46 protein-coding genes are annotated in these 55565 nt (G+C 57.9%); 27 read left to right on the top strand and 19 right to left on the bottom strand.

What is annotated here, in order from left to right:
- Positions 1 to 96: 96 nt before the first annotated feature.
- From FHW68_RS26180 to norR, 3 genes are all read right to left on the bottom strand, one after another.
- Positions 97 to 555, bottom strand: a complete 459-nt coding sequence (locus FHW68_RS26180; protein ID WP_095632547.1) for a GNAT family N-acetyltransferase — start codon at positions 553 to 555, stop codon at positions 97 to 99.
- Between the two features lie 27 nt (positions 556 to 582).
- Positions 583 to 1485 (bottom strand): chemotaxis protein CheV, encoded by a 903-nt coding sequence (locus FHW68_RS26175; RefSeq protein WP_095632512.1) that lies wholly within the window; start codon positions 1483 to 1485, stop codon positions 583 to 585.
- Positions 1486 to 1773: 288 nt separating this feature from the next.
- On the bottom strand, positions 1774 to 3327 hold the full coding sequence (norR, locus tag FHW68_RS26170; RefSeq protein ID WP_183683783.1) for a nitric oxide reductase transcriptional regulator NorR: 1554 nt from the start codon (positions 3325 to 3327) through the stop codon (positions 1774 to 1776).
- Between the two features lie 148 nt (positions 3328 to 3475).
- Between norR and hmpA the strand changes: the two genes are divergently transcribed.
- Both hmpA and FHW68_RS26160 read left to right on the top strand, forming a co-directional pair.
- Positions 3476 to 4657: an NO-inducible flavohemoprotein gene (gene hmpA, locus FHW68_RS26165; RefSeq protein ID WP_095632509.1), complete on the top strand. Its 1182-nt coding sequence runs from the start codon at positions 3476 to 3478 to the stop codon at positions 4655 to 4657.
- Positions 4658 to 4894: 237 nt separating this feature from the next.
- Positions 4895 to 5671: an ABC transporter substrate-binding protein gene (locus tag FHW68_RS26160; RefSeq protein WP_095632508.1), complete on the top strand. Its 777-nt coding sequence runs from the start codon at positions 4895 to 4897 to the stop codon at positions 5669 to 5671.
- A 131-nt stretch (positions 5672 to 5802) separates the two neighbouring features.
- Here the strand turns inward: FHW68_RS26160 and FHW68_RS26155 are convergent, their stop codons facing one another.
- The 5 genes from FHW68_RS26155 to FHW68_RS26135 all read right to left on the bottom strand — a co-directional run bounded on the left by FHW68_RS26155 (position 5803) and on the right by FHW68_RS26135 (position 11138).
- Positions 5803 to 6444 carry a transcriptional regulator gene (locus FHW68_RS26155; RefSeq protein WP_095632507.1) on the bottom strand — a complete coding sequence of 214 codons (642 nt, stop codon included), beginning with the start codon at positions 6442 to 6444 and terminating at the stop codon, positions 5803 to 5805.
- 98 nt (positions 6445 to 6542) lie between these two features.
- Positions 6543 to 7670: an FAD-binding oxidoreductase gene (locus tag FHW68_RS26150; RefSeq protein WP_183683781.1), complete on the bottom strand. Its 1128-nt coding sequence runs from the start codon at positions 7668 to 7670 to the stop codon at positions 6543 to 6545.
- A 152-nt stretch (positions 7671 to 7822) separates the two neighbouring features.
- Complete coding sequence (locus FHW68_RS26145; RefSeq protein ID WP_183683779.1) at positions 7823 to 8770, bottom strand: ornithine cyclodeaminase family protein; 948 nt, start codon at positions 8768 to 8770, stop codon at positions 7823 to 7825.
- A 138-nt stretch (positions 8771 to 8908) separates the two neighbouring features.
- Positions 8909 to 10396 (bottom strand): ATP-dependent RNA helicase RhlB, encoded by a 1488-nt coding sequence (rhlB, locus tag FHW68_RS26140; RefSeq protein ID WP_183683777.1) that lies wholly within the window; start codon positions 10394 to 10396, stop codon positions 8909 to 8911.
- 85 nt (positions 10397 to 10481) lie between these two features.
- Complete coding sequence (locus FHW68_RS26135; RefSeq protein WP_183683775.1) at positions 10482 to 11138, bottom strand: alpha/beta hydrolase; 657 nt, start codon at positions 11136 to 11138, stop codon at positions 10482 to 10484.
- A 469-nt stretch (positions 11139 to 11607) separates the two neighbouring features.
- Between FHW68_RS26135 and FHW68_RS26130 the strand changes: the two genes are divergently transcribed.
- The 4 genes from FHW68_RS26130 (at position 11608) to FHW68_RS26115 (ending at position 15770) form a co-directional block, all read left to right on the top strand.
- Positions 11608 to 12639 carry an amino acid ABC transporter substrate-binding protein gene (locus FHW68_RS26130; protein ID WP_095632502.1) on the top strand — a complete coding sequence of 344 codons (1032 nt, stop codon included), beginning with the start codon at positions 11608 to 11610 and terminating at the stop codon, positions 12637 to 12639.
- Positions 12640 to 12704: 65 nt separating this feature from the next.
- Positions 12705 to 13886, top strand: coding sequence for an amino acid ABC transporter permease (locus FHW68_RS26125; RefSeq protein WP_095632501.1), 1182 nt, complete (start codon positions 12705 to 12707; stop codon positions 13884 to 13886).
- 10 nt (positions 13887 to 13896) lie between these two features.
- Complete coding sequence (locus FHW68_RS26120; RefSeq protein ID WP_095632500.1) at positions 13897 to 14994, top strand: amino acid ABC transporter permease; 1098 nt, start codon at positions 13897 to 13899, stop codon at positions 14992 to 14994.
- An 11-nt stretch (positions 14995 to 15005) separates the two neighbouring features.
- Positions 15006 to 15770 (top strand): amino acid ABC transporter ATP-binding protein, encoded by a 765-nt coding sequence (locus FHW68_RS26115; RefSeq protein WP_008053474.1) that lies wholly within the window; start codon positions 15006 to 15008, stop codon positions 15768 to 15770.
- 62 nt (positions 15771 to 15832) lie between these two features.
- On the opposite strand, the gene FHW68_RS26110 is transcribed toward FHW68_RS26115, so the two are convergent.
- Positions 15833 to 17470, bottom strand: a complete 1638-nt coding sequence (locus tag FHW68_RS26110; protein ID WP_168185086.1) for a S8 family serine peptidase — start codon at positions 17468 to 17470, stop codon at positions 15833 to 15835.
- Positions 17471 to 17733: 263 nt separating this feature from the next.
- Between FHW68_RS26110 and FHW68_RS26105 the strand changes: the two genes are divergently transcribed.
- The 3 genes from FHW68_RS26105 to FHW68_RS26095 all read left to right on the top strand — a co-directional run bounded on the left by FHW68_RS26105 (position 17734) and on the right by FHW68_RS26095 (position 20284).
- Positions 17734 to 18393, top strand: coding sequence for a FadR/GntR family transcriptional regulator (locus FHW68_RS26105; protein WP_095632498.1), 660 nt, complete (start codon positions 17734 to 17736; stop codon positions 18391 to 18393).
- Positions 18383 to 19699: a CynX/NimT family MFS transporter gene (locus FHW68_RS26100; RefSeq protein WP_095632497.1), complete on the top strand. Its 1317-nt coding sequence runs from the start codon at positions 18383 to 18385 to the stop codon at positions 19697 to 19699. The genes FHW68_RS26105 and FHW68_RS26100 overlap by 11 nt, the downstream gene beginning before the upstream one ends.
- Positions 19700 to 19813: 114 nt before the next feature.
- Positions 19814 to 20284, top strand: coding sequence for a nuclear transport factor 2 family protein (locus tag FHW68_RS26095; RefSeq protein ID WP_095632496.1), 471 nt, complete (start codon positions 19814 to 19816; stop codon positions 20282 to 20284).
- A 73-nt stretch (positions 20285 to 20357) separates the two neighbouring features.
- On the opposite strand, the gene FHW68_RS26090 is transcribed toward FHW68_RS26095, so the two are convergent.
- Positions 20358 to 25322, bottom strand: a complete 4965-nt coding sequence (locus tag FHW68_RS26090) for an RHS repeat-associated core domain-containing protein (protein ID WP_183683773.1) — start codon at positions 25320 to 25322, stop codon at positions 20358 to 20360.
- Positions 25323 to 25581: 259 nt separating this feature from the next.
- On the opposite strand from FHW68_RS26090, the gene FHW68_RS26085 reads away from it, so the two are divergent.
- Together FHW68_RS26085 and FHW68_RS26080 are read left to right on the top strand one after the other, a co-directional pair.
- On the top strand, positions 25582 to 25902 hold the full coding sequence (locus FHW68_RS26085) for a GIY-YIG nuclease family protein (RefSeq protein ID WP_095632494.1): 321 nt from the start codon (positions 25582 to 25584) through the stop codon (positions 25900 to 25902).
- An 88-nt stretch (positions 25903 to 25990) separates the two neighbouring features.
- A complete protein-coding gene (locus FHW68_RS26080; protein ID WP_183683771.1) occupies positions 25991 to 26926 on the top strand; it encodes a glutathione S-transferase family protein in 936 nt (311 codons plus the stop codon).
- 210 nt (positions 26927 to 27136) lie between these two features.
- On the opposite strand, the gene yejK is transcribed toward FHW68_RS26080, so the two are convergent.
- Positions 27137 to 28141, bottom strand: coding sequence for a nucleoid-associated protein YejK (gene yejK / locus FHW68_RS26075; RefSeq protein ID WP_183683769.1), 1005 nt, complete (start codon positions 28139 to 28141; stop codon positions 27137 to 27139).
- 394 nt (positions 28142 to 28535) lie between these two features.
- Between yejK and FHW68_RS26070 the strand changes: the two genes are divergently transcribed.
- A complete protein-coding gene (locus tag FHW68_RS26070) occupies positions 28536 to 28817 on the top strand; it encodes an HU family DNA-binding protein (protein ID WP_007905514.1) in 282 nt (93 codons plus the stop codon).
- A gap of 175 nt (positions 28818 to 28992) precedes the next feature.
- Here the strand turns inward: FHW68_RS26070 and rlmF are convergent, their stop codons facing one another.
- The 5 genes from rlmF to FHW68_RS26045 all read right to left on the bottom strand — a co-directional run bounded on the left by rlmF (position 28993) and on the right by FHW68_RS26045 (position 35613).
- Positions 28993 to 30012 carry a 23S rRNA (adenine(1618)-N(6))-methyltransferase RlmF gene (gene rlmF / locus FHW68_RS26065; protein ID WP_183683767.1) on the bottom strand — a complete coding sequence of 340 codons (1020 nt, stop codon included), beginning with the start codon at positions 30010 to 30012 and terminating at the stop codon, positions 28993 to 28995.
- Between the two features lie 237 nt (positions 30013 to 30249).
- A complete protein-coding gene (locus FHW68_RS26060) occupies positions 30250 to 33096 on the bottom strand; it encodes a valine--tRNA ligase (protein ID WP_095632490.1) in 2847 nt (948 codons plus the stop codon).
- Between the two features lie 127 nt (positions 33097 to 33223).
- On the bottom strand, positions 33224 to 33625 hold the full coding sequence (locus FHW68_RS26055) for a DNA polymerase III subunit chi (RefSeq protein WP_095632489.1): 402 nt from the start codon (positions 33623 to 33625) through the stop codon (positions 33224 to 33226).
- 8 nt (positions 33626 to 33633) lie between these two features.
- The gene (locus FHW68_RS26050; protein WP_183683765.1) at positions 33634 to 34062 is read right to left on the bottom strand and encodes a DNA polymerase III subunit chi; all 429 of its coding nucleotides are present in this window, start codon (positions 34060 to 34062) and stop codon (positions 33634 to 33636) included.
- A 60-nt stretch (positions 34063 to 34122) separates the two neighbouring features.
- Positions 34123 to 35613, bottom strand: a complete 1491-nt coding sequence (locus FHW68_RS26045) for a leucyl aminopeptidase (RefSeq protein WP_183683763.1) — start codon at positions 35611 to 35613, stop codon at positions 34123 to 34125.
- Positions 35614 to 35908: 295 nt separating this feature from the next.
- Here FHW68_RS26045 and lptF point away from each other — a divergent pair, with 295 nt between their 5' ends.
- From lptF to pdxJ, 8 genes are all read left to right on the top strand, one after another.
- The gene (gene lptF, locus FHW68_RS26040) at positions 35909 to 37027 is read left to right on the top strand and encodes an LPS export ABC transporter permease LptF (RefSeq protein ID WP_095632486.1); all 1119 of its coding nucleotides are present in this window, start codon (positions 35909 to 35911) and stop codon (positions 37025 to 37027) included.
- Positions 37020 to 38081, top strand: coding sequence for an LPS export ABC transporter permease LptG (gene lptG, locus FHW68_RS26035; protein WP_095632485.1), 1062 nt, complete (start codon positions 37020 to 37022; stop codon positions 38079 to 38081). Before lptF ends, lptG begins: the two co-directional genes overlap by 8 nt.
- A 171-nt stretch (positions 38082 to 38252) precedes the next feature.
- On the top strand, positions 38253 to 40052 hold the full coding sequence (gene lepA / locus FHW68_RS26030) for a translation elongation factor 4 (RefSeq protein ID WP_095632484.1): 1800 nt from the start codon (positions 38253 to 38255) through the stop codon (positions 40050 to 40052).
- Positions 40053 to 40057: 5 nt separating this feature from the next.
- A complete protein-coding gene (lepB, locus tag FHW68_RS26025) occupies positions 40058 to 40912 on the top strand; it encodes a signal peptidase I (protein WP_095632483.1) in 855 nt (284 codons plus the stop codon).
- Positions 40913 to 41097: 185 nt separating this feature from the next.
- The gene (gene rnc / locus FHW68_RS26020) at positions 41098 to 41787 is read left to right on the top strand and encodes a ribonuclease III (protein ID WP_095632482.1); all 690 of its coding nucleotides are present in this window, start codon (positions 41098 to 41100) and stop codon (positions 41785 to 41787) included.
- Complete coding sequence (gene era / locus FHW68_RS26015) at positions 41780 to 42682, top strand: GTPase Era (RefSeq protein WP_095632481.1); 903 nt, start codon at positions 41780 to 41782, stop codon at positions 42680 to 42682. The genes rnc and era overlap by 8 nt, the downstream gene beginning before the upstream one ends.
- Positions 42683 to 42854: 172 nt before the next feature.
- Positions 42855 to 43544 carry a DNA repair protein RecO gene (gene recO / locus FHW68_RS26010; RefSeq protein ID WP_183683761.1) on the top strand — a complete coding sequence of 230 codons (690 nt, stop codon included), beginning with the start codon at positions 42855 to 42857 and terminating at the stop codon, positions 43542 to 43544.
- A gap of 98 nt (positions 43545 to 43642) precedes the next feature.
- Positions 43643 to 44389: a pyridoxine 5'-phosphate synthase gene (gene pdxJ, locus FHW68_RS26005; protein WP_095632479.1), complete on the top strand. Its 747-nt coding sequence runs from the start codon at positions 43643 to 43645 to the stop codon at positions 44387 to 44389.
- A 134-nt stretch (positions 44390 to 44523) separates the two neighbouring features.
- On the opposite strand, the gene mltF is transcribed toward pdxJ, so the two are convergent.
- On the bottom strand, positions 44524 to 45984 hold the full coding sequence (gene mltF / locus FHW68_RS26000) for a membrane-bound lytic murein transglycosylase MltF (protein ID WP_095632478.1): 1461 nt from the start codon (positions 45982 to 45984) through the stop codon (positions 44524 to 44526).
- A gap of 274 nt (positions 45985 to 46258) precedes the next feature.
- Between mltF and purL the strand changes: the two genes are divergently transcribed.
- Positions 46259 to 50155, top strand: a complete 3897-nt coding sequence (gene purL, locus FHW68_RS25995) for a phosphoribosylformylglycinamidine synthase (protein WP_095632477.1) — start codon at positions 46259 to 46261, stop codon at positions 50153 to 50155.
- Between the two features lie 19 nt (positions 50156 to 50174).
- The gene (locus FHW68_RS25990; protein ID WP_095632476.1) at positions 50175 to 50486 is read left to right on the top strand and encodes a YqfO family protein; all 312 of its coding nucleotides are present in this window, start codon (positions 50175 to 50177) and stop codon (positions 50484 to 50486) included.
- A 320-nt stretch (positions 50487 to 50806) separates the two neighbouring features.
- Here FHW68_RS25990 and FHW68_RS25985 read toward each other — a convergent pair whose 3' ends face one another.
- Both FHW68_RS25985 and FHW68_RS25980 read right to left on the bottom strand, forming a co-directional pair.
- A complete protein-coding gene (locus FHW68_RS25985; protein ID WP_095632475.1) occupies positions 50807 to 51310 on the bottom strand; it encodes a murein L,D-transpeptidase family protein in 504 nt (167 codons plus the stop codon).
- Between the two features lie 65 nt (positions 51311 to 51375).
- Positions 51376 to 51927, bottom strand: coding sequence for an NUDIX hydrolase (locus FHW68_RS25980; RefSeq protein WP_095632474.1), 552 nt, complete (start codon positions 51925 to 51927; stop codon positions 51376 to 51378).
- Between the two features lie 146 nt (positions 51928 to 52073).
- On the opposite strand from FHW68_RS25980, the gene FHW68_RS25975 reads away from it, so the two are divergent.
- From FHW68_RS25975 to purT, 5 genes are all read left to right on the top strand, one after another.
- Positions 52074 to 52673, top strand: a complete 600-nt coding sequence (locus FHW68_RS25975; RefSeq protein WP_095632473.1) for a CoA pyrophosphatase — start codon at positions 52074 to 52076, stop codon at positions 52671 to 52673.
- A gap of 71 nt (positions 52674 to 52744) precedes the next feature.
- The gene (locus tag FHW68_RS25970; RefSeq protein ID WP_183683759.1) at positions 52745 to 53269 is read left to right on the top strand and encodes a gamma carbonic anhydrase family protein; all 525 of its coding nucleotides are present in this window, start codon (positions 52745 to 52747) and stop codon (positions 53267 to 53269) included.
- The gene (locus FHW68_RS25965; protein ID WP_095632471.1) at positions 53266 to 53481 is read left to right on the top strand and encodes a DUF1289 domain-containing protein; all 216 of its coding nucleotides are present in this window, start codon (positions 53266 to 53268) and stop codon (positions 53479 to 53481) included. Before FHW68_RS25970 ends, FHW68_RS25965 begins: the two co-directional genes overlap by 4 nt.
- 227 nt (positions 53482 to 53708) lie before the next feature.
- Positions 53709 to 54176 (top strand): VUT family protein, encoded by a 468-nt coding sequence (locus FHW68_RS25960; RefSeq protein ID WP_183683757.1) that lies wholly within the window; start codon positions 53709 to 53711, stop codon positions 54174 to 54176.
- A 98-nt stretch (positions 54177 to 54274) separates the two neighbouring features.
- Positions 54275 to 55456 carry a formate-dependent phosphoribosylglycinamide formyltransferase gene (gene purT, locus FHW68_RS25955; protein ID WP_095632469.1) on the top strand — a complete coding sequence of 394 codons (1182 nt, stop codon included), beginning with the start codon at positions 54275 to 54277 and terminating at the stop codon, positions 55454 to 55456.
- Positions 55457 to 55565 lie beyond the last annotated feature (109 nt).

The following is a 55565-nucleotide window of genomic DNA, read 5'->3' as shown; positions in this document are numbered from 1 at the left end:
GATAGATGAAAGCAAGCCAAACACGCATCAAAAACAGTATTGCAGAAAAGGGGGTAACCATAGATGTAGGAGCGAGGCTTGCCCGCGAAGGCGGTGTCAGGTTGGAACCGGTTCCCGGCGGACCACATACATCCCGGCACTTTCGTACAAACGCTGGGCCCGGAGGTTATTCTCCAGCACCTTCAGATCCACGTAGCCTTCGCGGCGTTGCTGAAACACCTTGAAAGCATTGAGTAGCAGCGCACGGCCAAGTCCGAGGCCTTGAGCGCGCGGATGCACCACCAGGCTTTTGATGTAGGCACTGGTCCAGCACTGGGCGACGCCGACGATTCCTTCGGCGTCGATCGCGATGAAGCACAGGGACGGATCGTATTCGGGGTCGGTTTCGAAACGCTGTTGCCAGACTTCCAGCGCCGGTACGCGACCGCTACCTTCCCGATAGCCCAGTTCCATCAAGTGATGGACGGCTTCGGCGAGTTCGGGACGGTACTGGGTCAACTCAATGCCATTTGGCCAAGTGAAAGGCGGCACATCCTCAGCGAGGTTGCGCCGCATCAGAAAACAAAAGGTCTCGGCCACCACTCAATGACCTTGTTCAGTGACGGCCCTGGCCGCCGCGATCAGGCATTTGGTCAGTTCCGGTGAGGAGAATTTGGTCAGCACCGCGTTGGCTCCGGCCAGTCGAGCCTTCTCGCTGTTCATCGCGCTGTCCAGCGAGGTGTGCAGCAATACATAGAGGTGCGAGAAGTCCGGGGTTTCGCGCAATGTGCGAGTGAGGGCATAGCCGTCCATTTCCGACATTTCGATATCGGAGACGATCAGGTTGATTTGCTGGGCGGTGCCTTGCAGGTCCAGCAGGCAGTCGATGGCTTCCCTGGCGCTGCGAGCGGTGTGGCATTGCAGGCCGAGGTTGCGCAGGGTGTGTACCGATTGTTGCAGGGCAACCTGGCTGTCATCGACCACCAGGATTCGTGCGTTGCCGAGGACTTCGGCGTCTTCCATGCTCAATTCGGTCGGGGCCGTTTCGATCTGCGCCGGCGCGATGCCGTGGATGACCTTTTCGATGTCCAGCACTTGCACCAGCGTGCCGTCGACAGAGGTCACGCCAGTGATGTACGAACGCACGCCACCGGAGCCGAAGGGCGGTGGACGGATGTCGGTGGTCAGGCAATGGACGATCTTGCTCACTGCTTGAACGTGCAAGCCCTGCTTGGAGCGGCTGACGTCGGTGACGATCAGGCAGCCACCGTTCGGGTCTTCCAGCGGTCGCTCGCCGATGGCGCGGCTCAGGTCGATCACCGACAGCGATGCGCCGCGCAGGGTGGCGATGCCTTTGACGTGAGGGTGCGACTCCGGCAGCCTGGTCAGCGGCGGGCAGGGGATGATTTCGCTGACTTTCAGCAGGTTGATCGCCATCAGCTTGCCGCTGCGCAAGGTAAACAGCAGAAGCGAAAGTGAATCTGCGCGGGCTTTGTTGGAAGACATAAAAACCTTCTGTGGAAAAAGGTGATGGGCGATTGTGCGATCGCCAACAGCTATCGATGCCGGGTTATCGACTTGGCGGAGGCAGGCTTTAGGAGTAATCCCCATTGCCGCCCAAACAAACCCCTGTGGCGAGGGGGCTTGCCTGTGGCGAGGGGGCTTGCCCCCGTTGGAGTGCGAAGCGCTCCCGTTTTTTCCAGAGTACAACCTCATCGCTGGTTTCACGACCGCTTCGCGGCCGAACGGGGGCAAGCCCCCTCGCCACAGAAGTTCCTAACCATGATGCCGGGGTTACTTCATCCCCAACCGCTTGGCCATCCGCCCAAGGTTCGCCCGATCCAGACCCAGCTCCCGCGCCGCACTGGCCCAGTTGTTCTGGTGCCGTTCCAGGCAAGCGCTGATCAGTTGGCGCTGATAATGTTCGGTGGCTTTACGCAAATCCCCTGTAATTAATGCAGCCGTCGGTGCCGCAACCTGCGGTTCTGGCGCCGGTTCAATGCTGGCGATGGGCAAGTCCAGATCCGCCGCGCTCAAGCTGAGAATTTTTGGCCGTTGCTTGCAGTTACCCAGCGCCTTCAACGCACTGCGACCAATCAAATGTTCCAGCTCCCGCACGTTCCCCGGCCAGGCATAGGCCAACAATGCCGCCTGCGCATCGCTGGTCAGGCGCAGGCTGTTGAGGCCCATGCGTGAGCGGTTTTGTTCCAGGAAAAAGCCACTGAGCAACAACACATCCCGACCGCGATCCCTCAGCGCAGGCACCAGCAGCGGATAAACACTCAGGCGATGATAGAAGTCGGCACGGTAGCGACCGCTGCGCACTTCTTCGGCCAGATCGCGGTTGGTCGCGGCGATCAATCGCACGTCGACCTGATGTTCCTGGTCCGACCCCAGCCGCTGCAATTGCCCGCTCTGCAGCACTCGCAGCAATTTGGCCTGCACCGTCAGCGACAGTTCGCCCACTTCATCGAGGAACAATGTACCGCCATTGGCCAGTTCGAATTTGCCACGCCGATCATTCGTCGCCCCGGTGAAAGCACCGCGCACATGGCCGAACAATTCGCTTTCCACCAGCGTGTCGGGCAGGGCAGCGCAATTGAGGCTGATGATCGGTTTGTCGGCCCGGGGCGACGCTGCGTGAATGGCCTGCGCCACCAGCTCTTTGCCGACCCCGGTTTCGCCGGTGATCAGCACCGTCAGGTCGCTGCCGCCCACCAGGCTGATCTCTTCCATCAATCGTTTGTAAGTCTTGCTCTGGCCGATCATTTCGCGGTTCTGCTGGCCGCTGGCCTGACGGTAAACCTCGGCGCGCTGATGTTCGTCTTCGACGCGATTGGCCAGTCGTTCGATGCGCTCGGCGGCGTTGACCGTGGCGGCGGCGAGGCCGGCGAAGGCTTGCAGGGCATCCAGCTCGATCGATTGGAAACGTTCAGGAGCGAGCGCGTCGAGGGTCAACAAACCCCACGCACGCTCGTCGATAAACAGCGGGCAGCCCATGCAGTCGTGGACTTCCAGGTGATCGTGAAGGCCGACGACCAGACCGTCATAAGGGTCGGGCAAATCGCTGTCGGCGGCGAAACGAGTTGGGCCGGGACTGCTGAGCAGCGCTTCGAAGCGCGGGTGTTCGCTGACTTTGAAACGTCGACCGAGGGTGTCGATGCTCAATCCATCCACAGCCAGCGGCACCAGCCATTCGCCATCGAGTCGCAGCAGGGCGGCGGCGTCGCACGGGAGCAGGGCACGCATGGCCTCGAGCAAGCGTCGATAACGCTCGCCTTCAGGCAGTTCGCGGGACAGGTCGGAGACCAGGGGCAGCAGGGTCGTGAGCAGTAATTTTGCAGTCATAATGACTCCGTGTAGTCGGTGTGACTATAAAGCGTCGCGTGTCGATATGACTACTTCGTTTTTAAGTTGATGATTTGTAAGGGTTTAATTGTTGGCATGGAAACTGATAGGTGAAAGATATTCACATAAAGCTCAGGAGTCGCCCTTTATGCTTAGCGTTCAAGACCGTGCAATTATCAAATCCACCGTGCCCTTGCTGGAAAGCGGCGGCGAAGCGTTGATCACTCACTTCTATCGCATGATGCTCTCCGAATACCCGGAAGTCCGTCCGCTGTTCAACCAGGCTCACCAAGCCAGTGGCGATCAGCCACGCGCCCTGGCCAACGGTGTATTGATGTATGCGCGGCACATCGACCAGCTCGATCAGTTGGGCGACCTGGTGAGCAAAATCATCAACAAGCACGTGGCCCTGCAAATCCTGCCGGAGCATTACCCGATTGTGGGCAGCTGCCTGTTGCGAGCGATCTCCGAAGTGCTGGGCGAAGAGATCGCCACGCCTGAAGTGATGAGTGCCTGGGGCGCGGCCTATGGTCAATTGGCCGAGATCCTGATCGGCGCCGAAGCCAGCATCTACGACCAGAAAGCCCAGGCGCCGGGCGGCTGGCGTGGTGCGCGGGAATTCATCGTGGCGGCCAAGGTCGAGGAGAGCGCGGAAATCACCTCGTTCTACTTCGAGCCGGCGGACAAGGGCCCGATTCTTGCGGCAGAGCCAGGCCAGTACATCGGCATGAAACTGATCCTCGATGGCGAAGAAATTCGACGCAACTATTCGCTGTCGGCGCTGGCGAACAAAGGTCAGTACCGCATCAGCGTCAAACGCGAAACCGGCGGCCGCGCTTCCAACCATTTGCACGATCAACTGCACGTCGGCGCAAGCATCATGCTGTTCCCGCCAGCGGGCGATTTCACCCTGACCGCCAGCGACAAACCGCTGGTGCTGATCAGTGGCGGTGTCGGCATTACTCCGACATTGCCGATGCTCGAAGCGGCGCTGGCGACCCAGCGGCCGGTGCATTTTATCCACTGCGCGCGCAACGGTAGCGTGCATGCCTTCCGTGACTGGATCGATGGCTTGGCCGAGCGTCATCCGCAGCTCAAGCGTTTTTATTGCTATGCCGAAGACGACGGCATCAGCCCGGCGGCGGACAAGGTTGGCCTGTTGAGCCAGGCGCAACTGGGCGAGTGGTTGCCGGAACAGCGTGACGTGGATGCGTACTTCCTGGGGCCTAAAGGCTTCATGGCGGCGATCAAGCGTCACCTCAAGGCCTTGGGCGTGCCGGAGAAGCAAAGCCGTTACGAATTCTTCGGGCCGGCTGCCGTGCTGGAATAACTCGCTGGGCGGTTCCCGCGGGGCCGGGTCGGTGTTTCGCTTGTTGGCGAAGCATCGACCCGGCCTTTTTCATATTTGTGTCAGCACCCGACCGGAGGCGGGGTATGAGGCTGCTTGCCTGATTGACGGAAAATACATAAAAGTCCAGTATGGAATTCCAAGTACAAAAAAAGCGTGCTCCGTTTCAATTTTTTCTTCTGTCTTGCCAAACCAACAACAACCCGCGAGAGAACGAATATGAAGAAATTCCCCCTCATCACCGGTCTGGCCCTGAGCCTGTTGGCGTGCAGTAGCGTGTTTGCCGCCGAGAAAACCCTGCGCATCGGCATCGAAGCGGCTTATCCGCCGTTCGCGTCCAAAACCCAGGAAGGCAAGATCGTCGGTTTCGACTACGAAATCGGCAATGCCCTGTGCGCACAGATGAAGGTCAAGTGTGAGTGGGTCGAAGGCGAGTTCGATGGTCTGATTCCTTCCCTGAAAGTGAAGAAAATCGACATGGCCCTGTCGTCGATGACCATCAATGAAGACCGCAAGAAATCAGTGGACTTCAGTCACAAGTATTACTTCACTTCATCGCGTCTGGTGATGAAGGACGGCGCAGTGGTGGATGACCAGTACGCCAGCCTCAAGGGCAAGAATATCGGCGTGCAGCGCGCCACTACCACCGACCGTTATGCCACCGAAGTTTTTGAACCGAAGGGCATCAACGTCAAGCGCTACAGCAATAACGAAGAAATCTACATGGACCTGGCCGCCGGTCGTCTCGATGCGATTTTTGCCGACACCATTCCGTTGAGTGACTTCCTGGCGATGCCGCGTGGCAAGGGCTATGCGTTTGTCGGGCCGGAATTGAAAGACCCCAAATACGTGGGTGAGGGCGCCGGGATTGCGGTGCGCAAGGGCAACACGCAATTGGTGGCGGACCTGAACAAGGCGATCGACGACATTCGCGCCAGCGGCGAGTACCAGAAGATCTCGCAGAAGTATTTCAAGTCGGATATCTACGGCGACTGAACAATCGCTTTCGCGGGCAAGCCTCGCTCCTGCGGTCCAACGTTGTTCACAAAACGGGTGAACGACGCGAAACCTGTAGGAGCGAGGCTTGCCCGCGAAGGAGCCCTTTCAATCGACCAGGATCTCAGGGCTCAGCCCTTCAATTCCTTCAAATGCTTGTACACCGTCGCCCGCCCCATGTTCAGCACATTGGCCACATAGTTGGAGGCGCTTTTGCCTTTGAAGGCACCTTCGGCGTGCAGCGCCAGCACCAGTTCGCGTTTGTGGTCGCGGGTCAGCACGTTCAGGCTCAGCTGGCGCTCGCGCAGCCAGGTGTGAAGAAAGGTGTTGATCCGCTCCTGCCAGTCATCGCGAAACAGTGAGTCCGGTTGCGGGATCAGCTTGGTCGGCGACAGGAACAAATCCAGCGCCGCTTTCGCGTTTTCGAACAACGAAATATTCAGGTTGATGCACAGCACCGCCAGTGGACGCCCTTCGCTGTCGCGCAGCACGCTGCTGAGACTGCGAATTTTCTGGCCGTCCCAGTTGAGCTTTTCGTACGGCCCGATGTTTCGTTCGCTGACGTCGTCGCTGAGCATGTCTTCCAGCGACGAGTCGTCGCCGATTTCCCGTTTGGACAGGTTGTTGGCGATGTAATCGACCTTCTGCGTGCGCAGGTCGTGCAGCACCACCTCGGCGTGAGGGAAGAACAACGTGGCGATCGCATCGGCAATCGCGCGGAAGTTGTCCATGGACGTAGCGTCCAGGGCCGAGTCTTTTTCAGGTGCGTTCATACAGTGCAACTCCAGGCAGCGTCAGCGCCCCGTTAAAAGGGGCACTGGAAGTTTGCCGCAATCGTGTGGACACGTCACCTCAGGGGGCAGGATCAGCGTCAGCTCAGGCGGGCGGGGGAGAGCATCTCGGCGTCCAGGCCGAAACGGATGAGCTGCTCGGGCAAGGCTTCGCCGCGTACCAATGCTGCGCTTGCCTGGCCCATGGCTGGTGACGTCTGGATGCCGTAGCCGCCTTGCGCCGCGACCCAGAACAGCCCTGGCACCTGCTGATCGAAGCCGGACAGCAAATCGCCGTCGCGCACGAAACTGCGCAGGCCGGCCCAGGTGCGGGTCGGGCGGCGGATGGTCAGGGTGGTGGCTTCTTCGATCTGGTAGATGCCCATGGCGATGTCCAGTTCTTCGGGCTGCACGTCGTGCGGTTCCACCGGGTCGGCGTTGGCCGGTGAGCCGAGGAACATTCCAGCGTCGGGCTTCATGTAGAAGGATTCATCGAGGCTGACCAGCATTGGCCAGTCGTGGATATCCAGGCCCTCGGGGCCGGCAAAGATAAAGGCTGCCCGGCGTTTGGGCTGCACGCCCAGAGGTCGGGCGCCGGCCAGTTCGCCAATCTTGTCGGCCCAGGCACCGGCGGCGTTGATGATGATCGGCGCGCTGAAGGTCTGAGTGTCGGTTTGAACCTGCCATTGCCCTTCGGCATCCCGGCTCAGGCTCAGCACTTCGCTGTCGGTATGAACCTCACCTTTATTGCGGCGGATACCGCGCAGATAACCCTGATGCAGGGCGTCGGTATCGATGTCGCTGGCGGTCGGGTCGTAGATCGCGCCGTGGACTTTTTCCCGCCGCAGGATCGGCAGACGCGCACAGGCTTCGTCGGCGCTGAGCCATTGCATTTGCGGCACCGTGGCTTTGGCGCTCAGGTATTGATTGCTCAACTCGGCCGGATCGCCGGTGAAATCGACAGTCATCTCGCCACGCGGGGTCAGCAGCGGGTGTTCGCAGAAACCGGGCGGTGGCGCGTCGAAGAAATCGCGGCTGGCCTGGGTCAATGCCCGAACCTGCGGTGTGCCATAGGCGGCGGTGAACAGCGCCGCCGAGCGTCCGGTGGAGTGATAGGCCGGATGGGATTCGCGTTCGAGCACAATCACCCGCCCGTGCCGGGACAGCCAGAAACCGGTGGAAGCGCCGGCAATCCCGCCGCCGATGATGATGAAGTCTGCCTGGCTCATGAACGTCTCCTGTGGGGGCGCAAATGCCGAAAGTGTGAATTTCCCCTGTAGGAGCTGACGAGTGAAACGAGGCTGCGATCTTTTGATTTTGCTTTTTAAAGGCAAGATCAAAAGATCGCAGCCTTCGGCAGCTCCTACAGGGGGTTGTGGTGTTAGCGCTGTAATTGGTAAAGGGCATTGGCCAGTGCGATGTCTTCCAGGCCCAGGCCGATGGAGCGGAAGAACACCGGGCGATCGTATTCGGGCCGCTGTACGTGTTCGCTGAGCAACTCGGGCAGGTCGCCGATGATCAAGCGCTTGTCCCAGCCATACTGTTCGCCGGCGATCAGCATCTCGCCGGCCGAGCCTGGCGTGGTCTGACGATAGTCACAGAACACCTGCATGTCATTGAGGCTCTGCGGCGGCACCTCATGGGCGCGTGGGGCGTTGGTGCTGATGGAGGTGATCAGCGCTGGCTTGCTCAAGATTGACGGGTCGAGCACTGGGCCGGCGGACGAAGTGCAGAGCATGATCACGTCGGCGTCTTCAATCGCGGTTTCGCAACGGTTGGCGAGGGTCAGTCGTGGGTCGAGGCTTTCAAGCTGTGCCAGCGCTTCCGGATTCTTGTCACTCAGGCTCGGCGAATAGAGGCTGATGCTTTGCCAGTCCCGCAGGCCCTTGACGTAGTGCAGGTGCGCCTGGGCCACTTTACCGCTGCCGATAATCGCCAGTCGCCGGGCCTTCAGCGGGGCGAGGGCATCGACCGCCACCGCCGTTGTCGCGGCGGTGCGTGCGGTGGTCAATTCACCGGCATCGCAAAGCAGTAGCGGCTGGCCGGTCTGCATCGACATCAGCAGCGTCCAGGCGGTCACCAGCGGGCCCTGCTCGCGCACGATGTAGGGCGAGGTCTTGACGCCATAGACGCCATCTTCGGCCAGTACACCCAGGTAATTGATGAAGTCCCCGGCACCCTTCGGGAATTCCACCAACTGTTGCGCCGGTTGCACGGCTTGCCCGGTAGCCAGGTCGCGGAACAGCTTGCGCAGGATCCGCGGCACATCAACGTGCGCCAGCAATTCACGGGCCTGGGGTTGGGTGATCACGTAAGGCGTGCTGGGCATGGTCGGCTCCGGGCGCTGAAAGTAAACTAATTTGTCCATTATGGACTTTTAGTTGTCTTGATCAAGCACCTGTTGAAAAAGCCGGACGAAAAAAAAGCGCAGTCCGTTTCCGGCTGCGCCTCTTTCTGAAGGCCCGGGTTACGGGCGCTTGCGCTCAACCGCCCGCAGCAGATGCGTCGGTGGCGTTTCACAACTGATCTTGCGACCCAGCAACGCCTCGATGGACGGTAGCTGGTAGGAGTCGTCTTCACCGGCAAAGCTAATGGACACGCCATCGGCGCCGGCACGGCCGGTACGACCGATGCGGTGCACGTAGTCGTCCGGGACTTCCGGCAAAGTGAAGTTGATCACGTGGCTGATGCCGTCGATGTGAATGCCACGACCGGCCACATCGGTGGCCACCAGCACGCGGATCTTGCCTTCGCGGAAACCTTCGAGGGTCTTGATGCGCTTGTGCTGCGGCACATCGCCCGACAGTTGCGCCGCGTTGACACCATCGCGCACCAGGCGTTCTTCGATGCGCCGCACTTCGTCCTTGCGGTTGGCGAAGACCATTACCCGTTCCCAGCCGTTATCGTTGACCAGGTTATAGAGCAATTTGTATTTGTCGGCTCCGGCCACCGCGTAGATGTGTTGCTCGACGTTTTCGCTGGCCACGTTCTGCGCTTCGATCTCGACGATCGAGGGGTCGGTGGTCCATTGCTTGGCGAGGTTCATCACGTCATCGGTGAAGGTCGCGGAGAACAGCAGCGTCTGACGCTCGTTCTTTGGCGGGGTCTGGCGAATGATCTGACGCACTTGTGGGATGAAACCCATGTCGAGCATCCGGTCGGCTTCGTCCAGCACCATGACTTCGACCATGTCCAGGTGCACGTCGCCACGCTGGTTGAAGTCGAGCAAGCGGCCCGGAGTGGCCACGAGGATGTCGCAGTGACGGGCTTCGAGCTGCTTGAGCTGCTTGTCGAAATCCATGCCGCCGACAAACGTCATGACGTTGAGGCCGGTGTATTTGGTCAGGTCGGCTGCGTCCTTGGCGATCTGCACCACCAGTTCCCGGGTCGGGGCGATGATCAGTGCCCGCGGTTCACCCATGTAGCGTTCTTTGGGCGGCGGGGTCTGCAGCAACTGGGTGATGATCGAAATCAGGAACGCGGCGGTTTTGCCGGTGCCGGTCTGGGCGCGACCGATGGCGTCTTTGCCCGCGAGGGTGAAGCCAAGCACTTGCGCCTGGATCGGCGTGCAGTACGGAAAGCCCAGGTCCTGAATGGCATGCATCAGTTCGGGGGCGAGTTTGAAATCGTGGAAGCGGGTTTTGCCTTCCTGGAGTTCGACGACGAAATCTTCGAGTTTCCAGGGAATAACCGGCGCTTTTGGCTTGGGTTCGCGACGCGGTTTTGGCGGTTTCGGGGCTTCGCTGCGCGGCGGCTCAGAGGCGATGGGCTTGGCGGCGGGAGCGGTCGGTGTGGTCACCGGTTCGTGTTTCGGTGCGGCTACGGTTGCGGTCCGGCCAGGCTGATTACCGTCGGTGCGGTGGCTGGGAGTGTGAGAAGGAGCGCTGGAGACTGGCGCGAGCTGCTCAGTCTCGCTTTTACCGAACATTTTCTTGAGTGCTTTGAGCACGGTCATCTCATCAATTGGTTAAGGAATATACGCCGGCCAGTGTAATGCAAGAATCGGGCGCGGCGTAGTGGGATGGATCAATGGGCAGCTTTTAACGCAAACGCTCGGCGAGCCAGACACCGATGTCACGAATTTCTTCGGGTAACACTTCGTGGCCCATTGGGTATTCCTGCCATGTCACGGTGACACCATGGTGCTTTAGATATTCGTAGGCGGTCCGGCCCATGGCGTTTTGCACCACCTCATCGTACTGACCATGCAACGACAGCACCGGAATGCGTTGCTGGCTGGCGGAAAGCTCGAGTTCATCGCTGAAGGTCGGGGCATAAGTCGAGAGAGCAAGTACGCCACCCAGCGGTCCCTGCCATTTCAAAAAGGCTGTGTGTAGTACCACTGCGCCGCCTTGGGAAAAACCAGCGAGAAAGATCCGCGAGGCGTCTATTCCGCTGGCCTTCTGCTCTTCGATCAAATCAACGACACGTTGCGCGGACGCTTCCAGCTGCTCGCGGTCGATCGCGCGGGCCGGGCTCATGGCCACTATGTCGTACCAGCTGGGCATCTGGTAGCCGCCATTAATGGTGACGGCACGAGTCGGGGCCTGGGGCAAAACGAAACGGGTGCTGAGCAGTTTTTCCTGTAGCGCTTCGGCTACCGGCAAAAAGTCGTAGCGGTCGGCACCCAGCCCGTGCAGCCAGATTACGCAGGCGTCTGCGGGCTTGACGGGTTGAAGAATCAGGGGCTCGGTCATGTCTGCTCCATTGTTGTGCGTGCGCTCTCAAGAAGTGCGAGGTTCGAGTGCGCAATGGGTTGATCAGTTAAGAAGATGTCGCAAGGTTGAAAGTTTTGCTATTGATCTTGCGCTGAATCGCTTTAGCGAGCGGTCTGGTACGGGCTTTGCTATGGGGAAGCCTGTGCAACCAATCTCATGCCTTGCGGTAACACTATCAGTGTATGGCTTGTCATGGGATAGCAAAGAATCCGGTGATGGATGTTCGCCAGTGGCCGCTACGGGCTTCGCGAACGTGAAAGGGCTACCGCCCGTTCGGCCGATTGGTGAGAAGGGAGTTATCCGGAACGCGGGTTTTCTCCTACTAGACTCATGGCGACGGTCCTGCGTCGGTTGACCCTAAAAAAAGCCAACATTGGGTCAATAACGCCTCATAAGGGTGCGACAGGGCTCAAGCTCCGACACAACAAGAGCAAAACTGGAGGTTTGAATGAAGTTAATGAAATCCACCCTGGCCATCGTGACTGCAGCCGCAGTGCTCGGTGTCAGTGGGTTCGCTCAGGCGGGTGCAACCCTGGATGCAGTGCAAAAGAAAGGTTTCGTGCAGTGTGGTGTGAGTGACGGTCTGCCGGGTTTCTCGGTTCCGGACGCCACTGGCAAGATCGTCGGTATCGATGCTGACTTCTGTCGCGCTGTAGCCGCCGCCGTATTCGGCGACGCGACCAAGGTCAAATTCAGCCAGTTGAACGCCAAAGAGCGTTTCACCGCCCTGCAGTCCGGTGAAATCGACATTCTGTCGCGCAACACCACCATGACCAGTTCCCGTGACGCGGGCATGGGCCTGAAGTTTCCTGGCTTCATCACTTACTACGACGGCATCGGCTTCCTGGTAAACAACAAGCTGGGCGTCAAGAGCGCCAAAGAGCTGGATGGCGCGACCATCTGCATCCAGGCCGGTACCACCACCGAGCTGAACGTTTCCGACTACTTCCGCGGCAATGGTCTGAAATACACCCCGATCACTTTCGACACCTCTGATGAAAGCGCCAAGTCGCTGGAATCCGGTCGTTGCGATGTGCTGACTTCCGACAAGTCCCAATTGTTCGCCCAGCGCAGCAAGCTGGCCTCGCCGAAGGACTACGTGGTTCTGCCGGAAACCATCTCCAAAGAGCCGCTGGGCCCGGTCGTGCGTAACGGCGACGACGAGTGGCTGGCCATCGTGCGCTGGACCGGTTACGCCATGCTCAACGCCGAAGAAGCAGGCGTCACTTCGGCGAACGTCGAAGCTGAAGCCAAATCCACCAAGAACCCGGACGTCGCTCGTCTGCTGGGCTCGGACGGTGAATACGGCAAAGACTTGAAAGTGAAGAAAGACTGGGTGGTCCAGATCGTCAAACAAGTCGGTAACTACGGCGAAGTGTTCGAGAAGAACCTCGGCAAGAAAACTCCGCTGGAAATCGACCGCGGGCTGAACGCTCTGTGGAACGCTGGCGGCATTCAATACGCACCACCAGTGCGCTGATGGTTCTATCACCCGGTGGGCCAACCACCGGGTGATGTTCTGTTCCATTATTTGCGGGGCACTTCATGCAAAATTCAATCGGCGCACCTAAGCAGAGGCTCAGCCTCAGCGATCCACGAGTGCGTGCGTGGGTATTCCAGATCATTACCATTGTGGCGGTGGTCTCGCTAGGCTGGTTTCTGTTCGATAACACGCAAACCAACCTTCAGCACCGGGGCATTACCTCGGGTTTCGACTTTCTTGAGCGCAGCGCCGGTTTCGGTATCGCTCAGCACTTGATCGACTACACCGAATCGGACAGCTATGCCCGTGTGTTTGTCATCGGTTTGCTCAACACCCTGCTGGTCACCTTTATCGGTGTAATCCTGGCGACGATCCTCGGTTTCATCGTCGGTGTGGCACGGCTGTCGAAGAACTGGATTATTGCCAAGCTGGCGACGGTCTATGTAGAGGTCTTCCGTAACATTCCACCGCTGTTGCAAATCCTGTTCTGGTACTTCGCGGTGTTCCTGACCATGCCAGGGCCACGCAACAGCCATAACTTCGGCGACACCTTCTTCGTCAGCAGCCGCGGCCTGAACATGCCCGCAGCGTTGGCGGCGGATGGTTTCTGGCCGTTTGTGGCGAGCATCGTCGTGGCTATCGTGGCCATCGTGCTGATGAGCCGCTGGGCGACCAAACGCTTCGAAGCCACCGGCGAGCCCTTTCACAAATTCTGGGCAGGCCTGGCGCTGTTCCTGGTGATCCCTGCGCTGTGTGTCTTGATCTTCGGCGCGCCCCTGCACTGGGAAATGCCAGAGCTCAAGGGCTTCAACTTCGTCGGTGGCTGGGTGCTGATCCCGGAACTGCTGGCGCTGACCCTGGCCTTGACGGTGTACACCGCGGCGTTCATCGCTGAAATCGTGCGTTCGGGCATCAAGTCCGTCAGTCACGGCCAGACCGAAGCGGCTCACTCGCTGGGTTTGCGCAATGGTCCGACCCTGCGCAAGGTGATCATCCCGCAAGCCCTACGCGTGATCATTCCACCGCTGACCAGCCAATACCTGAACCTGGCGAAAAACTCCTCGCTGGCGGCCGGTATCGGTTATCCGGAGATGGTGTCGTTGTTTGCCGGTACGGTGCTGAACCAGACCGGGCAGGCGATCGAAGTCATTGCCATCACCATGAGCGTGTACCTGGCGATCAGTATCAGCATCTCCCTGCTGATGAACTGGTACAACAAGCGCATTGCGCTGATCGAGCGGTAAGGAAAAGCGCATGACGACTCATACTTTCAAACCCGACATGCCACCACCGAGCAGCAGCATCGGGGTCGTGGCGTGGATGCGGGCGCACATGTTCTCCAGCTGGATCAACACCCTGCTGACGCTGTTCGCGTTCTATCTGATTTACCTGATAGTTCCGCCTATCGTGAGCTGGGCGATTCTCGACGCCAACTGGGTCGGTACCACCCGCGCCGATTGCACCAAGGAGGGCGCCTGCTGGGTGTTCATCCAGCAGCGCTTCGGCCAGTTCATGTACGGTTATTACCCGACGGACCTGCGCTGGCGCGTAGACCTGACCGTGTGGCTGGCGGTGATTGGCGTGGCGCCGTTGTTCGTCGCACGCGTTCCACACAAGGCCATCTACGGCCTGAGCTTTCTGGTGCTCTATCCGATCATTGCCTACGTCCTGTTGCACGGTGGCTGGTTCGGTCTGACCGAAGTGGCGACCAGCCAATGGGGCGGCCTGATGCTGACTCTGGTGATCGCCACCGTTGGTATCGTCGGCGCATTGCCGCTGGGAATTGTGCTGGCCCTGGGCCGGCGTTCGAACATGCCGGCGATTCGCGTGGTCTGCGTGACCTTCATCGAGTTCTGGCGCGGCGTGCCGTTGATCACCGTGCTGTTCATGTCTTCGGTGATGTTGCCGTTGTTCCTGCCCGAAGGCATGAACTTCGACAAACTGCTGCGTGCGCTCATCGGTGTGATCCTGTTCCAGTCGGCCTACATCGCTGAAGTGGTGCGTGGCGGTCTGCAAGCGATTCCCAAAGGTCAGTACGAAGCGGCTGCAGCGATGGGGCTCGGCTACTGGCGCAGCATGGGCCTGGTGATTCTGCCGCAAGCCCTGAAGCTGGTAATCCCGGGCATCGTCAATACCTTCATTGCGCTGTTCAAGGACACGAGCCTGGTGATCATCATCGGCCTGTTCGACCTGCTCAACAGCGTCAAGCAAGCCGCCGCCGACCCGAAATGGCTGGGCATGGCCACTGAAGGCTATGTATTCGCGGCCCTGGTGTTCTGGATTTTCTGTTTTGGTATGTCCCGCTACTCCATGCATTTGGAACGTAAGCTGGACACTGGCCACAAGCGTTAGGAGCGTAGTTTATGAGTGAAGCGATCAAACAGCCTGTGAGCCCTGAAGGCATTATTCAGATGCAGGGCGTGAACAAGTGGTACGGCCAGTTCCACGTGTTGAAAGACATCAACCTGAACGTCAAGCAGGGCGAGCGTATCGTCCTGTGCGGCCCGTCGGGTTCCGGCAAATCCACCACCATCCGTTGCCTCAATCGTCTGGAAGAACACCAGCAGGGCCGCATCGTGGTCGATGGCGTGGAGCTGACCAACGACCTCAAGCAGATCGAAGCGATCCGCCGTGAAGTCGGCATGGTGTTCCAGCACTTCAACCTGTTCCCGCACCTGACCATTCTGCAGAACTGCACCCTGGCGCCGATGTGGGTACGCAAGATGCCCAAGCGCAAGGCCGAGGAAATCGCCATGCATTACCTGGAGCGCGTACGCATTCCGGAGCAGGCGCATAAGTACCCGGGGCAATTGTCCGGCGGTCAGCAACAGCGCGTGGCGATTGCCCGTGCGCTGTGCATGAAACCGAAAATCATGCTGTTCGACGAACCGACGTCGGCCCTCGACCCCGAGATGGTGAAAGAGGTACTGGACACCATGATCGGCCTGGCCGAAGACGGCATGACCATGCTTTGCGTAACCCACGAAATGGGCTTCGCCCGTACCGTGGCCAATCGCGTGATCTTCATGGACAAAGGTGAAATCGTCGAACAGGCTGCGCCGAACGACTTCTTCGACAACCCGCAGAACGAGCGGACGAAGCTGTTCCTGAGTCAGATTCTGCATTGATTGGTTGAGCGATAGCGTTACTAAGAGCCCCGCAGACAGCGGGGCTTTTTTATGGAACCGATTTAATCTTTTGCCTCTCGTCTTTGCAGTGCAAGGCGCACTGCGCGAAGTGCATTGAGGCGTCCATGGCCGTAGTAATGGCTATGGCCGTTGAGGTCATATTGGCCGAGCGGCCCGTCGTCGGCATGGCCGATTTTGTCGCAACAATCGGCGAGGATTTGTCGAACGGTTTCGCGATCCAGTGTCGGGTTGATGCCAAGCACCAGAGCGGCGACACCAGCCGCGCCAGGGCAGGCGCTGGAGGTTCCGCTGAAAAGCTCGGTATAGGCGTCTCTGGCCGAATTGCCGAACTTGCCGCTCAGGTCCGTCGTGCGAATTCCGCGGGTTTGCACGTTTGACGTGGCGGGCTTGAACTTCGGATCCGGGTGCGATTGGTCGCCGCTGGGAAAGCAGCACCAGAGTGCCTTGCCAAAGTCGCTGTAGGCACTGCGCCGGCTCTGGTCATTGCAGGCGCCAACAGCAATCACCATGGGATGGCTGGCATACCCATCGTTATCCACACGCTCGTTACCATTGCCGGCACCAAAGAATATGAGGCAGCCTTTTCCATTACGGCCCTTGGTTGCCGCGTACTCGATGGCCAGGCGGGTGCTGGCGGCCAGCGGGAACACATTCGTGTGACGAGAGTCGGTGGGATCGGCCCAATGGCCTTCGGCCGGCCCCCAGCTGCAGGAAATAATGTCGGCGCCCTGATCGGCGGCCCAGAAAAAAGCGTCGGCTTCCGCACGCGCGCCCAAGGGTTTGGTGAGTTTCAACGGCATCAGACTGGCTCGGGGGGCAACGCCGCTGGCTCCCGCTTCACCATTGGCACAAGCGACACCGGCGGCGGCAGTGCCGTGGCGTTCAAACGCATTTTTCGGGCGTGGGCCTTGCTTGGCGTTACGCCGATCAAAGTTTTGCGCTGCAATGATTTTGCCTTCTCCCGCGAACTCGGGATGGTCGATATCAAAGGCATCATCGATGACTGCAATTACAATCCCTTCCCCTAACGCGAGGTCATGGGCGGCTTCGACGTTGGCGCTGGCGTCGATTTCGACTTGATAGGTCACAGTAGTTTTCTTCAGGTGCCATTGATTGGCGTGTATCGCCCGGCGTTTCCCTTGGCGGAGCATTTCCGGGTGGCAGTACTCGATGTCATCTCGTTTGAGCCATTCACAGGTCAGTGCGCACACATCGGCGCCCTGGACGTCCGGATGATGAACGAAGAAGGCATTCAGCGCGTAGGGCACCTGTTGTTTGATCCTAAGGCCCAACTCATCGAGTATGGCCAGGCACTGCGTGGTGGAGAGGGGATCAATAAACTTCAAGAAAATGTTCTCGGTGTAGAGAACGGGTTCTTGAGTGTGAGGATCCACCAGCACGCTGCCGACGAAACGTACGTCCGACAACCCGCGCAGCAAAGCCTTGCATCGTGAAACGTCCGAATCCTGCGGCAGTTTGAACACCTGAACGTCGGCGTCCTCGACATGCAAAAGCAGTTCGCTGCCCTCAAGCGCCGAGTAGGCCGTTTCGCAACACAAAGCCTGTGCCAGCTGTTTTCCTGCGTGACTGCGTACGGCCAGCAGTTGCCGATTTTTCTCCAAGACAAGTGGGCGGCTGTGCCGTCTGCCGAAATTTACTTCTACCATGAGTTTTTCCATTTCCCTTTGGACAAGTGACGAGCGAAAACACCCGCAAATCAATGTCCGAAGTCTGGAGTTCCTTGCCGGCGAGGGATGTCGGTACATTCTTGTCGGCTAGGTGGGAAATCTCTCTGGATATAAAGGGATTTTGCGATTCAATTTGTAGGCTTTACGCTTTTGTCGCTGTTGGACCGTGTAGATGAGCGGAGGTTGTCTGATTGGTAGAAGCTGACTAACATGTCAGAAAATTCATCCTATGATTGGATGAAAGGGCGAATTCCATGTCAGACATTTCTCCATTAATCAAACGCTCCCTGGTCGATCAGGCCCTGGATCAGTTACGCCTGCGCATTAACCAAGGCATCTGGACGGTAGGCCAGCGTTTGCCCACCGAGCCGGAACTGGCGACTGAGCTGGGCATCAGTCGCAACACCGTGCGCGAAGCCATGCGCGTGTTGGCGTTTTCCGGGTTGATCGAGATTCGCCAGGGCGACGGCAGCTATCTGCGGGCGGTGGTTGATCCACTCGACACCATGAAGGCATTGTCCCGTTGCACTCAGGAACAGGCTCGGGAAACCCGGCACATTCTGGAAGTCGAAGCCATTGGCCTGGCGGCATTACGTCGCACTGATGAAGACCTGGTGGCATTGCGCGAAGCGCTCGACGTCAGCGCCAGTCACTATCACGGCGATCTCGATACCTACATCGCCTGCGACCTGGTGTTCCACCGCCGTCTGGTGGACGCGGCGCACAATTCGACACTCAGCGAGCTGTATCGCTACTTCTCCAGCATCGTCGGCGCGCATTTGCGCCAGACCCTGAACATCTCACCTCGACGCCAAGCGGTGTTCGACCTTCATGTCGAACTGCTCGAGGCCGTCGAGCAGCGTGACCCGGAACGGGCCAAAGCCTTGACGAGGCAGTTGATCAATGAACCTTGAAACCGAGAGCCCCATGTCCAGCCAGCAGGTCAGCAACAGCAGCCTCATTGAGTGCAAACGCACGGCGGAGCTCGAAGAGCTGTTGATCGACGCCGAGGCCGACGACGAGCAGGTTCAACAAACTCACCCGGTCCTTCAGCGGCCGTGGCTGCTGTTGCTTGGCCTGATTCTGGTGGCGCTGAACCTGCGTCCGGCGCTGTCGAGCATGGCGCCGATGCTCAGCGAGATTTCGAGGAGCCTGGGGCTATCGGCTGCCCAAGCCGGGTTGCTGACCACCTTGCCGGTACTTTGTCTCGGGCTGTTCGCCCCATTGGCACCCGTGCTGGCGCGACGTTTTGGTGCCGAACGGGTGGTGTTGGGGATTCTTCTGATGCTGGCCGGCGGGATCATTTTGCGCAGTTCGTTCGGCGAGACGGGCCTGTTCGCCGGGAGCGTGCTGGCCGGCGCCAGTATCGGGGTGATCGGCGTGTTGCTGCCTGGCATTGTCAAACGCGATTTCCCGAAACAGGCCGGCACCATGACCGGCGTCTACACCATGGCCCTGTGCCTGGGTGCGGCCATGGCGGCGGGCGCGACTGTGCCATTGAGCGAGCATTTTGACAAAAGCTGGGCCTTGGGCCTCGGCTTCTGGGTCGTTCCGGCATTGGTTGCGGCGATTTTCTGGTTGCCGCAAATCGGTCAGAAACACGGCGCGCACCATGTTGCCTATCGGGTTCGAGGGCTGTTGCGTGATCCGCTGGCCTGGCAAGTGACGTTTTACATGGGCCTGCAATCGTCTTTGGCCTACATCGTGTTTGGCTGGCTGCCGTCGATTCTGATCGGTCGCGGTCTGACGCCGACCCAGGCCGGTCTGGTGCTGTCGGGTTCGGTGATTGTCCAGTTGATCAGCTCGCTGGCAGCCCCCTGGCTGGCGACACGCGGCAAGGATCAGCGGCCGGCGATCGTGATCGTCATGGCCATGACCCTTGGTGGTTTGTTCGGTTGCCTCTACGCACCGATCGATGGCCTGTGGGGCTGGGCGATCCTGCTGGGGTTGGGGCAGGGCGCCACCTTCAGCCTGGCGCTGACCCTGATCGTGCTGCGTTCGCGGGATGCCCATGTCGCGGCCAATCTGTCGAGCATGGCCCAGGGGTTCGGTTACACCCTGGCCTCCATGGGGCCGTTCGCGGTTGGCGTGGTGCATGACTGGACCGGCGGCTGGAGCGCCGTGGGCTGGATCTTCGGTGTTATCGGTCTGGGCGCGATCATCGCCGGCCTCGGTGCCGGGCGTTCGTTGTACGTTCAGGTTCAAAGCGAGAAAGTCTGACGTTTTGCGCACTGTCGGTATTCGGCCCACGAATGCCGATAGTGTTCCGCGCAGTTGTTGACTATCGTTGCAGGCTATCTTTCGAAGCAACATTGCAATCCAGAGAGCCTGCCCATGAGTGATGCCCACAACGCCTTGATCACCCGGTTCTACCAAGCCTTCCAGCGACTCGATGCCGAGGTCATGAGCGCCTGCTACACCGACGATGTGGTATTCAGCGATCCGGCGTTCGGCGAACTGCGTGGGCGCGATGCCGGTGACATGTGGCGCATGCTCACCACCCGGGCCAAGGACTTCTCCCTGACCTTCGATAATGTGCGTAGCGATGAACGCACCGGCGGTGCCCATTGGGTGGCGACCTACCTGTTCAGCCAGACCGGCAATACCGTGGTCAACGACATCCAGGCGCGTTTCGTGTTTCGTGACGGCAAGATCTGCGAGCATCACGACAGCTTTGATCTGTGGCGTTGGTCGCGTCAGGCGCTGGGTTTCAAAGGGCTGTTGCTGGGCTGGACGCCGATAGTGAAAAATGCCGTACGGACTCAGGTGCTTAAGGGGTTGAAGGCGTTTCAGGAAAGTCGCTAACTTCTTTGTTGATAAAGTCAGGGTACTTTGTGATTGCTCAAAGTACCCTGACTTTTTGTGAAACGCTCAGAGCTTATAAATGGTGAAGCCCTAATTTTCGTCCCGCTTTGACGAAGAGGTAGGGCGATGAGGGGGAGAAAGATCCTCGACAGAAGTTTCCATCAATGTAGGTATAACGCATACCATTATTGTGCAGGTTTGCAATTACCTCACTGAGCGGAATTTCACCTTGTATAGGTCGAAGAATGTCCACGCCGTATGTTTTGGCAAGTTGTGCATACTCTGCTTTTAAGTTGGCGATATCATGAATGATTCCAAGACGAAGCAAAGTATCTCCACCGAACTCTGTGAGCAGGTAATCAGGCACGCCCATTGCTCCGGCAGCGTGGATATGAGTTCCACCTTCTCCTGCGAGCTGGGCATGGAACAATCTATAGTTCGCCCTGGCCTGTTGCCCCTTGCGCGAATAAAACCTCATTTCGGTGTTGGCCGGTAAATTGAATCTATGTTTGCCAAAACGTGGGAACCCATGAGCGTCTATCAATAAACGATTGGCTTGCCTTCCTCCACTGTATAGCTCGTACTGTACTGCCGCATTATTATGACGAGATGCCGTGTTGAATTTTATTGTCCTCATGTATCCTGGTGGCATACCCACTCCTCTTGCAATAGTGGCTTCGGTTACTCTGGTGGCCGATATCAGTCCAGCCCCCCCGCTGGCCAATCCTGTAGCAAATGACCCCCAACCTAAATATGTCGACAGCTGGCTATCACTGTCTTCTAGGGCTTCAGCGGCGATACTCAAGCCCGCTGATACGATAGCAAGACCGACAGCGGCAACTGTCCAGGATAGTGATGTCCCTCCTGTGACAAGTGCGAGGGCGATACCCAATCCACCCCACACGACATTCTGTACATAAGGCCTGTCAATATAAGCATGATGGAGCACACTTACGTTCTCGTAGGAATGACGTACTGGCGAGTAACCACTAGGGTCGGAATAGTTGATAGGGTCATTGTTACAGTAACTGTAACTATGTGGGCCGCCACTGCCGAAAGGGCTTAAGCTATCTGGGGTTTGGAAGACTTGAATTGATGGATTATAGACGCGAACTCCATTTCCAAGATGGTAGTTTCCGCTAACTAGATCGATCGGTTGACCTTTAAAGCCCAGCCAGCTTCTTGATCGGTAATCAACTTTACGATGGCCAAAGGGTGTATAAGAAAAATAGGTTATTTCGTCGCTGGAAAGATCGTAGTTGGCGATCAATGAACCGTCGGCATCCTTGAGTTCGAAACTATTAGTGGTAGATGAGGCTCCAGTATCAAAACGCAAGGTCTGCTCTTGTAGAACGCATGAGTCACTCTCGTTTAATAAAATTGACGTACGTTCGGTGTACTTTCCTTCATCTAAAAAAAATCCCTGCCTAGCATACTGATAGTCTCCTAGATAATAGAAATTGTCAGTGTATTCAGCGCCGGTGCAGGCTGCAACTCTTCCAATTGAATCATAAGTGTATACGTAGGCTTTGCTGCCCTCAACGAGGTGCTGGATCAACTGTCCTGCACGGTTGTATTCAAGATGATCATTGTTGAGCCTGAAGAGTCTACCTTGGTTGTCGTGACTCGCAATGTACTCAGTGGACATCTGGTCATGGTTTTTCAGGTGGATTGAATCAAGTTGAGAATAATCCGTTTCAGGGTGAAGGTAAGTACGAACTGCTGTTGTGTTGGTGGAGAAGGTTGTGTAATAGGAAAGTCCACCACGTGTGTCGTATTTGAATGTCTGTTGTGTGATGGAGTCTTCCGATTTATCTTTCGGATAGAGTGTTCCGCTGCAGAAATAAGCCTCAAGTTGTCCTCCAGACGTATAGGTATAGGTCTCCTGGCTTAGCATGGTTTTTCCTGTAGACTTCTCTACGCTAGTTACACGCCCGGTCGAGTCAAATGTGCGTACGATTTTAAAGTCAAGATGATCGCGGATTGAAAAAGACCGACTGTACTCCCGCCCTAAATTGTCGTATTCGTAAGAAATTATTATTTGTTTTCCGCTTTTTTTGTCCGTGATTGTTTCTACGTTTAGATTGCGGTCTTCGCTGTAGTCTAGTGTTTTATTGAGTTTTTCGCTCCATGTTTTTATTAGATCAAAATTGTCATATATATAAGAGGTTGAATTGTCGAAAGCGTCAGTTGTTTGCAGCAGTAAACCATTTAGCGAATGGAAGGTCGATTGTTCTTTGTGTAGGGTTTCTGTGAATTCTCGCTCTTTTTTATCATAGCTGATGGTTATGGGTAATATTGTTGTCGGTATGTTTACATAGTCGTTGGTTTTTCCCCATTGAGTATTACCGTCGTAGCTATAGGTTTGTTTGCGACCACCAATGTTAGTGCTGACCACACGATCATAGCTATCTAATTTTCTAGTGCCCAGGATGCCGTTACCAAAAGTTTCGTATGGGCTGTTAATGTCTTCACCATTCTTGTGTATCATCGCAGCAATTGCAATCGGGGCCGATGTGTGCTTGGGGTAGTGATTGGTGATCACAGTGTCGCTGTTAATGACGCCCGTCAAACGCTGGAATCGATCATATTCATAATGATAAGTCGGAAAGAAGGATGAGGTTTCCTTGTATAGCTGGCCTGATACGTCAGTGAAAAGGGTTCGTGATCCAGCAAGATTGCCGTTGACGTAAAAGAACTCATCATTGTTTTTTCCACCATCTGTGGAGTCCGTCTCATGGTTGGTATAGCCGCTGTAGGAAGATGACCGTTTTATCATGTGAGCGGAATTTCGACTTATTGGGTCGTAGGCGAAAATATGCTCGGAGCCGTCATGAGCATGCGCTTTGTATTGGTTACCCCAGTCATCATATTCGATCTTCCAGCTCTGATAGCGCAATTGCCTTCCGTCAGGGTAATAGTCGTATTCCTGAGTTAGCTCGATACGACCGACGCCATCGTATGAGTTGTTGGAAAGGCGCAACCAGCTTTCTGATTTCAAATTGTAGTATTCGCTTTTTATTGGCCGTCCCAAGCTGTCGAACTCATTTCGGTACTTTTCCCCAGAGGGGGTTTCCATGGTAACTGTGAAGCTTTTTTCTGATGTGATATATGTGAATTTTGTGGTGCTGCTAAATGTACTGTGACCGACAAAATCCGTTTTTTCGGTTAAGCGTCCGTACATGTCATATTTATAATCTGTTTTCGTGGAGTTATTATCTTCGGTGGTAAGTAATTCGCCTGTAAAGGTTGATAGTGATTGCTTGGAATTTATTCTCAGTCCTTCTTCGGTTATCTCAGTGCTGGAGCTGGTCGTAATTGATCTTGTGTGGTATTGGTCAACTGTATTGACTTGTTCGTACTCTATTTCTATGAGGCGGGTTGAAAGGGGGTATGGAATGCCATTGCCGTCTATGATCGTCTTACTCTGACGTTTGATACGTCCGCTATAAAGGTCGTCGTTGTTCTCGTAATAGACGATGCCTCGAATGATCATTCCTTCCCAGGATTTCAGTTTTATCCCGTCATCCGACAGTGGGTTGTGGATGGTGCCGATGTGTGAGAGTTTAATAGCGTATTTGTCTGGCGGTAATTTTGGTGTGCGTACTTTTGTATATCCGTAGAATGTCCATTTCAAATTTTTGCGCACGTTATTGACGTAGCAATAAGTTTTTTCCGATTCCAGGAAAACCTTGAATAGATCAGGGTTTTCTGGGCAGATTATATGGATTGGGAGGTTATATTCATGTTGGCCGTAGTCGCTTAGGAAAGCTGTTTGGGTAGTGATGTCTCGTTGTGCAATGCTCCGTGTTATACCTAAAGTGTCACTGGCAGCCTCGGTGAGTGGGAAGGTGATTGTTAAACCTCTTGCTATACTTGCCAGTATTCCCTTTGAATAAGTAAACTCGGTTTTTGTATGGTTCTCGGTTTTCATGCCTTTGTAATAAGTTAAATCTGTAATGATTCCGTCTTTTTCTATTCTGACAATATTTCCATCCTCGTCATAATTTGTTTTTATGCTTTCTGTTCTTGAGTGATCATCTCGTTCGTAGGTGGTGATCGTTTCGCATTCCAGTTTATTTGATAGGCTATCAAATCTTTTTTTTGACTCCGTCGTGAGTATGGAGCGACCTTGGGTGCGAACTTCCTTTGTTTGTTGGCCAAGATTGTCATAATGGTAAACAGTCGAAATGTTTTTTTCTAGATGTATCTGAGTGGCAGTGGTTGTACCTTCTTCTGTGTTGTAAGTGTATTGAGTGGTAATGGTGGGTTGACCGTTTAAGGTGATTAGAGAGTGTTCTTCTACTTTGTTGTCGCTGGTGTACTTGATGATTTCTTTTAATCCGCCAGGATGGTTTATTTCGGATACTAAAAATTCTTTGTTGTAAATTATATATGTTTTTTGGCTTGATATTGCTTTGGTGGTGAGGCGCCACTGGGCGCTGTTTAATTCGACAAAACTTAAATCTGTAGTGTTTGGATATTTTATAATTTTTAGAGTTGGAGCATCTTCCTGTTTATGGTTTTGAACGTAAAGCGTGTGCAGGAGATCATATGTGTCATCTTTGATGGTGTGTAGTTGAATGGCCTCGGCCTCAAGTTTCCATTCAATAGTTAAAGAGTCACCAGTGTCGGTATATTTTTTCGTCAAAACGTAAATGGCTGCTTTTTTGTTCTTGACGGTAGTCGAGTGAAAATTTGTGTAAATCTCCTTTGTGCCGTCTTTGTAGATTATCTGAATAGTCTCCTTGTTTTGAATTGTGGTTTTTGTAGCGGTCAGGCCTTGCAGTTCAACGGGGAATGTGTCGGCTTCGAAGCGTTCTCCATTGGTTAATAAGAAGTCATATTTTTTTGGGCTGCCTTCATAAGATACGATGTGATTGATCCTCAGATCCCAATCGCACCAAGACAGGCCACCAACCGATGGGTGGCGTATGTTCAGATCTAATGCTGGACCTCGCCCAGAGTTGCCATTTATAAAGGCGATAGGTAAGTCAATTTGGAATGTCCCGGTTCTTGTATTTACCATGCCTGTCATTGGGTTTTCTCCTTGAACATATAAAACGGTTTTACGTTTTCCTATGCTAGGAGGGGAGGGAGTACTGGCCTACTGTCAGAATTGACAGTTCTATAGGTTAATTAGGAGTAAGTGTATTTTTTATATTCTTTTTTTGGTTGATGAAGGCTGCTGGCGGTGAGAAACGCCGTTCGCGCTCAAGCCTTGAAGGAGTTAAAGGCATTCCAGGCCAGTCGCTGATAAGATCGCGGCTTGTTTTCCTACAAGCCTTGACCGTCCCGTGAACACCTCAAGCGAATCTTCCGTCACTGCCGCCGAACCGCCGCTGCCTGTCAGCAAACCCTGGTTCGTCTACCTCGTTCGCGCGGCCAATGGTTCGCTCTACTGCGGGATCAGCGACGATCCCGTCCGCCGCTTCGCTATTCATCAACGTGGCAAAGGTGCGCGTTTCTTCCTGTCCAGCCCGGCCGTGGCGCTGGTGTACACCGAAGTCTGTCGCGACAAAAGCGAAGCACTGCGGCAGGAACGATTGATTAAAAAACTCAAGAAAAGCGCCAAGGAATGTCTGGTGGCGAGCGCGGCTGCGGGCTTATCAACCTGACTGATAAGGGCCCATCAGGCAGATGGGTAGGCCGCGTACGGATTGCGCGCTAAGCTGCGGGTTCCTTATCCGAGCGACGGAACCGAGCATGTCCGAGTTGATTCTGCATCATTACCCGACGTCCCCTTTTGCCGAAAAGGCTCGCTTGCTGCTGGGCTTCAAGGGGTTGTCCTGGCGTTCGGTGAACATCTCGCCAGTGATGCCGAAACCCGATCTGACGGCGCTGACCGGTGGCTACCGCAAGACGCCGGTGTTGCAGATTGGCGCTGATGTCTATTGCGACACCGCGCTGATGGCACGTCGTCTGGAGCAGGAAAAAGCCTTGCCGGCATTCTTCCCGGAAGGTCAGGAAATGATCGCCGCGACCTTCGCGGCATGGGCTGATTCGGTGGTGTTCCAACATGCGGTCAGCCTGGTGTTCCAGCCGGCGTCGGTGGCGGTGCGCTTCGGTAAATTGTCACCGGAAGCGATCAAGGGGTTCCTGGCCGATCGCGCCGGTTTGTTCAGCGGTGGCAGCACCACACGGTTGTCGGCGGAGCAGGCCCGGCATCAGTGGCCAACGATCATGGCGCGTCTGGAGCAGCAGCTTCAGCGCGAGGAGGGGGACTTCCTGTTCGGCGAGCCGTCGATTGCCGATTTTGCCCTTGCCCACTCGTTGTGGTTCCTCAAAGCGACGCACGTGACGTCACCGTTGGTGGATGCTTACCCGGCCGTGTCGGCGTGGTTTGGCCGTGTGATGGGTTTTGGTCATGGCGCGTTCAGCGAGATGACCTCTGAGGAAGCGCTTGAAGTTGCGCGCAACGCTACACCGGCCGCATTGCCGGATGAGCAGTTCGATGAGCCGAACGGGTTCGAGGTTGGCCAGCAGGTGATAATCGCCGCGACCGATTACGGGGTTGATCCGGTGGCAGGTGAGTTATTGTTTGCGGGCAGTGAAGAATTAATTCTGCGACGTGAAGACGAGCGGGCCGGCGTGGTGCATGTGCACTTTCCGCGGTTCGGGTTTCGCATCGAAGCGCAGTAGGCGCTAATCATTGAATTTTTGTTCATGCACTAACTTGTGGGAGCTGGCTTGAACTGCGATGAGGTCAGCCCTGCAATATTGATGTTGCCTGACACTCCGCTATCGCAGGCAAGCCAGCTCCCACAAGGGGCGGTGTCGGTCTGAAGAGTTACTTCAGCGCCGCAAGAACCTTGTCCGGGTCATACCCGCGAATCAATACACCGCCGAGCATCAATTGCGTCGCTTGAGCTGATCGGTCAGTTGGGTTGGCAGGCCTTTGATGATGAGCGTACCGGCTTCTTCGTCGTATTCGATCTTCGAGCCCAGCAAGTGCGCTTCGAAGCTGATGGACAAGCCCTCGGCGCGGCCGGTGAAGCGACGGAACTGATTCAGGGTGCGCTTATCGGCAGGGATCTCGGGCGACAGGCCGTAGTCTTTGTTGCGGATGTGATCGTAGAACGCTTTCGGGCGCTCTTCGTCGATCAGCCCGGACAGTTCTTCCAGGCCCATGGGCTCGCCCATTTTTGCCTGGCTGCTGGCGTAATCCACCAGGGTCTTGGTCTTCTCGCGCGCAGACTCATCCGGCAGGTCTTCGCTTTCGACGAAGTCACTGAAGGCCTTGAGCAATGTGCGGGTTTCACCGGGGCCGTCGACGCCTTCCTGACAGCCGATGAAGTCGCGGAAGTACTCCGAAACCTTTTTGCCATTCTTGCCTTTGATGAACGAGATGTACTGCTTGGACTGCTTATTGTTCTGCCACTCGGAGACGTTGATCCGCGCTGCCAGGTGCAACTGGCCAAGGTCCAGGTGTCGCGAGGGGGTCACGTCCAGTTGCTCAGTCACCGCCACGCCTTCACTGTGGTGCAAGAGGGCAATGGCCAGGTAATCGGTCATGCCTTGCTGGTAATGCGCAAACAGCACGTGGCCGCCCACAGAAAGGTTCGACTCTTCCATCAGTTTTTGCAGGTGTTCCACTGCCACCCGGCTGAAGGCTGTGAAGTCCTTGCCGCCGTCGAGGTATTCCTTCAGCCAGCCGCTGAACGGATGCGCCCCGGACTCGGCATGGAAGAAACCCCAGGCCTTGCCTTGTTTGGCGTTGTAGCTCTCGTTGAGGTCGGCAAGCATGTACTCGATGGCGCTGGACTCGGCGAGCTCGGAATCGCGGGCATGAAGAACTGCGGGTGTGCCGTCGGGTTTTTTGTCGATCAGGTGGACGATGCAATGACGGATCGGCATGGGCTTCTCGGCTGATTGAAGAGAGGAGGGCGTGCTCCCCGAAAAAGCGCCAAGTGTACCGCAATCGCTGGTTTTGGCATGGTGCCTAGGGCAATTTGCAGCGGTGTGCCGACCCTTATGCAGTTTTTTACCGATTTAAAGCAATAAAGCTGACCAAATGGGTAGCTAGAGGCGGATATTTCCCCGTCTCTGTGCTAGTTTTGCCCGGTCTTACGCGAAGTCACTGCGTTAAGCGTGCATTCAGCATTTGTCAGGTCGAACCAAACCCTGATTTCGGTATCTATAACCCCGACTCGTCGAGGTTATACCGAGGGTGCCAGATCCAGAAGATCGGGCTCGATGGCTGACACTGCACTCTGCAATCCATATGAATTTGATAGGGAAGGAACACTAAATGGCTCTTACTAAAGACCAACTGATCGCCGACATTGCTGAAGCTATCGACGCGCCAAAAACCACCGCGCGTAACGCTCTGGACCAACTGGGCCAAATCGTTGCTGATCAGCTGGAAAACGGCGGCGAAATCACCCTGCCAGGTATCGGCAAGCTGAAAGTGACTGAGCGTCCTGCCCGTACCGGCCGTAACCCTTCGACTGGCGCTGCCATCGAAATCGCTGCCAAGAAAGTTATCAAGCTGGTTGTGGCCAAAGGCCTGACCGACGCTGTTAACAAGTAAGACTTGTCAGAAAAAACCGTGCTCCGGAGTCATCCGGGCACGGTTTTTTTGTGCCTGCGATTTGATCAATCACTGAAAAGAACTGTAGGTGCTGTCGAGTGAAACGAGGCTGCGATCTGTTGATCTTGTTTCAGAGTCAAGATCAACAAATCGCAGCGTGCCAGCTCCTACACAGTTAGCGCGTCCAGCGCTCACGACGCCAGATCTGCTGTTCGGATTTGGTCTGGAAGGTCCAGGCCACGAAGCGGCTTTGTTTCTGCCCTTGCGACATTTCCACCACCTGGCTTTCCAGCCCGCCGGCCTTCTTCAGCGCCGTTTCGATGGCGGGCAGGTTCGACGCTTTCGACACCAGTGTGCTAAACCACAACACCTTGTGCTGGAAGTTTGCGCTCTCGGCGATCAGTTGCGTCACGAAACGCGCTTCGCCCCCTTCACACCACAGCTCGGCCGATTGACCACCGAAGTTCAACACCGGCAGTTTGCGTTTCGGGTCGGCACGACCCAAGGCACGCCATTTACGCTCGCTGCCCTTGGTCGCTTCTTCCAGCGAGGCGTGGAACGGCGGGTTGCACATGGTCAGGTCAAAGCGCTCGCCCGGTTCCAGCAAGCCAATCAGGATGTGCTTGCGATTTTCCTGCTGACGCAGCTGGATAACCTTGTTCAGCCCATTGGACTGGACGATGGCTCTGGCGGCAGCCACGGCAGTGGGGTCGATCTCTGAACCGAGGAAATGCCAGCGGTATTCGCTGTTACCGATCAGCGGGTAAACGCAGTTGGCGCCCATGCCGATGTCCAGCACGTTGACGATGGCGCCGCGCGGGACCTTGCCGTCATTCATGCTGGCCAGCAGATCAGCGAGGAAATGCACGTAATCGGCACGGCCCGGTACCGGTGGGCAAAGGTAGTCGGCCGGGATGTCCCAATGTTCGATGCCATAGAACGCCTTGAGCAACGCCCGGTTGAACACGCGCACCGCATCGGGGCTGGCGAAATCGATGCTTTCCTTGCCGTACGGGTTGGTGATCACGAACTTCGCCAGTTCTGGCGTGGTCTTGATCAGCGCCGGGAAGTCATAGCGACCCTGGTGGCGATTGCGCGGGTGCAGGCTGGCCTTTTCACGCGGCTCTACGGCTCTGGCCGGGGTCGCAGCATCGGGCTTCTTGCGCGCAGGTTTGGGTGTGCGGGGGGCGTTCATGGGTGTGGTCGATTCGGGTATGGCTGAAAGTGGCGGGTATTGTCCCACAGACAATGGCCGCGCGGTGGATCCCGTAGGAGCGAGGCTTGCCCGCGAAGAAGGATAGCCGCGGTGTATCTGTTGAACCGCGTCATCATTCTTCGCGGGCAAACCTCGCTCCTACAGAAGGGGGGTAGTGTTTGGCGGGCATAAAAAAGGGAGGCCATTGCGGCCTCCCTTTTTCATTGCAGCTTGCCGTTACAGGCTGGCAATCCGCGCATGCTGCTCAGCCAACTTGCCCAAAGCCTGTTCGGCCTCAGCCAGTTTGGCGCGTTCCTTCTCGATGACTTCGGCCGGGGCCTTGTCAACGAAACCGGCGTTGGACAGTTTGCCGCCGACGCGCTGGACTTCGCCCTGCAGACGCAGGATTTCTTTGTCCAGGCGTGCCAGCTCAGCACCCTTGTCGATCAGGCCAGCCATTGGCACCAGCACTTCCATCTCGCCAACCAGAGCGGTAGCGGACAGCGGCGCTTCTTCGCCAGCCTTCAGAACGGTGATCGATTCCAGACGCGCCAGCTTTTTCAGCAGCGCTTCGTTCTCGGTCAGACGGCGCTGGTCTTCAGCGCTGACGTTCTTCAGGTAGATCGGCAGTGGCTTGCCCGGGCCGATGTTCATTTCGCCACGGATGTTACGCGTGCCGAGCATCAGGCCTTTGAGCCATTCGATGTCGTCTTCGGCGCCCTGATCGATACGGGCTTCGTTGGCCACTGGCCAAGGTTGCAGCATGATTGTCTTGCCTTCGATACCGGCCAGCGGCGCGACGCGCTGCCAGATTTCTTCGGTAATGAACGGCATGAACGGGTGCGCCAGACGCAGGGCGACTTCCAGCACTCGCACCAGCGTGCGACGGGTGCCGCGCTGACGTTCGAGCGGGGCGTTTTCGTCCCACAGCACAGGCTTGGACAGTTCCAGGTACCAGTCGCAATACTGGTTCCAGATGAACTCGTACAAGGCTTGTGCGGCCAGGTCGAAACGGAACTGATCGAGCTGACGGGTCACTTCGGCTTCGGTGCGTTGCAGCTGCGAAATGATCCAGCGATCCGCCAGGGACAGCTCGTAGGCTTCGCCGTTCTGACCGCAGTCCTCGCCCTTGTCCAGCACGTAGCGCGCAGCGTTCCAGATCTTGTTGCAGAAGTTGCGATAGCCTTCGACGCGGCCCATGTCGAACTTGATGTCGCGGCCGGTCGATGCCAGCGAGCAGAACGTGAAGCGCAGGGCGTCGGTGCCGTAGCTGGCGATGCCGTCGGCGAACTCGTCGCGGGTCTGCTTCTCGATCTTCTTCGCCAGTTTTGGCTGCATCAGGCCGGAGGTGCGTTTGCGCACCAGTTCTTCCAGCTCGATGCCGTCGATGATGTCCAGCGGGTCCAGGACGTTGCCCTTGGACTTGGACATCTTCTGGCCCTGGCCATCACGCACCAGACCGTGCACATAAACGGTCTTGAACGGAACCTGCGGCGTGCCGTCTTCGTTTTTCACCAGGTGCATGGTGAGCATGATCATCCGGGCAACCCAGAAGAAAATGATGTCGAAACCGGTCACCAGCACGTCGGTGGAGTGGAATTTCTTCAGGAACTCGGTCTGCTCCGGCCAGCCGAGCGTGGAGAAAGTCCACAGGCCCGAACTGAACCAGGTATCCAGAACGTCGTTGTCCTGTTGCAACGCAACGTCCGGGCCAAGGTTGTTCTTGGCACGCACTTCGGCTTCGTCGCGACCGACATAGACCTTGCCCGACTCGTCGTACCAGGCCGGAATCCGATGGCCCCACCACAACTGACGGCTGATGCACCAATCCTGGATGTCGCGCATCCACGAGAAGTACATGTTTTCGTATTGTTTTGGCACGAACTGAATGCGGCCGTCTTCAACCGCAGCGATGGCCGGCTCGGCCAATGGCTTGGTGGAAACGTACCATTGGTCGGTCAGCCACGGCTCGATGATGGTGCCGGAGCGGTCGCCTTTCGGCACTTTCAGGGCGTGATCGTCGACGCTGACCAGCAGGCCGGCGGCTTCGAATGCGGCCACGATCTGTTTGCGCGCTTCGAAACGGTCGAGGCCGGCGTATTCGGCCGGGATCTTGCCGTCGATGCTTTCGTTGAGCGTGCCATCGAGGTTGAACACCTGGCAGGCCGGCAATACGTGGGCATTCTTGTCGAAGATGTTCAGCAGCGGCAGGTTATGGCGCTTGCCGACTTCGTAGTCGTTGAAGTCGTGGGCCGGGGTGATTTTCACACAACCGGTGCCGAATTCAGGGTCGCAGTAATCGTCGGCGATGATCGGGATGCGGCGGCCAACCAGCGGCAGCTCGACAAATTTGCCGATCAGGGCTTTGTAGCGTTCATCGTTCGGGTTAACGGCCACGGCGGCGTCGCCGAGCATGGTTTCCGGACGCGTGGTCGCGACGATCAGATAATCCTTGCCTTCAGCGGTTTTGGCGCCATCGGCCAGCGGGTACTTCAGGTTCCACAGGAAACCTTTCTCGTCATGGTTTTCCACTTCGAGGTCGGAAATCGCCGTGTGCAGCTTGGTGTCCCAGTTGACCAGGCGCTTGCCACGGTAGATCAGGCCGTCTTCGTGCAGGCGCACGAACGCTTCTTTAACCGCTTCCGAGAGGCCGTCGTCCATGGTGAAGCGCTCGCGGCTCCAGTCCACGGACGAGCCCAGGCGGCGGATCTGACGGCTGATGTTGCCGCCGGACTGATCCTTCCATTCCCAGACTTTCTCGAGGAATTTTTCGCGGCCCAGATCGTGGCGGTTCTGGCCTTGGGCTTCGAGTTGACGCTCCACCAGCATCTGCGTGGCGATACCGGCGTGGTCGGTACCCGGCTGCCAAAGGGTATTGCGACCCTGCATGCGGCGGAAACGGATCAGGGCATCCATGATCGCGTTGTTGAAGCCATGACCCATGTGCAGGCTGCCAGTGACGTTCGGCGGCGGGATCATGATGGTGTAGGACTCGCCCGCGCCTTGCGGGGCGAAGTAATTCTCAGACTCCCAGGTGTTGTACCAGGAAGTTTCAATGGCGTGTGGCTGGTAGGTCTTATCCATGCGCGGCGGGACCCTATTGGCATTTAATCAGGAAAAGCCGGCAAGTATAGCGGGGGGGGCAGCTACAGGCTACAAGCCACAAGCTGCAATAGGGAGCCCGGCTTTTGCTTTGACTTTTGCTAGCAGCTTAAAGCTTGCCGCTTGCAGCTGCGGCGAGAAGCCGTTCCATCCTCGCATCAAGACGGCGTTTAATTTCGGTTTCAATATGCGGGGCGAAGTCGTCGATCACGTCTTGCATGATCAATAGCGCGGCGGCACGCAGTTCGCTGTCCAGGTGCAAAAGAGCGTCGGGGCTATTGCTCGTGGCAGGCGACGGTTGCGCGGCCGGGGCGGGCGGCGGTGTCGTTTCGACCGGTTGCGGCGCATTGCCGACCGTGTCGAACAGCATGGGGATCTGTTCCTGATCACCTTCAATGACCGTGTCGGTCAGCAAGGGCGGTTGCAGGTTGTCATCGCCAAGCAATTGGCGGATCGATTCGAGGTCATCCAGCAGATTCGCGGAATTTTGCTGCGGTTTTGGAGTGTCCATCGGAAGGCTCAAAGTCGCTGTAAACGGTGATCTTGCAGAGAATAGCCCTGTTCGCGGTAGAAACGGAAACTCTCCCGCGCCGCCGAACGAATCGTCGGATCTTCCACCACCACTTCCGCCACGCGGGCGAACTGTTTGGCAAATACCGGGACTTTCAGGTCGAGATTGACCAGCAGGTCCTGATGCTGACCGCAGTCATCGCCAAGACCCAGGACAATCAAACCCTGCGGCTCGCTTTCAGCGGGGCCGTGGGGCACGAAACTCTCGCCTTTGAAGGCCCATAAACGCGCATCGAGGTCATCACGCTGGGCGGCATCGCTGCAATGCAGGTAAATACGGTGGCCCATACGCCAGGCTTTTTCGGTGAGCTTGCAGGCGAAATCCAGCCGTGCCGAAGGATCGGCGCTGGGCAGGATATAGAAGTCGACTTTGGTCATTGCGGTTCCTGAGCCACAGGCGGCGCCACGGGTCAGTGACACCGCTCGGGGTCATCGGTTTCAGGCGTTGGCGCGGTCCAGCAGGTATTGGGTCAGCAGGGGCACCGGACGGCCAGTGGCGCCCTTGTCCTTGCCGCCGCTGGTCCAGGCAGTGCCGGCGATGTCCAGGTGCGCCCAGTTCAGGTTCTTGGTGAAGCGCGACAGGAAGCAGGCCGCGGTGATGGTGCCGGCTTTCGGGCCGCCAATGTTGGCGATGTCGGCGAACGGGCTGTCCAGCTGTTCTTGATATTCGTCGAACAGCGGCAGTTGCCAGGCGCGGTCGTCGGCGGATTGGCCGGCGCTCAGCAGCTGGCCGATCAGTTCGTCGTTGTTGCCCAACAGGCCCGAGGTGTGAGAGCCCAATGCGACGACACACGCACCGGTCAGGGTGGCGATGTCGATCACCGCTTGCGGCTTGAAGCGTTCGGAGTAGGTCAGGGCGTCACATAGCACCAGACGGCCTTCGGCGTCGGTGTTGAGAATTTCCACGGTCTGGCCGCTCATGGTGGTAACGATGTCGCCCGGACGCGAAGCGTTGCCGCTCGGCATGTTCTCGGCGCAAGCCAGGATGCACACCAGGTTGATCGGCAGTTTCAGCTCGAGCACGGCACGCAAGGTCCCGAACACGCTGGCGGCGCCGCCCATGTCGTACTTCATTTCATCCATGCCGGCGCCCGGCTTGAGGCTGATGCCGCCGGTGTCGAAGGTGATGCCTTTACCGACCAGTGCGTACGGTTTCTCGGATTTCTTGCCGCCGTTGTATTGCATCACGATCAGGCGCGGTGGCTGGGCGCTGCCCTGGCCGACGGCGTAGAACGAGCCCATGCCCAGGTCCTTGATCTTCTTTTCATCGAGGACTTCGACTTTCAGGCTCTTGAATTCTTTGCCCAGGTTCTTGGCTTGCTCGCCCAGGAATGTGGGGTGGCAGATGTTTGGCGGCAGGTTGCCCAGGTTACGGGTGAAGGCCATGCCATTGGCGATCGCGGTGGCATGGACCACGGCGCGTTCCACTTCGGCCTGGGCTGCCTTGATGGTCACCAGAGTGATTTTCTTCAGGGAGAGCGGGTCGGCTTTCTGGCTCTTGAACTGGTCGAAGGTGTACTTGCCATCTACCAGGGTCTCGGCCAGCAGGCGGGTCTTGCCGTAGCTGTCGCGACCTTTGACCACGACTTCGTCCAGGGCCAGTACTGCATCGCTACCGCCCAGGCCTTTGAGGGTGTTGAGGATGCCAGCGATGATTTTGCGGAACGGGCGATCGCCCAGCTCCTCATCCTTGCCCACGCCCACCAGCAACACGCGCTCGGCCTTGAGGTTGGGCAGGCTGTGCAACAACAGGCTCTGGCCGACTTTGCCGGCCAGGTCGCCGCGCTTGAGCACGGCACTGAGGGTGCCACCGCTCAGCTCGTCGAGTTGTTTGGCAACGGCGCCGAGTTTGCGGCCTTCGCCGATGGCGACCACCAGCGTGGCGGTCTTCAACGTTTCCGGGCTAACGCTTTTTACAACCAGTTCCATGTCTGGATCCCTGAATTAATGGTCAAAGTGCGCGACGCGCAAAGGCTTGCTTATAAATAGAAGGACGCCGGTGCAGTGCCAGCGACAAAGGCGGCAGTTTGAACCTCGCTACCGGCGCCTGACAACCCTCGGTCGTGCGAACTTCCGTGGTTCAGGTCTCTGCTTGAGCGTGCGCAGTGACAGGCGCACCCAATCACAGGATAATGCGCCATCTTTTTCGGCGGCTCTGCCCTGCGGGCCGACCGATACGTTTGTTTGTTTGGCCGCTTAGCCTGACAACCCTGGAGTGTCTGGTTTGATTGTCTTCCGTTATCTATCCCGCGAAGTCCTGTTGACCTTGAGCGCCGTCAGCGCCGTGCTGCTGGTCATCATCATGAGCGGACGCTTCATCAAATACCTCGCCCAAGCGGCCTCTGGCGCCCTGGATCCGGGCTCGTTGTTCCTGATCATGGGCTTTCGTCTGCCGGGTTTCCTTCAGCTGATCCTGCCTTTGGGGCTGTTTCTCGGCATCCTGCTGGCCTACGGTCGTTTGTACCTCGACAGCGAAATGACTGTGCTGTCGGCCACCGGCATGAGCCAGCAGCGGCTGTTTCGCATCACCCTGTTTCCGGCCACGCTGGTTGCGCTGGTGGTGGCCTGGTTGAGCCTGAGCCTGGCGCCACAAGGTGCCAATCAGTTCCAGCTGCTGTTGAACAAACAGGACGCACTGACTGAATTCGATACCCTTGAACCCGGCCGTTTCCAGGCTTTGCGCGACGGTACCCGGGTTACCTACACCGAGCAATTGTCGGATGACCGCGTCAATCTGGGCGGCGTGTTCATTTCGCAAAAGAATGTGAGTTCCGACAAAAAGGATCGCGGGATTTCCGTACTGGTGGCCGAGAAGGGCCGTCAGGAAATTCGCCCCGACGGCAATCGGTATCTGATTCTCGACAACGGCTATCGCTACGACGGCAATCCGGGGCAGGCCGATTACCGCGCCATCAAATACCAGGAGTACGGTGTATTGCTGCCCAAGCCGGACGTCAGCGACGAAGTCACCGATCGCGACGCGATGACCACTCGCTCCCTGTTGGGCAATGACGACATCCGCTCACGCACCGAGCTGCAATGGCGCCTGTCTTTGCCGTTGCTGGTCTTCATTGTGACCCTGATGGCGGTGCCGCTGTCGCGGGTCAATCCGCGTCAGGGCCGTTTCCTCAAGCTGCTGCCGGCGATTCTTCTTTATATGGCTTACCTGTCCATCCTGATTGCCGCTCGCGGCGCCCTCGAAAAGGGCAAGATCCCGGCGGCATTGGGCTTGTGGTGGGTGCATTCGATCTTCCTGGCCATTGGCCTGGGATTGCTGTACTGGGAGCCTTTGCGCTTGAAGATGGCGAGTCGCCGCAGTGCGCTGGAGGTGGCCCGTGGATAAGCTCGATCGCTATATTGGTAGCAGTGTGTTCATGGCGATCCTGGCGGTTCTGGGGATCATTCTGGGGCTGGCAACGTTGTTTGCCTTCATCGATGAGATGGGTGACGTCAGCGATACCTACACGCTGGTGGATGTCCTCAGCTATGTGTTGCTGACTGCGCCGCGCCGTCTGTACGACATGTTGCCGATGGCGGCGCTGATCGGTTGCCTGATCGGCCTTGGCAGCCTGGCCAGCCACAGCGAACTGACCATCATGCGCGCTGCGGGCGTGTCGCTCGGGCGTATCGTCTGGGCGGTCATGAAACCGATGCTGCTTTTGATGGTGGTGGGGCTGGTGATCGGTGAATACGTCGCGCCGGCAACGGAAGTCACCGCTCAGGCCAACCGTTCACTGGCCCAGGGCAGTGGTGATGCGCAAAGCGCCAAGCACGGTCTGTGGCACCGCCAGGGGGACGAATTCATTCACGTCAATTCCGTGCAACCCAATGGGCTGCTGTACGGCGTGACCCGTTATCGCTTCGACGATCAACGCCACATCCTGTCTTCAAGCTTCGCCAAGCGCGCGGAATTCGACACGGATCACTGGCAGCTGAGCGACGTCACGACCACGTTGTTCCATGAAAAGAACACCGAAGTGGTGACGACTCCGGTGGAGCGTTGGGAGGTCGCGCTGAGCCCGCAACTGCTGAGCACTGTGGTGATGGCGCCGGAATCATTGTCGATCACCGGTCTGTGGAGTTACATCCACTACCTGGCTGACCAGGGTCTGAGCAACGGTCGGTACTGGCTGGCATTTTGGGTCAAGGTGTTGCAGCCGTTGGTGACCGCCGCCTTGGTGCTGATGGCGATTTCCTTCATCTTCGGCCCGTTGCGTTCGGTAACCCTCGGTCAGCGGGTGTTTACCGGTGTGCTGGTGGGCTTCACCTTCCGCATCGTCCAGGATTTGCTCGGGCCTTCGAGCCTGGTATTCGGTTTCTCGCCGTTGTTTGCGGTGCTGGTGCCGGCCGGCGTCTGTGCCCTGGCCGGGGTCTGGTTGTTGCGCCGGGCCGGTTGATCAAGGGTTTCTCTTGACCATGATGGTCGCTCGAAACGCCCCTGTCGCAAGACCGGGGCGTTTTTGTATCCGCCGTCTGACCTGCGAACGTGACGCTTGCGCCGTGGATCAGGTACAATTCCCGGCTATTTTTCGGCGGGCTATGCCTGCAGCCTTTTTGAGTGTTGATCCGTGAGTGATTTGAGTCATATCCGCAATTTCTCCATCATCGCCCACATTGACCATGGCAAGTCGACGCTGGCCGATCGATTCATCCAGATGTGCGGCGGTCTTGCCGAACGTGAAATGGAAGCCCAGGTGCTGGACTCCATGGATCTTGAGCGTGAACGCGGGATCACCATCAAGGCCCACAGCGTCACTCTTTATTACACCGCCCGCGATGGCATCAAGTACCAGCTGAACTTCATTGACACCCCCGGCCACGTCGACTTCACCTACGAAGTCAGCCGGTCGCTGGCGGCCTGTGAAGGTGCGTTGCTGGTGGTCGATGCCGGTCAGGGCGTTGAAGCCCAGTCGGTCGCCAACTGCTACACGGCAATCGAGCAAGGCCTGGAAGTCATGCCAGTGCTGAACAAGATCGACCTGCCTCAGGCCGATCCGGATCGCGTCAAAGAAGAAATCGAAAAAATCATCGGCATCGATGCCACTGACGCGGTCGAGTGCTCTGCCAAGACCGGTCTGGGCGTCGATGAGGTGCTCGAACGCCTGGTAACCACGATTCCTGCGCCGACCGGCAACTACGAAGATCCGCTGCAAGCGTTGATCATCGATTCCTGGTTCGACAACTACCTGGGCGTTGTTTCCCTGGTACGCGTGCGTCACGGTCGTGTGAAGAAGGGCGACAAGATCCTCGTCAAATCCACCGGCAAGATCCATCTGGTGGACAGCGTCGGCGTCTTCAACCCCAAACACACTGCCACCGTTGACCTGAAGGCCGGCGAAGTAGGCTTCATCATCGCTGGTATCAAGGATATTCACGGCGCACCGGTTGGTGACACCCTGACCTTGAGCTCTACGCCAGACGTTGAGGTGCTGCCAGGCTTCAAACGCATTCAGCCGCAAGTGTATGCCGGTCTGTTCCCGGTCAGCTCCGACGACTTCGAAGATTTCCGTGAAGCGCTGCAAAAGCTCACGCTCAACGACTCCTCCCTGCAATACACCCCGGAAAGCTCCGACGCACTGGGCTTCGGCTTCCGTTGCGGGTTCCTCGGCATGCTGCACATGGAAATCATCCAGGAGCGCCTGGAGCGCGAGTACGACCTGGACCTGATCACCACCGCGCCGACGGTAATCTTCGAGCTGCTGCTCAAGACCGGTGAGACGATCTACGTCGATAACCCGTCGAAACTGCCGGACCTGTCTTCGATCGAAGACATGCGTGAGCCGATCGTGCGTGCCAACATTCTGGTGCCGCAAGAACACCTGGGCAACGTCATTACCCTGTGCATCGAAAAACGCGGTGTGCAGGTCGACATGCTGTTCCTTGGCACTCAGGTACAAGTGACTTACGACCTGCCGATGAACGAAGTGGTGCTGGACTTCTTCGATCGCCTGAAATCCACCAGTCGCGGCTATGCTTCGCTGGATTACCATTTCGATCGTTACCAATCGGCTAGTCTGGTGAAGCTGGACGTACTGATCAACGGCGACAAGGTCGACGCCCTGGCGTTGATCGTGCACCGTGACAACGCGCACTACAAAGGTCGCCAGTTGACCGAGAAGATGAAAGAACTGATTCCGCGGCAGATGTTCGACGTGGCAATCCAGGCCGCCATTGGCGGGCAGATTGTGGCGCGAACAACCGTCAAGGCGCTCAGAAAGAACGTATTGGCCAAATGCTACGGTGGTGACGTCAGCCGTAAGAAAAAGCTGCTGGAAAAGCAAAAGGCCGGTAAGAAACGCATGAAGCAGGTCGGTAACGTGGAAATTCCACAGGAAGCCTTCCTTGCCGTGCTCAGGTTGGATAGTTAGGTCCTATGTCACTAAATTTCCCGCTGTTGCTGGTCATCGCCGTATTCGTCTGCGGCCTGTTGGCGTTGCTCGATCTGCTGTTCCTGGCGCCACGGCGCCGGGCTGCCATTAACTCTTATCAGGGTAGCGTCAGCCAGGCTGACATGGTGGTGATCGAGAAACTGAACAAAGAGCCGCTGCTGGTCGAATACGGCAAGTCGTTCTTCCCGGTGTTGTTCATCGTACTGGTGCTGCGTTCGTTCCTGGTGGAACCGTTCCAGATTCCTTCCGGTTCGATGAAGCCGACCCTGGACGTCGGCGACTTCATTCTGGTGAACAAATTTTCTTACGGGATCCGCCTGCCGGTGATCGACAAGAAAGTCATCGAAGTCGGTGATCCGCAGCGCGGCGATGTGATGGTGTTCCGCTACCCGAGCGATCCGAATGTCAATTACATCAAGCGAGTGGTGGGCCTGCCGGGCGACCAGATTCGCTACACAGCCGACAAGCGTCTGTTCGTCAACGGTGAGTCGGTTGCCGAACAATTGGTCGGCTCCGAGCCGGGCACGTTGGGCAGCGCTGAGCTCTACAAGGAAAAACTCGGCATCGCCGAGCACCTTATCCGCAAGGAAATGAGCCGCTACCGCGCAGCGCCGGATCGTTCGTGGACGGTGCCTGCCGGGCACTACTTCATGATGGGCGACAACCGCGACAACTCGAACGACAGTCGCTACTGGGATGATCCGAGTATTCCCAAGAATCTGCTGGGCATGGTTCCCGACAAGAATATCGTCGGCAAGGCCTTCGCAGTCTGGATGAGCTGGCCGGAACCCAAACTCAGTCACCTGCCGAATTTCTCGCGGGTTGGCCTGATCAAGTAATCACACACGGCGCTGTTGACCACAGCGCCGAATGCTTTTCTGGAACCGCCACAATCGGCACCGGATGCATGAAAAACAATGATATTCAGGACGTTATTTTTGAACACAGCGTTAATTGTCCCAAGCCTGCGCCGCACCACGGCGATGGCGGTGGAATCCAGCCACGAACTCAGCGTGGGTAAATCGTGAGCCTCTCCTTAAGCCGTCTAGAGCGTCAGCTCGGCTACACCTTCAAAGACCAGGAACTGATGGTCCTGGCCCTGACTCACCGCAGCTTTGCCGGGCGCAACAACGAACGCCTGGAGTTTCTCGGTGATGCCATCCTCAACTTCGTCGCTGGCGAGGCGCTGTTCGATCGCTTCCCGTTGGCCCGCGAAGGCCAGTTGTCGCGTTTGCGCGCCCGCTTGGTGAAAGGTGAGACCCTGGCCGTACTGGCCCGTGGTTTCGACTTGGGCGAATACCTGCGCCTGGGCTCCGGCGAATTGAAAAGCGGCGGGTTCCGTCGCGAGTCGATTCTGGCCGATGCCCTGGAAGCGCTGATCGGTGCGATCTACCTGGACGCCGGCATGGACATGGCGCGTGAGCGCGTGCTGGCCTGGCTGGCCGGAGAGTTCGAAGGCCTGACACTGGTCGACACCAACAAAGATCCGAAAACCCGCCTGCAGGAATTCCTGCAGTCCCGTGGTTGTGAACTGCCGCGTTACGAAGTGGTGGATATCCAGGGTGAGCCGCATTGCCGGACGTTCTTCGTCGAATGTGAAATCATCTTACTGAATGAAAAAAGCCGAGGTCAGGGTGTGAGTCGTCGTATTGCCGAACAGGTAGCGGCCGCCGCAGCACTGATTGCCCTGGGTGTGGAGAATGGCAATGACTGATTCAACCGCAACTCGCTGTGGCTATGTCGCCATCGTCGGCCGTCCCAACGTGGGCAAGTCCACGCTGCTGAACCACATTCTGGGTCAGAAGCTGGCGATCACTTCGCGCAAGCCGCAAACCACCCGTCACAACATGCTCGGCATCAAGACCGAAGGCGCCGTTCAGGCGATTTACGTCGATACGCCGGGCATGCACAAGGGCGGCGAAAAGGCTCTGAACCGCTACATGAACAAAACCGCTTCGGCGGCGTTGAAAGACGTCGACGTGGTGATCTTCGTGGTTGACCGCACCAAGTGGACCGACGAAGACCAGATGGTCCTCGAGCGCGTTCAATACGTGACCGGCCCGCTGATCGTGGCGCTGAACAAGACCGACCGTATCGAAGACAAGTCCGAGCTGATGCCGCACCTGAGCTGGTTGCAGGAACAGCTGCCGAATGCGCAGATCATGCCGATCTCGGCCCAGCACGGGCACAATCTGGACGCGCTGGAACGAGTGATCGCCGAGCACCTGCCGGAAAACGATCACTTCTTCCCGGAAGACCAGATCACTGACCGCAGCAGCCGCTTCCTTGCCGCCGAGCTGGTACGCGAAAAAATCATGCGTCAGATGGGCGCCGAGCTGCCGTACCAGATCACCGTGGAAATCGAAGAGTTCAAGCAGCAGGGCAAAACCCTGCACATCCATGCGTTGATCCTCGTCGAACGTGACGGCCAGAAGAAAATCATCATTGGCGACAAGGGCGAACGCATCAAGCGCATCGGCACCGAGGCGCGCAAGGACATGGAGCTGCTGTTCGACTCCAAGATCATGCTTAACCTGTGGGTCAAGGTTAAAGGTGGCTGGTCCGATGACGAACGTGCGCTGCGTTCGCTGGGTTACGGCGATCTGTAAACCCGGTCTGTGCTGCACCGTAGAACCCTGTGGGAGCGGGCTTGCCCGCGATGAGGATGTAACATTCAGCAGAGATGTTGAATGTAAGTCCGCCATCGCGGGCAAGCCCGCTCCCACATTGGTTTTGGGGTGTCAGTAAAACTGCATTCCTTCATTGAGAACTGCGATTTCCATGTCGAGCACCGCGCCAACCGGCCAACTTTCCTACGTCCTCCACTCCCGCGCCTACCGCGAAAGCAGTGCGCTGGTGGATTTCCTTACGCCGCAAGGTCGGCTGCGGGCGGTGTTGCGCAGTGCGCGAGGCAAGGCCGGGACATTGGCGCGGCCGTTCGTACCGCTGGAAGTCGAATTCCGTGGTCGGGGTGAATTGAAAAACGTCGGTCGTATGGAAAGCGCCGGTGTTTCCACCTGGCTCCATGGCGAGGCACTGTTCAGCGGCCTCTACCTCAATGAATTGCTGATCCGTCTGCTGCCCGCCGAAGACCCCCATCCCGCGGTCTTCGATCACTACGCCGCGACCTTGCTCGCCCTGGCCGAAGGTCGTCCATTGGAGCCATTGCTGCGCTCCTTCGAATGGCGTTTGCTCGACGACCTCGGTTACGGTTTCGCCTTGAACACTGATATCCATGGCGACCCCATCGCGCCGGACGGCCTCTACCGCTTGCAAGTGGATGCAGGCCTGGAACGGGTCTACCTGCTGCAACCGGGTCTGTTCAACGGCACTGAATTGCTGGCCATGGCCGATGCCGACTGGTCTGCGCCCGGAGCGCTTTCCGCTGCCAAGCGCTTGATGCGTCAGGCACTGGCCGTTCATCTGGGTGGTCGTCCTCTGGTCAGTCGCGAGTTGTTTCGCAAGCCATAGTTTCGCAAGCGACAGGAACTGTTGATGCTTGCGTCAACAGACCCGGGTTCGCCGTGTATGCTGTGCACCGAACTTTCCCCTATTTCAGGAGCGCTTCCGTGACCACCAGCAATCGCATTCTTCTTGGCGTGAACATCGACCACGTTGCCACCCTGCGTCAGGCCCGGGGTACTCGCTACCCGGATCCGGTCAAGGCAGCGCTGGACGCGGAAGAGGCGGGCGCTGACGGCATCACCGTGCACTTGCGCGAAGACCGCCGGCACATTCAGGAGCGCGACGTGCTGCTGCTCAAGGATGTGCTGCAAACCCGCATGAACTTCGAAATGGGCGTCACCGAAGAAATGATGGCGTTCGCCGAACGCATCCGCCCGGCGCACATTTGCCTGGTCCCGGAAACCCGTCAGGAGCTGACCACCGAAGGCGGTCTGGACGTGGCAGGGCAGGAGGCGCGGATCAAGGCAGCAGTGGATCGCCTGGCGAAAATCGGTTGTGAAGTGTCGCTGTTCATCGACGCGGACGAGCGGCAGATCGAAGCGTCCCGCCGTGTCGGTGCGCCAGCCATCGAATTGCACACCGGGCGTTATGCGGATGCCGAGACGCCAGCTTCAGTCGCGGAAGAGCTCAAGCGCGTGGCCGATGGCGTGGCGTTTGGTCTGGCCCAGGGGCTGATCGTCAACGCCGGTCACGGTTTGCACTATCACAACGTCGAAGCAGTCGCGGCGATCAAGGGGATCAACGAATTGAACATCGGCCATGCGCTGGTGGCCCATGCGTTGTTCGTCGGGTTCAAGTCGGCTGTTTCTGAAATGAAAGCGCTGATTCTGGCCGCTGCCTTGAAAGGCTAGATCGGCGGCGCTGCCATCGCGGGCAAGCCACGCTCCCGCTCCCACAGGTCCGGGTTGAACGACAACTATGTATTCGACGCGGACCTGTGGGAGCGTGACTTGCCCGCGATGGCGTCTTTTAAGGCGACGAAGGTTTAAAGCTGTGGGGTTTCCTGGCTCGGCTTGGTCTTGTCGACCCCCGGCACATGCAGGTTGCCTTCGGCGACCTGATTGCCTTCCAGCTGCGGCTGTGTGACCCATGTCAGGATGTCGTAATAACGACGGATGTTCGCCACAAAATGCACCGGCTCGCCGCCACGGGCATAGCCGTAACGCGTCTTGCTGTACCACTGTTTCTGCGAGAGGCGCGGCAGGATTTTTTTCACGTCCAGCCATTTGTCCGGGTTCAACCCTGCCTTGGCCGTCAGTTTGCGTGCGTCGTCCAGATGACCGCTGCCGACGTTGTAGGCTGCGAGCGCGAACCACGTTCGATCCGGCTCCTGAATCGACTCATCCAGTTGCTCCTTCATGTAGGCCAGGTACTTCGCACCGCCCATGATGCTCTGCTTGGGATCGAGTCGATTGGACACGCCCATGGCTTGCGCGGTGTTCTGGGTCAGCATCATCAAGCCACGCACGCCGGTCTTGGACGTGACCGCCGCTTGCCACAGCGATTCCTGATAACCGACTGCGGCCAACAAGCGCCAGTCGACTTTCTCTTTCTTGGCGTACGTCTTGAAATGCTGTTCGTATTTGGGCAACCGCTGCTGCAGATGCTGGGCAAAGGTGTAGGCGCCCATGTAACCGAGTACGTCGACGTGCCCGTAATAGCGATCCTTGAGGCGTTGCAGAGTGCCGTTTTTCTTCACTTCGTCGAGATAATCGTTGATCTCGTTGAGCAGGCTGTTGTCTTCGCCGGCGGCCACGGCCCAGCTCTGATTGCTGGCGTCTCCGAGATCGAAGGCGACCCGCACGTTGGGGAAATACACCTGGTTCATCGCGACTTCGTTGGAGTCGACCAGGGTCAGATCGATCTGGGCTTCGTCGACCATGCGCAGCAAGTCGACGACTTCAACCGCGTCGGACTCTTCGTATTCAATGCCGGGATATTTCTTTTTCAGCTCTGCCAATTGTTCGGCGTGGGTACTGCCCTTGAGCACCATGATCTTCTTGCCGACCAGATCGCCTGCATCGGTCGGCCGCGACTGGCCATTGCGGTAGATGACCTGTGGCGTGACTTCGAGATAGGAGTGGGAAAACCGCACCTGTTTTTTGCGTTGCTCGCTGCTGACCAGGCCAGCAGCAGCCAGCACCGGGCCATTGGGCTTGCCCACCTGATTGAACAGGTCGTCGAGGTTGTCGGCGGTTTCGATCTTGAGCTCGACCCCCAGATCCTCGGCAAAGCGCTTTACCAGCTCGTATTCGAAGCCGGTTTCACCGTTGCGATCCTGAAAGTAGGTGGCGGGGCTGTTACGGGTAACCACCCGCAGCACGCCATCCTCCTTTACGCGCTCCAGCGTGTTGGGTTTATCAACACAGCCACCGAGCACCAGGAAGAGTCCGGTTGCGATCAGCCATTTGGCGTACCGCGGACGCAAAGCCGTTGGGGAAAACATCTGCGCAGTATACGCAAAGGACCACGAGCGCCATATCTCGACAGCGAAGGGCTTGTCTGCTAGAGCGTCTGAAACCCGCTTGGAGCCCGCAGGAATGGGCCCGGACAGCATTTTGTGACAGAAAAAATAACCCTCGGCGCGCGCCTGTTCAGGCCCCGGATACCCGGCCCGACGTTCGGGTGCAGCCGTGCGTACCGTTTCGGGTGCTGTCGCGGGCGGTTTAGGCTAGAATGCACGGCCTCAAAGCACACCCCTTCCCGAGGCTGTCCCGAAGATGTTGATCCTGCGCGGCGCTCCTGCCCTTTCTGCCTTTCGCCACAGCAAACTCCTTGAGCAACTGAGCCAGAAGGTTCCGGCTGTCAGCGGCTTGTATGCTGAATTCGCTCACTTCGCCGAAGTTACCGGCGTCCTGACCGGCGACGAACAGCAGGTGCTCGCGCGCCTTCTGAAGTACGGCCCAAGCGTTCCAGTACAAGAGCCAACCGGTCGTCTGTTTCTGGTGTTGCCACGTTTCGGCACTATCTCGCCGTGGTCCAGTAAAGCCAGCGACATCGCTCGCAACTGCGGCCTGACCAAGATCCAGCGCCTGGAGCGCGGCATCGCGTTCTACGTCGCCGGCCAGTTCAGCGACGCTGAGGCGCAGCTGATTGCTGACGGTCTGCACGACCGCATGACCCAGATCGTCCTGGGCAATCTTGAACAAGCCGCCGGCCTGTTCAGCCACGCCGAGCCCAAGCCACTGACCGCGATCGACGTGTTGGGTGGCGGCCGCGCCGCACTGGAAAAAGCCAACACCGAGCTGGGCCTGGCCCTGGCTGAAGACGAAATCGATTACCTGGTCAACGCCTTCATCGGCTTGAAGCGCAACCCGCACGACATCGAACTGATGATGTTCGCCCAGGCCAACTCCGAGCACTGCCGCCACAAGATCTTCAACGCCAGTTGGGACATCGATGGTCAGAGCCAGGAAAAAAGCCTGTTCGGCATGATCAAGAACACCTATGTGATGCACAGCGAAGGCGTTCTGTCGGCATACAAGGACAACGCTTCGGTGATCGTCGGCTCCGTCGCCGGTCGCTTCTTCCCGGACCCTGAAACCCGCCAGTACGGTGCGGTGCAGGAGCCGGTGCACATCCTGATGAAAGTCGAGACGCACAACCACCCGACCGCGATTGCCCCGTTCCCGGGCGCATCCACCGGTAGCGGTGGCGAGATTCGCGACGAAGGTGCAACCGGTCGCGGCGCCAAGCCCAAGGCTGGCCTCACTGGTTTTACCGTGTCCAACCTGCAGATCCCGGGCTTCGAACAGCCGTGGGAAGTGCCGTACGGCAAGCCTGAGCGCATCGTCACCGCGCTGGACATCATGATCGAGGGCCCATTGGGTGGTGCCGCGTTCAACAACGAATTCGGTCGTCCGGCCCTGACTGGCTACTTCCGTACCTTCGAACAATCGATCACCACCGCGCACGGCGACGAAGTGCGCGGTTACCACAAGCCGATCATGCTGGCGGGCGGCATGGGCAACATCCGCGAAGAACACGTCAAGAAAGGCGAGATCGTCGTCGGCTCCAAGCTGATCGTTCTGGGCGGCCCGGCGATGCTGATCGGCTTGGGCGGCGGCGCGGCTTCCTCCATGGCCACCGGCACCAGCTCGGCGGATCTGGACTTCGCCTCTGTACAGCGTGAAAACCCCGAAATGGAGCGACGCTGCCAGGAAGTCATCGACCGTTGCTGGCAACTGGGTGACAAGAACCCGATCAGCTTCATCCACGACGTGGGTGCTGGCGGCCTGTCCAACGCCTTCCCTGAACTGGTCAACGACGGTGACCGTGGTGGCCGTTTCGAACTGCGCAACATTCCGAACGATGAGCCGGGCATGGCCCCGCACGAAATCTGGTCCAATGAATCCCAGGAACGTTACGTACTGGCGGTCGGCCCGGCTGATTTCGAGCGCTTCAAGGCGATTTGCGAACGTGAACGCTGCCCGTTCGCCGTCGTCGGCGAAGCCACTGCCGAACCGCAACTGACCGTCACCGACAGCCATTTCGGCAACAGCCCGGTGGACATGCCATTGGAAGTGTTGTTGGGCAAAGCCCCGCGCATGCACCGTTCCGTGGTGCGTGAAAACGAGCTGGGCGACGATTTCGATCCGTCGACCCTCGACATCGCCAATTGCGTCGAGCGCGTTCTGCATCACCCGGCCGTGGCCAGCAAAAGTTTCCTGATCACCATCGGCGACCGTACCATCACCGGCCTCGTGGCCCGTGATCAGATGGTCGGCCCATGGCAGGTTCCAGTGGCCGACGTTGCCGTCACCGCCACCAGCTTCGACGTCTACACCGGTGAAGCGATGGCGATGGGCGAGCGCACTCCGCTGGCGCTGCTGGACGCTCCGGCGTCGGGCCGCATGGCCATCGGCGAAACCCTGACCAACATCGCGGCGTCGCGCATCGCCAAGATCTCCGACATCAAACTGTCGGCGAACTGGATGTCCGCCGCCGGTCACCCGGGTGAAGACGCGCGTCTGTACGACACCGTGAAAGCGGTCGGCATGGAGCTGTGCCCTGAGCTGGGCATCACCATTCCGGTCGGCAAGGACTCGATGTCCATGGCCACCCGCTGGAACGATGAGGGCGTCGACAAGTCCGTCACTTCGCCAATGTCGCTGATCGTGACCGGTTTCGCCCCGGTGACGGATATCCGTCAGACCCTCACCCCGCAACTGCGCATGGACAAGGGCACCACCGACCTGATCCTGATCGACCTCGGTCGCGGTCAGAACCGCATGGGTGCTTCGATCCTCGCTCAGGTTCACGGCAAACTCGGCAAGCAGGCCCCGGACGTCGATGACGCCGAAGACCTGAAAGCCTTTTTCGCCGTGATCCAGGGCCTCAACGCCGACGGTCATTTGCTGGCTTATCACGACCGTTCCGACGGTGGTCTGCTGACCAGCGTGGTGGAAATGGCCTTCGCCGGTCATTGTGGCCTGAGCCTGAACCTTGACGGTCTGGCAGAAACCTCCGCCGACATTGCCGCGATCCTGTTCAACGAAGAGCTGGGTGCCGTGATCCAGGTTCGCCAGGACGCCACGCCGGATATCCTTGCGCAGTTCAGCGCTGCCGGCCTTGGGGAGTGTGTGTCGGTGATCGGTCAGCCGATGAACAACGGCGAGATCAACATCACCTTCAACGGTGACACCGTATTCGAAGGCCAGCGTCGTCTGCTGCAACGCCAGTGGGCCGAGACCAGCTACCAGATCCAGCGTCTGCGTGATAACGCTGACTGCGCCGATCAGGAATTCGACGTGCTGCTGGAGGAAGACAACCCGGGCCTGAGCGTCAAGCTCAGCTACGACGTCAACCAGGACATCGCCGCGCCTTACATCAAGAAAGGCATCCGCCCACAAGTTGCCGTGCTGCGTGAGCAGGGCGTCAACGGTCAGGTGGAAATGGCGGCCGCGTTCGACCGCGCCGGTTTCAACGCGATCGATGTGCACATGAGCGACATTCTGGCCGGCCGCGTCGACCTGAACGAGTTCAAAGGGCTGGTGGCGTGCGGCGGTTTCTCCTACGGCGACGTCCTGGGTGCTGGTGAAGGCTGGGCGAAATCCGCGCTGTTCAACAGCCGCGCTCGCGATGCGTTCCAGGGCTTCTTCGAACGTAACGACAGCTTCACCCTCGGCGTGTGCAACGGTTGCCAGATGATGTCCAACCTGCACGAGCTGATCCCGGGCAGCGAGTTCTGGCCGCACTTCGTGCGTAACCGTTCCGAGCAGTTCGAAGCTCGCGTTGCCATGGTCCAGATCCAGGAGTCGAACTCGATCTTCCTGCAGGGCATGGCCGGTTCGCGCATGCCGATCGCCATCGCGCACGGTGAAGGCCATGCCGAATTCGCCAGCGAAGAAGCGTTGCTGGAAGCCGATTTGTCGGGTTGCGTGGCGATGCGTTTCGTCGATAACCACGGCAAGGTCACCGAAAACTACCCGGCCAACCCGAACGGTTCGCCGCGCGGTATCACCGGGTTGACCAGCCGTGACGGTCGCGTGACCATCATGATGCCGCACCCGGAGCGGGTATTCCGCGCGGTGCAGAACTCGTGGCGTTCGGAAGACTGGAACGAAGACGCACCATGGATGCGTATGTTCCGCAACGCTCGCGTTTGGGTTAACTAAGAGCGGGGAGCTGATTGCCGTGTACAAGCTCGGTTTTTTTGTTCCGGCCAGCCATGTCGAGGTGGTCAAAAGCGCTGTGTTCGCTGCCGGTGGCGGGCGGATCGGGGCTTATGATCACTGCGCGTGGCAGGTGTTCGGGTTGGGTCAGTTTCGTCCTCTGGATGGCAGTCAGCCGTTTATGGGTGAAGCGGGGCAGGTCGAGCAGGTTGAGGAATGGAAGGTCGAGCTGGTGGTCAGCGATGAGTTGATTCGAGCGGTGGTGGTGGCTTTGAAAGAGAGCCATCCCTATGAGACGCCGGCTTACGAGGTGTGGCGGTTGGAGGATTTCTGATCTTCCTGGCCGCTGAAAATGAGAAACCCGCTGAAAGTGATTTCAGCGGGTTTTTTGTTGGCTGTGATTAGGGCGTGGCGGCCTTAGGGCCGTCCAGGTTCTTGTTGATTGAGTGTGCGGGTTTGCTCGCGAAGGCGATCTGACAGCCAACCAATCTCGAAGATGCACATGGCTCAATTGTAGGAGCGAGGCTTGCCCGCGAAGGCGGCCTGACAGGCAGCGATGTTTATTGAGCAGAAAAAACATCAGAACCTTCCCACAAGTCTTTCAGGTTGTCCGTCGGAAGTGGGCTCTCTAATCTTTGGCCTTGAAGATTGCCGTTACGGGCGAATCTCAATCATCGTGCCGTCCGGCACCAGACCCCAAACCTCGCGCATGTCCATATTACGCATGGCGATGCAGCCGTCGGTCCAGTCCAGCGTATGGAACAGGTCTTCGGGATTGTCTTCGGTGTCCGGGGTGCCGTGGATCATGATCATGCCGCCAGGCTCGACACCTTCGCGCCGGGCACGGGCGGCGTCGCTGATGTTGGGGTAGGAAATATGCATTGCCAGGTTGAAACGGTCGCTGATCTTGCGCCAATCCACCCAATAAAAGCCTTCGGGGGTTCGTTTGTCGCCTTCCATCAGCTTGGGCCCCTTGGGGCTTTTGCCCAGGGAAATGCGATAGGTCTTGATCGGCTTGCCGTCATTGATCAACTGCAACTGATGGGCAGACTTGAGCACCAGGACTTTTTCGATGACTTTGCCGTCCAGCGTTTCCGTGGAGGAAGCCTGGCTGACAGCGATGAACGACAAGCAAAAAACGGCAAGCAACCAGCGCATTGAAACGATATCCCTAAAAGGTGTCGCGATTATTAATTTTATAGATGCTTTTATGTGTAGGCGCGTTAAATGATGGCAGGCTGGACGAGCGGCGGGATCGATTCGGACCGCACGGGGTAGACCTCGGCCCGCCGGTCAGCGAAGTAGCATTCTAAGGTACGGCCCACCGTGCGGAAAGCGAGTTCGCCCCAAGGGATGTCGGCTTCTTCGAACAGTTGCACTTCCAGGCTCTCGGGGCCCGCGGCAAAATCCAGGTCCACCAGCTCGGCGCGAAAGAATACGTGCACCTGGCTGATGTGTGGCACGTCGATCAGTGTATAGATACTCAGGTTGCGCACCCGGGCACAGGCTTCCTCGGCGGTCTCGCGAATGGCCGCCTGTTCGATGGTCTCACCGTTTTCCATGAACCCGGCGGGCAGGGTCCAGTAACCGCGCCGTGGCTCGATGGCGCGACGGCACAGCAATACCTTCGAACCCCAGACCGGCACGCAACCGGCGACGATATTGGGATTTTGGTAATGGATGGTGTGACAGCTGTCGCAGACAAAACGCAGGCGAGAATCGCCTTCGGGAATGCGCTGGGTTACCGGGTTGCCGCACTGGCTGCAAAATTTCATGCTTGGGTTCCTGAATGCTGCGCCTATCTTGGCGTGCAGCGGTATCGGTCGGCAAGTTGTCGTTTCGCGACATGAGGCCGTTCGGGGCTTGGGCGGTCGATGCGATTGGTGCATGATGCAGGGTAAGGCACAGATCGAGAAGACTCATGCTGGACGAGCTACTGCACCGGGTAAGCAATCACACGCCGCGAACGCTGGAAACCGACCGACGTTTCCCCGAAGCCGCGGTATTGGTGCCCATCACGCGCAGTGACGAACCGGAATTGGTGCTAACCCTTCGTGCCAGCGGGCTATCGACCCATGGTGGCGAAGTTGCTTTTCCCGGCGGTCGACGCGACCCCGAAGACCCTGATCTGGTTTTTACTGCCTTGCGCGAAGCCGAAGAAGAAATCGGCCTGCCGCCGGGCCTGGTCGAAGTGATTGGCCCGCTTAGCCCACTGATCTCCCTGCATGGCATCAAGGTCACGCCCTACGTCGGCGTGATTCCGGGGTTCGTCGAATACCAGGCCAACGACGCCGAGATCGCCGCGGTGTTCAGTGTGCCGCTGGAGTTCTTCCGCAAAGACCCGCGCGAGCACACCCATCGCATCGACTATGAAGGGCACAGTTGGTACGTACCGAGCTACCGTTATGGCGAATACAAGATCTGGGGGCTGACGGCGATCATGATCGTCGAGTTGATCAACCTTCTCTATGACGAGAAAATCAGCCTGCATCAACCCCCCAAGAGTTTTATCAAAACCTGAAGCCATCGCGCGTATGGCGTGAACCCGTGAACCCGTGAACCCGCGGCAGCCTGAGCCTTGAGGAAAACAAGATGAAATACCGCCTGGGCGACGCCCGCGTCGACACCCATCCGCAGAGCTGGGTTGCCCCCAATGCCGTACTGGTTGGCAAGGTCAAACTGGAAGAGGGCGCCAGCGTCTGGTTCAACACCGTGCTGCGTGGCGACAATGAATTGATCCTGATTGGCAAGAACAGCAACGTGCAGGATGGCACCGTGATGCACACCGACATGGGCTACCCGCTGACCATTGGCACCGGCGTGACCATCGGTCACAACGCCATGCTCCACGGCTGCACGGTGGGCGATTACAGTCTGATCGGTATTAATGCGGTGATCCTCAACGGCGCGAAAATCGGCAAGAACTGCATCATCGGCGCCAACTCGCTGATCAGTGAGGGCAAGGATATTCCGGACGGTTCATTGGTCATGGGCTCGCCGGGCAAGGTCGTCCGCGAGTTGACCGAGCAGCAGAAGAAAATGCTCGTAGCCAGCGCCGCCCACTATGTGCACAACTCGCAGCGTTACGCCCGCGATCTGGTCGAGCAGGAAGAATGAGCGCCATTGAACGGCCGGTTCCATCGCCATGCGTGAACATTTGTGCGCTGGATGAGGATGACATTTGCACCGGGTGTCAGCGCACGGTGGAAGAAATCACCCGTTGGAGCCGGATGGACAACGCGGAGCGGCGCAAGGTGTTGGGCTTGTGTCATGAGCGGGCGAAGTCGAGCGGGTTGATCTGGATGTTGCCCTCCAAATCCGATTCCTGATGGTTATACGCGGTTCCGTGGCGAGGGGGCTTGCCCCCGTTGCGCTGCGAAGCGGCGCTAAACCTGCGACGTTATTCTTTCAGGCGTACGGCATTTGCTGATTTCGCGACTGCTGCGCAGCCGAACGGGGGCAAGCCCCCTCGCCACGAAGCTCCCTCGCTACAGGTGATCTGTACGCTTGAGATGAAGTACCCTGTGCATCAAAATCGACAGGTACTCCACGCGCCATGCTCTTCCTGATCACCTACATCAGCAGCGTCGTGCTGATCAATTACGCCTTTTCCAGCGCCCCGCACCTGGACATCGTCTGGTCGGCCTGGGGTGGTTTGGTGTTCGTGCTGCGTGACATGGTGCAAACCCGTTTCGGCCATGGCGCGATGGCGGCGATGCTGGTGGCGCTGGTGTTGTCCTATGTCACTTCCGACCCGTCCATTGCCTTGGCCAGCGCCACGGCGTTCGCCGTTTCGGAGTGCATCGACTGGCTGGTGTTCAGCATCACCAAGCGGCCATTGCACGATCGCCTGTGGATAAGTTCGGCGCTGAGTATCCCGCTGGACACTTTCATCTTCTTCGGCATGATCGATGCGTTCACTCCGGCCGTGATTCTCACCGCCATGGGTTCGAAGTTCGCCGGTGTGACAGTCGTGTGGCTGATCATGGCCTGGCGCTTGCGTAATCAGGCTGTCGCCAGCTGAGCCAAACCCTCCGGTTCATGTAAAATGCCGCGCTTTCTCCCCATGGGAAGCGTGCCAGGCACCGCATCCCTCGATGATCCGCTTCTTGAGGACCTGAGATGACCCGTATCGGAACTCCATTGTCGCCAACCGCGACCCGCGTATTGCTGTGTGGCTGTGGTGAGTTGGGCAAGGAAGTGGTGATCGAGCTGCAACGCCTGGGCGTTGAAGTGATTGCCGTCGATCGCTACGCCAATGCGCCGGCCATGCAAGTCGCCCATCGCAGCCATGTGATCAACATGCTCGACGGTGTCGCCCTGCGTGCAGTGATCGAAGCCGAGAAACCGGACTTCATCGTGCCGGAAATTGAAGCCATCGCCACCGCGACCCTGGTAGAGCTGGAGTCCGAAGGCTTCACCGTGATTCCGACCGCTCGCGCCGCACAGCTGACCATGAACCGCGAAGGCATCCGTCGCCTGGCCGCTGAAGAGCTGGGCCTGCCGACGTCGCCGTACTACTTCGCCGACACCTTCGAGGACTACAGCAAGGCTGTCGAAAATCTGGGTTTCCCGTGCGTGGTCAAACCGGTCATGAGTTCCTCGGGCAAAGGCCAGAGCCTGTTGCGCAGCGTTGATGACGTGCAGAAAGCCTGGGATTACGCTCAAGAGGGTGGCCGCGCCGGTAAAGGTCGCGTGATCATTGAAGGCTTCATCGACTTCGACTACGAGATCACCTTGCTGACCGTGCGTCACGTTGGCGGCACTACGTTCTGTGCGCCGGTTGGCCACCGACAGGAGAAGGGCGACTACCAGGAATCATGGCAGCCACAAGCCATGAGCCCGGTTGCTCTGGCTGAATCCGAGCGCGTTGCCAAAGCGGTGACCGAGGCCCTGGGTGGTCGTGGTCTGTTTGGTGTCGAGTTGTTCATCAAGGGTGATCAAGTGTGGTTCAGCGAAGTCTCGCCACGCCCGCATGACACCGGTCTGGTGACCCTGATTTCCCAGGACCTGTCGCAGTTCGCACTGCACGCACGGGCGATCCTGGGCCTGCCGATTCCTGCGATCCGTCAATTCGGGCCTTCGGCTTCGGCGGTGATTCTGGTGGAAGGGCAGTCCACCCAGACCGCATTCGCCAATCTGGGCGCTGCGCTGAGCGAGCCGGATACTGCATTGCGTCTGTTTGGCAAGCCTGAGGTCAATGGCCAGCGGCGGATGGGTGTGGCGTTGGCGCGTGATGAATCCATCGAGGCTGCAAGGGCTAAAGCGACCCGTGCTTCTCAGGCTGTTGTTGTAGAGCTCTAAACCGAGTCGCGCCATTCGCGGGCAAGCCTCGCTCCTACATCTATGGTTACCCCCTTTTCTGCAATACTGTTTTTGATGCGTGTTTGGCTTGCTTTCATCTATCCGGCGT

The organism is Pseudomonas sp. Tn43 (assembly GCF_014192635.1).
In the GTDB taxonomy this organism is placed as follows: domain Bacteria; phylum Pseudomonadota; class Gammaproteobacteria; order Pseudomonadales; family Pseudomonadaceae; genus Aquipseudomonas.
The sequence above is the reverse complement of the archived record's forward strand: the minus strand, read 5'-3'. Positions and strand labels throughout refer to the sequence as shown.

Bases quoted from the DNA above. Each gene is read 5' to 3' on its own strand.
- FHW68_RS26180 (WP_095632547.1), bottom strand. From the start codon at position 555: ATGCGGCGCAACCTCGCTGAGGATGTGCCGCCTTTCACTTGGCCAAAT.
- FHW68_RS26175 (WP_095632512.1), bottom strand. From the start codon at position 1,485: ATGTCTTCCAACAAAGCCCGCGCAGATTCACTTTCGCTTCTGCTGTTT.
- norR (WP_183683783.1), bottom strand. From the start codon at position 3,327: ATGACTGCAAAATTACTGCTCACGACCCTGCTGCCCCTGGTCTCCGAC.
- hmpA (WP_095632509.1), top strand. From the start codon at position 3,476: ATGCTTAGCGTTCAAGACCGTGCAATTATCAAATCCACCGTGCCCTTG.
- FHW68_RS26160 (WP_095632508.1), top strand. From the start codon at position 4,895: ATGAAGAAATTCCCCCTCATCACCGGTCTGGCCCTGAGCCTGTTGGCG.
- FHW68_RS26155 (WP_095632507.1), bottom strand. From the start codon at position 6,444: ATGAACGCACCTGAAAAAGACTCGGCCCTGGACGCTACGTCCATGGAC.
- FHW68_RS26150 (WP_183683781.1), bottom strand. From the start codon at position 7,670: ATGAGCCAGGCAGACTTCATCATCATCGGCGGCGGGATTGCCGGCGCT.
- FHW68_RS26145 (WP_183683779.1), bottom strand. From the start codon at position 8,770: ATGCCCAGCACGCCTTACGTGATCACCCAACCCCAGGCCCGTGAATTG.
- rhlB (WP_183683777.1), bottom strand. From the start codon at position 10,396: ATGACCGTGCTCAAAGCACTCAAGAAAATGTTCGGTAAAAGCGAGACT.
- FHW68_RS26135 (WP_183683775.1), bottom strand. From the start codon at position 11,138: ATGACCGAGCCCCTGATTCTTCAACCCGTCAAGCCCGCAGACGCCTGC.
- FHW68_RS26130 (WP_095632502.1), top strand. From the start codon at position 11,608: ATGAAGTTAATGAAATCCACCCTGGCCATCGTGACTGCAGCCGCAGTG.
- FHW68_RS26125 (WP_095632501.1), top strand. From the start codon at position 12,705: ATGCAAAATTCAATCGGCGCACCTAAGCAGAGGCTCAGCCTCAGCGAT.
- FHW68_RS26120 (WP_095632500.1), top strand. From the start codon at position 13,897: ATGACGACTCATACTTTCAAACCCGACATGCCACCACCGAGCAGCAGC.
- FHW68_RS26115 (WP_008053474.1), top strand. From the start codon at position 15,006: ATGAGTGAAGCGATCAAACAGCCTGTGAGCCCTGAAGGCATTATTCAG.
- FHW68_RS26110 (WP_168185086.1), bottom strand. From the start codon at position 17,470: ATGGAAAAACTCATGGTAGAAGTAAATTTCGGCAGACGGCACAGCCGC.
- FHW68_RS26105 (WP_095632498.1), top strand. From the start codon at position 17,734: ATGTCAGACATTTCTCCATTAATCAAACGCTCCCTGGTCGATCAGGCC.
- FHW68_RS26100 (WP_095632497.1), top strand. From the start codon at position 18,383: ATGAACCTTGAAACCGAGAGCCCCATGTCCAGCCAGCAGGTCAGCAAC.
- FHW68_RS26095 (WP_095632496.1), top strand. From the start codon at position 19,814: ATGAGTGATGCCCACAACGCCTTGATCACCCGGTTCTACCAAGCCTTC.
- FHW68_RS26090 (WP_183683773.1), bottom strand. From the start codon at position 25,322: ATGACAGGCATGGTAAATACAAGAACCGGGACATTCCAAATTGACTTA.
- FHW68_RS26080 (WP_183683771.1), top strand. From the start codon at position 25,991: ATGTCCGAGTTGATTCTGCATCATTACCCGACGTCCCCTTTTGCCGAA.
- yejK (WP_183683769.1), bottom strand. From the start codon at position 28,141: ATGCCGATCCGTCATTGCATCGTCCACCTGATCGACAAAAAACCCGAC.
- FHW68_RS26070 (WP_007905514.1), top strand. From the start codon at position 28,536: ATGGCTCTTACTAAAGACCAACTGATCGCCGACATTGCTGAAGCTATC.
- rlmF (WP_183683767.1), bottom strand. From the start codon at position 30,012: ATGAACGCCCCCCGCACACCCAAACCTGCGCGCAAGAAGCCCGATGCT.
- FHW68_RS26060 (WP_095632490.1), bottom strand. From the start codon at position 33,096: ATGGATAAGACCTACCAGCCACACGCCATTGAAACTTCCTGGTACAAC.
- FHW68_RS26055 (WP_095632489.1), bottom strand. From the start codon at position 33,625: ATGGACACTCCAAAACCGCAGCAAAATTCCGCGAATCTGCTGGATGAC.
- FHW68_RS26050 (WP_183683765.1), bottom strand. From the start codon at position 34,062: ATGACCAAAGTCGACTTCTATATCCTGCCCAGCGCCGATCCTTCGGCA.
- FHW68_RS26045 (WP_183683763.1), bottom strand. From the start codon at position 35,613: ATGGAACTGGTTGTAAAAAGCGTTAGCCCGGAAACGTTGAAGACCGCC.
- lepB (WP_095632483.1), top strand. From the start codon at position 40,058: ATGTCACTAAATTTCCCGCTGTTGCTGGTCATCGCCGTATTCGTCTGC.
- era (WP_095632481.1), top strand. From the start codon at position 41,780: ATGACTGATTCAACCGCAACTCGCTGTGGCTATGTCGCCATCGTCGGC.
- recO (WP_183683761.1), top strand. From the start codon at position 42,855: ATGTCGAGCACCGCGCCAACCGGCCAACTTTCCTACGTCCTCCACTCC.
- mltF (WP_095632478.1), bottom strand. From the start codon at position 45,984: ATGTTTTCCCCAACGGCTTTGCGTCCGCGGTACGCCAAATGGCTGATC.
- purL (WP_095632477.1), top strand. From the start codon at position 46,259: ATGTTGATCCTGCGCGGCGCTCCTGCCCTTTCTGCCTTTCGCCACAGC.
- FHW68_RS25985 (WP_095632475.1), bottom strand. From the start codon at position 51,310: ATGCGCTGGTTGCTTGCCGTTTTTTGCTTGTCGTTCATCGCTGTCAGC.
- FHW68_RS25980 (WP_095632474.1), bottom strand. From the start codon at position 51,927: ATGAAATTTTGCAGCCAGTGCGGCAACCCGGTAACCCAGCGCATTCCC.
- FHW68_RS25975 (WP_095632473.1), top strand. From the start codon at position 52,074: ATGCTGGACGAGCTACTGCACCGGGTAAGCAATCACACGCCGCGAACG.
- FHW68_RS25970 (WP_183683759.1), top strand. From the start codon at position 52,745: ATGAAATACCGCCTGGGCGACGCCCGCGTCGACACCCATCCGCAGAGC.
- FHW68_RS25965 (WP_095632471.1), top strand. From the start codon at position 53,266: ATGAGCGCCATTGAACGGCCGGTTCCATCGCCATGCGTGAACATTTGT.
- FHW68_RS25960 (WP_183683757.1), top strand. From the start codon at position 53,709: ATGCTCTTCCTGATCACCTACATCAGCAGCGTCGTGCTGATCAATTAC.
- purT (WP_095632469.1), top strand. From the start codon at position 54,275: ATGACCCGTATCGGAACTCCATTGTCGCCAACCGCGACCCGCGTATTG.